At 72.0% G+C, this 57,671-nt stretch carries 45 protein-coding genes (1 of these 45 running past the window's edge); 18 read left to right on the top strand and 27 right to left on the bottom strand.

What is annotated here, in order from left to right; translation table 11 throughout:
* The 4 genes from IF20_RS32175 to IF20_RS32160 all read left to right on the top strand — a co-directional run.
* On the top strand, nt 1-1,269 hold the 3' portion of the coding sequence (locus IF20_RS32175; RefSeq protein ID WP_407702581.1) for an IucA/IucC family protein. Its footprint begins 639 nt before the window's first position; the window shows 1,269 of its 1,908 coding nt (coding positions 640-1,908); the start codon falls outside the window, past its left edge; the stop codon is at nt 1,267-1,269.
* A 269-nt stretch (nt 1,270-1,538) separates the two neighbouring features.
* Nucleotides 1,539-2,318, top strand: a complete 780-nt coding sequence (locus IF20_RS32170) for a GNAT family N-acetyltransferase (RefSeq protein WP_052868967.1) — start codon at nt 1,539-1,541, stop codon at nt 2,316-2,318.
* Nucleotides 2,319-2,406: 88 nt separating this feature from the next.
* A complete protein-coding gene (locus IF20_RS32165; protein WP_199896851.1) occupies nt 2,407-4,308 on the top strand; it encodes an IucA/IucC family protein in 1,902 nt (633 codons plus the stop codon).
* 75 nt (nt 4,309-4,383) lie between these two features.
* On the top strand, nt 4,384-6,405 hold the full coding sequence (locus tag IF20_RS32160; protein ID WP_052868926.1) for an ATP-dependent DNA helicase: 2,022 nt from the start codon (nt 4,384-4,386) through the stop codon (nt 6,403-6,405).
* Nucleotides 6,406-6,569: 164 nt separating this feature from the next.
* Here the strand turns inward: IF20_RS32160 and lexA are convergent, their stop codons facing one another.
* Nucleotides 6,570-7,361 carry a transcriptional repressor LexA gene (lexA, locus tag IF20_RS32155; protein WP_052868925.1) on the bottom strand — a complete coding sequence of 264 codons (792 nt, stop codon included), beginning with the start codon at nt 7,359-7,361 and terminating at the stop codon, nt 6,570-6,572.
* A 539-nt stretch (nt 7,362-7,900) separates the two neighbouring features.
* Here lexA and nrdR point away from each other — a divergent pair.
* Nucleotides 7,901-8,422, top strand: coding sequence for a transcriptional regulator NrdR (gene nrdR, locus IF20_RS32150; protein ID WP_052868924.1), 522 nt, complete (start codon nt 7,901-7,903; stop codon nt 8,420-8,422).
* A 120-nt stretch (nt 8,423-8,542) separates the two neighbouring features.
* Nucleotides 8,543-11,416 (top strand): vitamin B12-dependent ribonucleotide reductase, encoded by a 2,874-nt coding sequence (locus IF20_RS32145; RefSeq protein ID WP_052868923.1) that lies wholly within the window; start codon nt 8,543-8,545, stop codon nt 11,414-11,416.
* Between the two features lie 86 nt (nt 11,417-11,502).
* Here IF20_RS32145 and IF20_RS32140 read toward each other — a convergent pair whose 3' ends face one another.
* Nucleotides 11,503-12,039: a TerD family protein gene (locus IF20_RS32140; RefSeq protein WP_052868922.1), complete on the bottom strand. Its 537-nt coding sequence runs from the start codon at nt 12,037-12,039 to the stop codon at nt 11,503-11,505.
* Nucleotides 12,040-12,393: 354 nt separating this feature from the next.
* Here IF20_RS32140 and IF20_RS32135 point away from each other — a divergent pair, with 354 nt between their 5' ends.
* Nucleotides 12,394-12,999 (top strand): YdbC family protein, encoded by a 606-nt coding sequence (locus IF20_RS32135; protein ID WP_052868921.1) that lies wholly within the window; start codon nt 12,394-12,396, stop codon nt 12,997-12,999.
* A gap of 99 nt (nt 13,000-13,098) precedes the next feature.
* Here IF20_RS32135 and IF20_RS32130 read toward each other — a convergent pair whose 3' ends face one another.
* On the bottom strand, nt 13,099-13,758 hold the full coding sequence (locus IF20_RS32130; RefSeq protein WP_052868920.1) for a TetR/AcrR family transcriptional regulator: 660 nt from the start codon (nt 13,756-13,758) through the stop codon (nt 13,099-13,101).
* Between the two features lie 211 nt (nt 13,759-13,969).
* Between IF20_RS32130 and IF20_RS32125 the strand changes: the two genes are divergently transcribed.
* The 4 genes from IF20_RS32125 to IF20_RS32110 all read left to right on the top strand — a co-directional run bounded on the left by IF20_RS32125 (nt 13,970) and on the right by IF20_RS32110 (nt 17,517).
* Nucleotides 13,970-14,629, top strand: a complete 660-nt coding sequence (locus IF20_RS32125; protein ID WP_052868919.1) for a histidine phosphatase family protein — start codon at nt 13,970-13,972, stop codon at nt 14,627-14,629.
* A 10-nt stretch (nt 14,630-14,639) separates the two neighbouring features.
* A complete protein-coding gene (locus IF20_RS32120; protein WP_052868963.1) occupies nt 14,640-15,548 on the top strand; it encodes an ADP-ribosylglycohydrolase family protein in 909 nt (302 codons plus the stop codon).
* Between the two features lie 562 nt (nt 15,549-16,110).
* On the top strand, nt 16,111-16,812 hold the full coding sequence (locus IF20_RS32115) for a ribonuclease HII (protein WP_052868918.1): 702 nt from the start codon (nt 16,111-16,113) through the stop codon (nt 16,810-16,812).
* A 66-nt stretch (nt 16,813-16,878) separates the two neighbouring features.
* A complete protein-coding gene (locus tag IF20_RS32110) occupies nt 16,879-17,517 on the top strand; it encodes a hypothetical protein (RefSeq protein WP_052868917.1) in 639 nt (212 codons plus the stop codon).
* Between the two features lie 189 nt (nt 17,518-17,706).
* Here the strand turns inward: IF20_RS32110 and IF20_RS32105 are convergent, their stop codons facing one another.
* From IF20_RS32105 to IF20_RS38480, 5 genes are all read right to left on the bottom strand, one after another.
* Nucleotides 17,707-18,360: a hypothetical protein gene (locus IF20_RS32105; RefSeq protein ID WP_052868916.1), complete on the bottom strand. Its 654-nt coding sequence runs from the start codon at nt 18,358-18,360 to the stop codon at nt 17,707-17,709.
* A 392-nt stretch (nt 18,361-18,752) separates the two neighbouring features.
* Nucleotides 18,753-19,076, bottom strand: coding sequence for a branched-chain amino acid transporter permease (locus IF20_RS32100; RefSeq protein ID WP_052868915.1), 324 nt, complete (start codon nt 19,074-19,076; stop codon nt 18,753-18,755).
* Nucleotides 19,069-19,863 (bottom strand): AzlC family ABC transporter permease, encoded by a 795-nt coding sequence (locus IF20_RS32095; protein ID WP_110944739.1) that lies wholly within the window; start codon nt 19,861-19,863, stop codon nt 19,069-19,071. The genes IF20_RS32100 and IF20_RS32095 overlap by 8 nt, the downstream gene beginning before the upstream one ends.
* Nucleotides 19,864-19,974: 111 nt before the next feature.
* Nucleotides 19,975-21,075: a pyridoxal phosphate-dependent aminotransferase gene (locus IF20_RS32090; protein ID WP_052868914.1), complete on the bottom strand. Its 1,101-nt coding sequence runs from the start codon at nt 21,073-21,075 to the stop codon at nt 19,975-19,977.
* Nucleotides 21,072-21,896 carry a 2OG-Fe dioxygenase family protein gene (locus IF20_RS38480; RefSeq protein WP_234426902.1) on the bottom strand — a complete coding sequence of 275 codons (825 nt, stop codon included), beginning with the start codon at nt 21,894-21,896 and terminating at the stop codon, nt 21,072-21,074. Before IF20_RS38480 ends, IF20_RS32090 begins: the two co-directional genes overlap by 4 nt.
* A gap of 318 nt (nt 21,897-22,214) precedes the next feature.
* On the opposite strand from IF20_RS38480, the gene IF20_RS32080 reads away from it, so the two are divergent.
* From IF20_RS32080 to IF20_RS32070, 3 genes are read left to right on the top strand one after another with little or no spacing between them, the layout of a single operon-like run.
* Nucleotides 22,215-23,684 carry an FAD/NAD(P)-binding protein gene (locus tag IF20_RS32080; RefSeq protein WP_199896850.1) on the top strand — a complete coding sequence of 490 codons (1,470 nt, stop codon included), beginning with the start codon at nt 22,215-22,217 and terminating at the stop codon, nt 23,682-23,684.
* The gene (locus IF20_RS32075; protein ID WP_052868911.1) at nt 23,681-24,925 is read left to right on the top strand and encodes an ATP-grasp domain-containing protein; all 1,245 of its coding nucleotides are present in this window, start codon (nt 23,681-23,683) and stop codon (nt 24,923-24,925) included. The genes IF20_RS32080 and IF20_RS32075 overlap by 4 nt, the downstream gene beginning before the upstream one ends.
* A gap of 1 nt (nt 24,926) precedes the next feature.
* A complete protein-coding gene (locus IF20_RS32070; RefSeq protein ID WP_052868910.1) occupies nt 24,927-25,892 on the top strand; it encodes a DMT family transporter in 966 nt (321 codons plus the stop codon).
* A 41-nt stretch (nt 25,893-25,933) separates the two neighbouring features.
* Here IF20_RS32070 and IF20_RS32065 read toward each other — a convergent pair whose 3' ends face one another.
* From IF20_RS32065 to IF20_RS31980, 18 genes are all read right to left on the bottom strand, one after another.
* On the bottom strand, nt 25,934-28,105 hold the full coding sequence (locus IF20_RS32065; protein WP_052868909.1) for a RecQ family ATP-dependent DNA helicase: 2,172 nt from the start codon (nt 28,103-28,105) through the stop codon (nt 25,934-25,936).
* Between the two features lie 185 nt (nt 28,106-28,290).
* Nucleotides 28,291-28,659 (bottom strand): 4'-phosphopantetheinyl transferase family protein, encoded by a 369-nt coding sequence (locus tag IF20_RS32060; protein ID WP_052868908.1) that lies wholly within the window; start codon nt 28,657-28,659, stop codon nt 28,291-28,293.
* A gap of 70 nt (nt 28,660-28,729) precedes the next feature.
* Entirely contained in the window at nt 28,730-29,764 is a 1,035-nt protein-coding gene (locus IF20_RS32055; protein ID WP_324605606.1) for a C45 family peptidase, read from the bottom strand.
* Between the two features lie 8 nt (nt 29,765-29,772).
* Nucleotides 29,773-30,387 (bottom strand): GNAT family N-acetyltransferase, encoded by a 615-nt coding sequence (locus IF20_RS32050; protein ID WP_052868906.1) that lies wholly within the window; start codon nt 30,385-30,387, stop codon nt 29,773-29,775.
* 3 nt (nt 30,388-30,390) lie between these two features.
* Nucleotides 30,391-30,654, bottom strand: coding sequence for a hypothetical protein (locus IF20_RS32045; protein ID WP_052868905.1), 264 nt, complete (start codon nt 30,652-30,654; stop codon nt 30,391-30,393).
* Entirely contained in the window at nt 30,644-32,176 is a 1,533-nt protein-coding gene (locus tag IF20_RS32040; protein ID WP_234426901.1) for an AMP-binding protein, read from the bottom strand. Before IF20_RS32040 ends, IF20_RS32045 begins: the two co-directional genes overlap by 11 nt.
* Nucleotides 32,173-35,511, bottom strand: coding sequence for a non-ribosomal peptide synthetase (locus tag IF20_RS32035; protein WP_052868904.1), 3,339 nt, complete (start codon nt 35,509-35,511; stop codon nt 32,173-32,175). The genes IF20_RS32040 and IF20_RS32035 overlap by 4 nt, the downstream gene beginning before the upstream one ends.
* The gene (locus IF20_RS32030; protein WP_052868903.1) at nt 35,508-37,778 is read right to left on the bottom strand and encodes a class I tRNA ligase family protein; all 2,271 of its coding nucleotides are present in this window, start codon (nt 37,776-37,778) and stop codon (nt 35,508-35,510) included. Before IF20_RS32030 ends, IF20_RS32035 begins: the two co-directional genes overlap by 4 nt.
* Nucleotides 37,775-38,845 carry an NAD(P)/FAD-dependent oxidoreductase gene (locus IF20_RS32025; protein WP_052868957.1) on the bottom strand — a complete coding sequence of 357 codons (1,071 nt, stop codon included), beginning with the start codon at nt 38,843-38,845 and terminating at the stop codon, nt 37,775-37,777. The genes IF20_RS32030 and IF20_RS32025 overlap by 4 nt, the downstream gene beginning before the upstream one ends.
* The gene (locus IF20_RS32020) at nt 38,845-40,164 is read right to left on the bottom strand and encodes a lysine N(6)-hydroxylase/L-ornithine N(5)-oxygenase family protein (RefSeq protein WP_052868902.1); all 1,320 of its coding nucleotides are present in this window, start codon (nt 40,162-40,164) and stop codon (nt 38,845-38,847) included. Before IF20_RS32020 ends, IF20_RS32025 begins: the two co-directional genes overlap by 1 nt.
* A gap of 258 nt (nt 40,165-40,422) precedes the next feature.
* A complete protein-coding gene (locus IF20_RS32015; protein ID WP_052868901.1) occupies nt 40,423-41,595 on the bottom strand; it encodes a saccharopine dehydrogenase C-terminal domain-containing protein in 1,173 nt (390 codons plus the stop codon).
* Nucleotides 41,585-42,640: a saccharopine dehydrogenase gene (locus IF20_RS32010; RefSeq protein WP_110944737.1), complete on the bottom strand. Its 1,056-nt coding sequence runs from the start codon at nt 42,638-42,640 to the stop codon at nt 41,585-41,587. The genes IF20_RS32015 and IF20_RS32010 overlap by 11 nt, the downstream gene beginning before the upstream one ends.
* A gap of 61 nt (nt 42,641-42,701) precedes the next feature.
* Entirely contained in the window at nt 42,702-43,823 is a 1,122-nt protein-coding gene (locus IF20_RS32005) for a cytochrome P450 (protein WP_052868900.1), read from the bottom strand.
* A 161-nt stretch (nt 43,824-43,984) separates the two neighbouring features.
* Nucleotides 43,985-45,193 (bottom strand): acyl-CoA dehydrogenase family protein, encoded by a 1,209-nt coding sequence (locus IF20_RS32000; RefSeq protein ID WP_052868899.1) that lies wholly within the window; start codon nt 45,191-45,193, stop codon nt 43,985-43,987.
* 39 nt (nt 45,194-45,232) lie between these two features.
* Nucleotides 45,233-47,473: an iron-containing redox enzyme family protein gene (locus IF20_RS31995; protein ID WP_052868898.1), complete on the bottom strand. Its 2,241-nt coding sequence runs from the start codon at nt 47,471-47,473 to the stop codon at nt 45,233-45,235.
* Nucleotides 47,473-48,435 (bottom strand): 3-oxoacyl-ACP synthase, encoded by a 963-nt coding sequence (locus IF20_RS31990; protein ID WP_052868897.1) that lies wholly within the window; start codon nt 48,433-48,435, stop codon nt 47,473-47,475. The genes IF20_RS31995 and IF20_RS31990 overlap by 1 nt, the downstream gene beginning before the upstream one ends.
* Nucleotides 48,432-49,307, bottom strand: coding sequence for an isocitrate lyase/PEP mutase family protein (locus IF20_RS31985; RefSeq protein ID WP_052868896.1), 876 nt, complete (start codon nt 49,305-49,307; stop codon nt 48,432-48,434). The genes IF20_RS31990 and IF20_RS31985 overlap by 4 nt, the downstream gene beginning before the upstream one ends.
* A 48-nt stretch (nt 49,308-49,355) precedes the next feature.
* Nucleotides 49,356-50,141, bottom strand: coding sequence for a thioesterase II family protein (locus tag IF20_RS31980; protein WP_052868895.1), 786 nt, complete (start codon nt 50,139-50,141; stop codon nt 49,356-49,358).
* Between the two features lie 459 nt (nt 50,142-50,600).
* On the opposite strand from IF20_RS31980, the gene IF20_RS31975 reads away from it, so the two are divergent.
* The gene (locus tag IF20_RS31975; RefSeq protein ID WP_199896849.1) at nt 50,601-51,452 is read left to right on the top strand and encodes a LuxR C-terminal-related transcriptional regulator; all 852 of its coding nucleotides are present in this window, start codon (nt 50,601-50,603) and stop codon (nt 51,450-51,452) included.
* A 120-nt stretch (nt 51,453-51,572) separates the two neighbouring features.
* Here IF20_RS31975 and IF20_RS31970 read toward each other — a convergent pair whose 3' ends face one another.
* A complete protein-coding gene (locus IF20_RS31970; RefSeq protein WP_199896853.1) occupies nt 51,573-52,535 on the bottom strand; it encodes a DMT family transporter in 963 nt (320 codons plus the stop codon).
* 299 nt (nt 52,536-52,834) lie between these two features.
* Here IF20_RS31970 and IF20_RS31965 point away from each other — a divergent pair, with 299 nt between their 5' ends.
* The 3 genes from IF20_RS31965 (at nt 52,835) to IF20_RS31955 (ending at nt 57,441) form a co-directional block, all read left to right on the top strand.
* The gene (locus tag IF20_RS31965; protein ID WP_110944734.1) at nt 52,835-54,436 is read left to right on the top strand and encodes a DUF4192 domain-containing protein; all 1,602 of its coding nucleotides are present in this window, start codon (nt 52,835-52,837) and stop codon (nt 54,434-54,436) included.
* 113 nt (nt 54,437-54,549) lie between these two features.
* Entirely contained in the window at nt 54,550-56,628 is a 2,079-nt protein-coding gene (locus tag IF20_RS31960; protein WP_110944740.1) for a glycogen debranching N-terminal domain-containing protein, read from the top strand.
* A 48-nt stretch (nt 56,629-56,676) separates the two neighbouring features.
* On the top strand, nt 56,677-57,441 hold the full coding sequence (locus tag IF20_RS31955) for an NUDIX hydrolase (RefSeq protein WP_052868893.1): 765 nt from the start codon (nt 56,677-56,679) through the stop codon (nt 57,439-57,441).
* Nucleotides 57,442-57,671: the final 230 nt, after the last annotated feature.

Genomic DNA, 57,671 nt, shown 5'->3' with positions numbered 1-57,671 from the left:
TCCGAAGGGGAGATCCACGCGTACTCCCCGGAGCTGCGCGGCTCCTTCCCGTTGCACTGGCTGGCCGTGGACCGCTCCGTCCTGGCCACGGACTCCGCCTGGACCGCCCGGGGCCGCACCGTTCCGGCCGACCAGCTCACCGCCGGGCTCGCCGGTGCAGGGCTCGACGTCCCGGCCGGTAGCGCGCTGCTGCCCCTGCACCCCTGGCAGTCCCGCGAAGTACGGCACCGCCCCGAGGTGGCCGCGCTCCTGGACGCCGGCCTGCTGCGTGACCTCGGCGCGCACGGCGCGCACTGGCACCCCACGTCCTCCGTACGCACCGTCCACTGCCCCGGCGCGGACACCATGCTCAAGCTCTCCCTCGGGCTTCGGATCACCAACTCCCGCCGGGAGAACCTCCGCAAGGAACTGCAGCGCGGCGTCGAGGTCCACCGCCTGCTCCGCAGCGGCCTCGCCGAGCAGTGGCGCGCGGCGCATCCGGGCTTCGACATCGTCCGCGACCCGGCCTGGCTCGCCGTCACCGGCACCGACGGCACCCCCGTGCGCGGCCTCGACGTCGTCCTCCGGCACAACCCCTTCGGCCCGGGAGACGACGCCGTGTGCGTCGCGGGGCTCACCTCGCCGCGGCCCCGGCCCGGCCACGACGGCATGCGTTCGCGCCTCGCCGACCTCATCGGCACGCTGACCGCACGCACGGGCCGGCCCACCGGGGCCGTCGCCGCCGAGTGGTTCCTGCGCTATCTCCACGCCGTCGTCCGCCCCGTCCTCTGGCTCGACGGCACCGCGGGCGTCGCCCTGGAGGCGCACCAGCAGAACACCCTCGTCGTGCTGGACGCCGACGGCTGGCCCGTGGGCGGCCGGTACCGCGACAATCAGGGGTACTACTTCCGCGAGTCCCGGCGTGCCGAGCTGGACCGGCGGTTGCCCGGAATCGGCGTCGAAAGCGACACGTTCGTGCCCGACGACGTCACCGACGAACGCTTCGCCTACTACCTCGGCATCAACAACGTCCTGGGGCTGATCGGCGCGTTCGGCGCCCAGCGGCTCGCGGACGAGGACGTGCTCCTCGCGGCGTTCCGGCGGTTCCTGGCCACGGCCGCCACCGCACCGGCGGAGCACCGTTCGCCGCTCGCCGGGCACCTCCTCGGTGCGTCGGCACTGCGGTGCAAGGCGAACCTGCTCACCCGGCTGCACGGACTGGACGAACTCGTCGGCCCGGTCGACACGCAGTCCGTGTACGTGTCCCTCCCCAACCCGCTCGCCACGTGACCACAGCGGTCATCGAAGCCCGCCCCCACGAGGCCACGAGAGGAGCACCCGCCGTGCCCCCTGTCGAACCGCCTTCCCCCGCGGCCGGCCTGTCCGCCGCCGCCACCGCCTCGCACTCCGCGACGGGCGGCACCGCCACCGCCACGGACCTCGCACCCGGCGGGGCTGCTCCCCACGCCGACGCCGCGCGCGAGGCTCCGCCCGGCAGCCGGCCCCCGAGCGCCACCCCCACCGGCGCGCGGCCCGCACCCGCCGGCCCCGCCCCGAACATCGGCGACGCACCCGGTGAGGCCGTTGCCGACGTCGGTCCTGCCCCCGGCGCTACCGCCCCCGCCCCGTGCCCCGCGACGGGCGATACCGCACCCGGCCGGGATGACGGCTCGAGCGACACGCTCGACCTGGAGTTGCCGCCCGAGCCGGCCGTTCTCGGGCCTCAGGACGTCGCGCCCCGGTTGCGGCCCGGTGACCCGGCGTCCGGCCCCCTGTTGGACGCGGTCGCCGGCTGGGGGCCCGTCGAGACCTCGGCCGGGCCCTTCCAGCTCGTACCGGTACGGCTGGAGCGCGACCTCGCGCTGATCTCCGGCTGGATGAACGACCCGGCCGTGGCGGCCTTCTGGGCGCTGGCGGGGCCGCCCCGCACCACCGCCGACCACCTGCGCCCCCAGCTCGACGGCGACGGGCGCAGCGTGCCCTGCCTGGGCGTACTGGCCGGCGTCCCCATGAGCTACTGGGAGATCTACCGGGCCGACCTCGACCCGCTGGCCCGCTACTACCCGGCCCGCCCGCACGACACCGGCATCCACCTCCTCATCGGCGGCGTGGCCGACCGTGGCCGCGGCCTGGGTACGTCCCTGCTGCGCGCCACCGCCGACCTGATCCTGGACCACCGGCCCCGGTGCGGCCAGATCGTGGCCGAACCCGATCTGCGCAACACCCCCTCCGTGGCAGCCTTCCTCAGCGCCGGCTTCCGTTTCGCCGCGGAGACCGACCTGCCCGACAAGCGCGCCGCCCTGATGATCCGCGACCGCGCCCTGCGCACCGTCCTGTGACCCGGCACCGGCCCCGGACCCCGGCCCCGTCCGGTCACGCTCTCCCCGTATCCGCTCCCTCCGACAACGAGCCGCTGCGAATTCCCTTATGCGGCTCACCCCGAGCACCGAGGAGCCAGCCTTGTCACCCTCCGCCCAGCCCGCCCCCCATACCACCGGCCCCATCAACCCCGCCGATCCGCCGGGTGCCACAGACCTGACCGGTGCCGCCGGCCGGCCCGGCCAGGACGCCCCGGCCGGCCCGTCCGAAGCCGCCTGGCAGCACGCCGCCCGCCGCCTCCTCGCCAAGACCCTCGCGGAACTGGCCTACGAAGAGGTCATCGCCCCCGAACCGGACGGCACCGCCCCGGACGGCACCCCGCGCTACCGCCTGCCCCTCACCCCCGACGTCACCTACCGTTTCCACGCCCGGCGCGGCGCGTACGGACACTGGCGCGTCGACCCGGACTCCGTGACGCCCACCGGCGACCCCCTGCATTTCCTCTTCCACGCCCACGACACCGTCCTGGGCCTGAGCGGTGACACCACCGGTCACCTCATCCGTGAACTGACCGCCACCCTTGCCGCCGACATTCGCCTGGACGCCACCGCACTCACCGCCGCCGAGCTGGCCGACCTCGACTACGCGGCGCTTGAGGGCCACCAGACGGGGCACCCCTGGCTGATCGCCAACAAGGGACGGCTCGGCTTCTCCGCCACCGACGCCGGGCGCTGGGCCCCGGAAGCCCGAACCCCCTGCCGGCTGCCGTGGATCGCAGCCCACCGCGACCTCGCCCGCTACCGCGGCACCGGCCCACTGGTCAGCGCCGACCGCCTGTACACCGAAGAACTCACCCCCGAACTCCGCGACGCCTTCGCCCGCACCCTCACCGAGCAGGGCCTCGACCCCGCCGACTACCTCTACCTCCCCGTCCACCCCTGGCAGTGGGACGAGACCGTCGCCCCGCTCTTCGCCCCTCAGATCGCCGGCAAATTCATCGTCCCACTCACCACTGACAACGACCTCCGACTGCCGCAGCAGTCCATCCGCACCTTCCTCAACACCAGCCGCCCGCACGCCCGCACGGTTAAGCTGCCGCTCTCCGTCCTCAACACCCTTGTGTGGCGCGGCCTGCCCACCGAACGCACCCTCGCCGCGCCCGCCGTCACCGCCTGGGTACAGGGCCTGCGCGACGCCGACCCGTACCTCCGCGACGAGACGCGCGTGATCCTCCTCGGCGAGACCGCGTCCGTCACCGTCGAGCACCCTCTGTACGACCGCATCCCCGGCGTCCCGTACCAGTACAAGGAGCTGCTCGGCTGCATCTGGCGCGAGCCGATCAGCCCGCTGCTCGACCCCGGCGAGCGGGCCCGCACCCTCGCCTCGCTGCTGCAGACCGACCCGCACGGCCGTGCCCTCACCGCCGAGCTGGTGCACCGCTCCGGTCTGGAGCCGCGCACCTGGCTGCGCCACCTCTTCGCCGCTCTGCTCCCGCCGCTGCTGCACTTCCTGTACCAGTACGGCACCGTCTTCTCCCCGCACGGCGAGAACGCGATCGTCTGTTTCGACGCGCACGACGTCCCCACCCGCCTCGCCGTCAAGGACTTCGTCGACGACGTCAACACCACCGACGGTCCGCTCCCGGAACTGGCCGCCATGCCCGAGGACGTACGCGAGGTCCTGCTCACGGAGCCGCCCGCCTTCCTCACCCAGTTCATCCATTCCGGGCTGTTCGTCGGCGTGTTCCGCTATCTGGCACCGCTGTGCGAGGAACAACTCGATGTACCCGAGGGCGAGTTCTGGTCACTCGTGCGGGCCGAGATCCTGCGTCACCACGAGCGGTTCCCGCACCTCAAGGAGCGCCACGAGATGTTCGACCTGCTCACTCCGGAGATCGAACGGCTCTGCCTCAACCGCAACCGTCTCCACCTCGACGGCTACCGCGACCGCCCGCACCGCCCGCACGCCGCCGTCCACGGCATGATCCCGAATCCGCTGCACGCCCCCTGACGCGACCGTGCGACCGGCCACGGACCGGCCTGGACCGGGCGGAGTGTCAGTGGGCCCGCGTAGGGTGGCACCGCTATGACGAAGCCCTCCCTCCCCGAACTGCTCCATGCCGCCGTCACCGCCGTCGGCGGCACCGAGCGCCCCGGCCAGGTCGCCATGGCCGAGGCGGTCGGCGAGGCCGTCGACGACGGCACCCACCTGCTCGCCCAGGCCGGCACCGGCACCGGAAAGTCCCTCGGCTATCTGGTGCCGGCGCTGGCGCACGGCGAGCGGGTGGTGATCGCGACCGCCACTTTGGCGCTCCAGCGCCAGCTGGTCGAGCGCGACCTGCCGCGTACGGTCGACGCGCTGCATCCGCTGCTGCGCCGGCGGCCGCAGTTCGCGATGCTCAAGGGCCGGTCGAACTATCTCTGCCTGCACCGCCTGCACGAGGGCGTGCCGCAGGACGAGGAGGAGGGCCTGTTCGACCCCTTCGAGCAGGCCACGGCCACCAGCAAGCTCGGCAAGGATCTGCTGCGGCTGCGGGACTGGGCGGACGAGACCGAGACCGGCGACCGGGACGCGCTCACGCCGGGCGTCTCCGACCGGGCCTGGGGCCAGGTCTCGGTGTCCTCGCGGGAGTGCCTGGGCGCATCGAAGTGCGCGTACGGCGCGGAGTGCTTCGCGGAAGCCGCCCGCGAGCGCGCCAAGCTCGCCGACGTGGTGGTCACCAACCACGCGCTGCTCGCGATCGACGCCATCGAAGGCGCGCCGGTCCTGCCGCAGCACGAGGTGCTGATCATCGACGAGGCGCACGAGCTGGTCTCCCGGGTCACCGGCGTGGCCACGGGTGAGCTCACGCCGGGCCAGGTCAACCGCGCGGTGCGGCGGGCCGCCAAGCTCGTCAACGAGAAGGCGGCCGACCAGCTGCAGACCGCCTCCGAGACGTTCGAGCGGCTGATGGAGCTGGCGCTGCCCGGCCGCCTGGAGGAGATCCCGGAGGACCTGGGGTACTGCCTGATGGCGCTGCGGGACGCCGCCCGTACGGTGATCTCCGCGCTCGGCTCCACCCGTGACAAGTCCGTCCAGGACGAGGACGCGGTACGCAAGCAGGCGCTGGCCTCCGTGGAGAACGTGCACGCGGTCGCCGAGCGGATCGCGAACGGCTCCGAGTACGACGTGGTCTGGTACGAGCGGCACGACCGCTTCGGTGCCTCGCTCCGCGTCGCCCCGCTGTCGGTGTCCGGGCTGCTGCGCGAGAAGCTCTTCGAGGACCGCTCGGTCGTGCTGACCTCGGCCACGTTGAAGCTCGGCGGTGACTTCAACGGCGTCGCGGCCTCGCTGGGCCTGGCCCCCGAAGGCACCCAGGGGGAGGACGTGCCGCCCTGGAAGGGCCTGGACGTCGGCTCCCCGTTCGACTACGCGAAGCAGGGCATCCTGTACGTCGCGAAGCATCTGAACCAGCCGGGGCGCGAGGGCACCCGTACGGACATGATGGACGAGCTCGCCGAGCTGGTGGAGGCGGCCGGCGGGCGGACGCTCGGGCTGTTCTCCTCGATGCGGGCCGCGCAGGCCGCCGCCGAGGAGCTGCGCGGCCGCCTGGACGTGCCGATCCTGCTGCAGGGCGAGGAGACGCTCGGCGAGCTGATCCGTACGTTCGCGGCCGATCCCCGTACGTGCCTGTTCGGGACCCTGTCGCTCTGGCAGGGCGTGGACGTGCCCGGGGCGAGCTGCCAGCTGGTGGTCATGGACCGGGTGCCGTTCCCGCGCCCCGACGACCCGCTGATGAGTGCCCGGCAGAAGGCCGTGGAGGAGGGCGGCGGCAATGGCTTCATGGCGGTCGCGGCGACGCACGCGGCGTTGCTGATGGCGCAGGGCGCGGGCCGCCTGATCCGCGCTTCCGGGGACCGCGGCGTGGTCGCCTGCCTCGACCCGCGGGTAGAGCGGGCGCGGTACGGCTCGTTCCTGCGCGCCTCCATGCCCGGCTTCTGGTACACCACCGACCGCAACCAGGTCCGCCGCTCCCTGGCCGCGATCGACGCGGCGGCCAAGGAGGCGGAGAAGACCGAGAAGGCCGCTGAGGCCGCTGCTGAGGAACCGGAGACGGCTGACGCGTAGGCGGAGGGGCGGCGGGGCGCCGGAAGCCGTTCAGCGCCGCATGGAGCCCCACACGTACGCGGGCCCCGCATACCGATCGGTATACGGGGCCCGTTGCGTTCTCCGCCGCCGGGTCCGGGGAGCGGTCGGCTCCGGGAAGACGCGTCGCGCGGCGGGCGTGGTGCTCAGACGCGGCGGAGGACCGCCACCACCTTGCCGAGGATGGTCGCCTCGTCGCCGGGGATGGGCTGGTACGCGGCGTTGTGCGGGAGCAGCCACACGTGGCCGTCCTCGCGCTTGAAGCGCTTGACCGTCGCCTCGCCGTCCAGCATCGCGGCGACGATGTCGCCGTTCTCCGCGACCGGCTGGCGGCGGACCGTGACCCAGTCGCCGTCGCAGATCGCGGCCTCGATCATGGAGTCGCCGACGACCTTCAGCACGAAGAGCTCGCCGTCGCCCACCAGCTGCCGGGGGAGGGGGAAGACGTCCTCGACGGACTCCTCGGCGAGGATGGGGCCACCGGCGGCGATCCGGCCCACCAGCGGGACGTACGACGCCGCGGGCTTGCCGGTGGTGTCGGCGGGGGCCGCGGCGGGCTGATCGGAGCCGCGGACCTCGTAGGCGCGCGGTCGGTGCGGGTCGCGGCGGAGGAAGCCCTTGCGCTCCAGGGCCATCAGCTGGTGCGCCACCGACGACGTGCTCGACAGGCCCACCGCCTGGCCGATCTCGCGCATGGACGGCGGGTACCCGCGGCGCTGGACGGAGTCCCGGATGACCTCGATCACCCTTCGCTGCCGGTCGGTGAGGCCGGAGCTGTCCGCGCGGATTCCTGGAGGGCGACCGGGCAGCGAGCGCGCCGGCTTCTGGCCCTCCGGGTTCATCGTGGCCTCTTCCATCGGTGCTTTCTGTGTCGGCTCGAATCGGCCCTGGGAGTGGCTCTGTGCGGCGATGATGGCGCTGTCTGCGGTGGTGGTCACGTCGGCCCCTCTCGGAATGTGCTCCCTAGTTAGCCAACGGTAGTTGCTTTCGAAAGGTTGCGCCAAACACACGTTCGAGTGAAAATTCGCGGATTAGCTGACCTGATCAGGGGATCGGGTGTATTGCCGACAGGCCACCGAAAGGCGATAACGGGCATTACGGTACCGTTCCGGCCGGGAATTCCCCGCGGCGGGCCCTCGTTCCGTCAGTGGTTCGGCGACGATCACGGCGCACCGCCGTGACCTGCCCAAGTCTGTCATTGCCGCCCCTCCGGAGCGGCCACCGGGGGGTCTCACGTACGCTCGTGGCTGCTGCGTCACCGCGACACGCGGTACGCGCATTTTCTCGCCCGGCACCACATGTAGTGCTTGGATGGGCGACAGCCACCAGACGTTGTGGTCCATGGTCTTCTTCGGCCTGCGGATCGCCTATGCTTGTGGTCGCTCCGGAGGCCCCCGTTCGGGCCCTGTCCGGGCTATCAGTCGTACGTCGGATTCAGTGGCGTACGTCCGTTTTCGAGGGTGAGGAGGGTGAAGCCATGCACTGCCCCTTCTGTAGGCACCCCGACAGCCGGGTCGTGGACAGCCGCACCACCGACGACGGCACCTCGATCCGCCGCCGCCGGCAGTGCCCCGACTGCTCCCGGCGGTTCACGACGATCGAGACGGCGTCACTCACGGTGATCAAGCGGAGCGGGGTCACCGAGCCCTTCAGTCGCGACAAGGTGATCGCCGGCGTGCGCAAGGCCTGCCAGGGCCGGCCGGTCACCGAGGACGCGCTCGCCAAGCTCGGCCAGCGGGTCGAGGAGGCGGTCCGCGCGACCGGCAGCGCAGAGCTGTCCACCCATGACGTCGGGCTCGCCATACTGGGCCCGCTCCAGGAGCTGGATCTCGTGGCGTATCTGCGCTTCGCGAGCGTGTACCGGGCGTTCGATTCGCTCGACGATTTCGAGGCGGCCATCGCGGAGCTGCGTGAGCAGCGGCCGCCCTCGCAGCACTGCGGGAATTGCGGGGAGGCCGAGAATTCGGCGGTCCCCGCGCCCGCTCCCGCCGCCGACTGAGCTCGGCGCGCATCCGGACCTCGCCGGGGTTGAGCAGGAGCCCCGGCGCAGCAAGACATACACCGTGCCACGGGAAGAAGTGTGCACATCAGGGCGTTTACGCCCGTACAGGGAGGCGGCATGACAGAGACGACGAGCGGCCCGGCGCGAGGCTCCCGCAAGGGCAGCAAGGCGAGCAAGGGTCTGCGTATCGAGCGCATCCACACCACCCCGGGCGTGCATCCGTACGACGAGGTGGCGTGGGAGAGCCGTGACGTCGTCATGACCAATTGGCGCGACGGCTCGGTCAATTTCGAGCAGCGTGGCGTCGAGTTCCCCGACTTCTGGTCGGTGAACGCGGTCAACATCGTCACAAGCAAGTACTTCCGTGGCGCGGTCGGCTCCCCGGACCGGGAGAAGAGCCTCAAGCAGCTCATCGACCGTGTGGTGAAGACCTACCGGAAGTCCGGCGAGGAGAACGGTTACTTCGCCTCTCCGGCCGACGCCGAGATCTTCGAGCACGAGCTGGCTTACGCCCTCCTGCACCAGGTCTTCAGCTTCAACTCGCCGGTCTGGTTCAACGTCGGCACGAAGCAGCCGCAGCAGGTCAGCGCCTGCTTCATCCTCTCCGTCGACGACTCCATGGAGTCGATCCTCGACTGGTACAAGGAAGAGGGGATGATCTTCAAGGGCGGCTCCGGCGCCGGCCTGAACCTCTCCCGCATCCGCTCCTCCAAGGAGCTCCTCTCCTCCGGCGGCAACGCCTCCGGCCCGGTCTCCTTCATGCGCGGCGCCGACGCGTCCGCCGGAACGATCAAGTCGGGCGGTGCCACCCGCCGGGCCGCCAAGATGGTCGTCCTGGACGTGGACCACCCGGACGTCGAGGCCTTCATCGAGACCAAGGTGAAGGAGGAGGAGAAGGTCCGCGCGCTGCGTGACGCGGGCTTCGACATGGACCTGGGCGGTGACGACATCACGTCCGTCCAGTACCAGAACGCCAACAACTCCGTCCGCGTGAACGACGAGTTCATGAAGGCCGTCGAGACCGGCTCGAAGTTCGGCCTGCGCGGCCGCATGGACAACGAGGTCATCGAGGAGGTCGACGCCAAGGGCCTGTTCCGCAAGATGGCCGAGGCCGCCTGGGCCTGCGCCGACCCCGGCATCCAGTACGACGACACCATCAACCACTGGCACACCTCGCCGGAGTCGGGCCGGATCACCGCCTCGAACCCGTGCAGCGAGTACATGCACCTGGACAACTCCTCGTGCAACCTCGCCTCGCTCAACCTCATGAAGTTCCTGCGCGACGACGACAAGGGCAACCAGTCGTTCGATGCGGAGCGCTTCGCCAAGGTCGTCGAGCTGGTCATCACCGCGATGGACATCTCCATCTGCTTCGCGGACTTCCCGACCGAGAAGATCGGTGAGACCACCCGCGCCTTCCGCCAGCTGGGCATCGGCTACGCCAACCTCGGCGCCCTGCTCATGGCCACCGGCCACGCGTACGACTCCGACGGCGGCCGCGCCCTCGCCGGTGCCATCACCTCCCTGATGACCGGCACCTCGTACAAGCGCTCCGCCGAGCTGGCCGCCGTCGTCGGCCCGTACGACGGTTACGCCCGCAACGCCGACGCCCACAAGCGCGTCATGAAGCAGCACGCGGACGCCAACGGTGCCGCCACGCGCATGGACGACCTGGACACCCCGGTGTGGGCCGCCGCCACCGAGGCCTGGCAGGACGTCATCCGCCTCGGCGACAAGAACGGCTTCCGCAACGCGCAGGCCTCCGTGCTGGCCCCCACCGGCACCATCGGCCTGATGATGGACTGCGACACCACGGGCGTCGAGCCGGACCTGGCCCTGGTCAAGTTCAAGAAGCTCGTCGGCGGCGGCTCGATGCAGATCGTGAACAACACGGTCCCGAAGGCCCTCAAGCGCCTGGGCTACCAGCCCGAGCAGGTCGAGGCGATCGTCGCCCACATCGCCGAGCACGGCAACGTGATCGACGCGCCGGCCCTCAAGCCGGAGCACTACGAGGTCTTCGACTGCGCCATGGGCGAGCGCTCCATCTCCGCGATGGGCCACGTCCGCATGATGGCCGCCGCGCAGCCGTTCCTCTCCGGCGCGATCTCCAAGACGGTCAACGTCCCGGAGTCGGCCACCGTCGAGGAGATCGAGGACGTCTACTTCCAGGGCTGGAAGCTCGGCCTGAAGGCGCTCGCGATCTACCGCGACAACTGCAAGGTCGGCCAGCCCCTCTCCGCCAAGAAGAAGGAGGAGGAGAAGAAGGCCGAGCCGGCCGCCGAGAAGAAGGTCGTCGAGTACCGCCCGGTCCGCAAGCGCCTCCCGAAGGGCCGTCCCGGCATCACCACCTCCTTCACCGTCGGCGGCGCCGAGGGTTACATGACCGCGAACTCCTACCCGGACGACGGTCTGGGCGAGGTCTTCCTGAAGATGTCCAAGCAGGGCTCGACCCTCGCGGGCATGATGGACGCCTTCTCCATCGCGGTCTCGGTCGGCCTCCAGTACGGCGTGCCGCTGGAGACCTACGTCTCGAAGTTCACCAACATGCGCTTCGAGCCGGCCGGCATGACGGACGACCCGGACGTGCGGATGGCGCAGTCGATCGTCGACTACATCTTCCGCCGCCTGGCGCTGGACTTCCTGCCCTTCGAGACCCGCTCGGCGCTCGGCATCCACTCCGTCGAGGAGCGCCAGCGTCACCTGGAGACCGGTTCGTACGAGCCGGCCGAGGACGAGCTGGACATCCAGGGTCTGGCCCAGTCGGCGCCGCTGACCCCGGCGTCCTCGTCCGCGCCGACCTCCACCGAGGAGGTCGTCGAGGAGACCGCAGCGCCGGCCCCGAAGCAGGCGCACACCAACGCGGAGCTGGTCGAGATGCAGCTCGGCATCAACGCCGACGCCCCGCTGTGCTTCTCCTGCGGCACGAAGATGCAGCGTGCCGGCAGCTGCTACCTCTGCGAGGGCTGCGGCTCCACCAGCGGCTGCAGCTGATGACGCGCCCCTCCGGGGCATGAAGTAGCCGCCCGGGGCGGTGGTGGTGCACATGCGCCACCACCGCCCCGGCGTCTCTTACGGCGTCAGCCTGCGGCGGGCCTGCGCCCCATCCACGAGGCGAATTCGTCGGGGTTGCCGCCGAACCCGCGGACCCCGCTCACGAACCGCCACTCGCCGTCCTCGTCCCGCACGAATTCCGCGACCACCGCGGCGGTGGAGCCGGCGACCGTGGAGAAGTCGTCCTCCGCCAGTACGTCATACCCTTCGAGGACACGGACCAGCGTGTTCGGTATGGCGCCGAAGGTCCGCTCGCCGTCCCGCTGCTGGATGGCGACGCCCACCACCACTCGGCCGTACCGCTCGGCCAGCCGCGAGAACTCCAGCGTCATGGCCTCGTCCACGCCGAAGCCCTGGCCGGTCCTGCTGTCCCGGTTCAGGGTGATGGTCCCGTCGGGGGAGCGCTGGTCGAAGTGCACGAGGTAGTCGGGCTCGCCGCACACGGAGTCCTTGAGGTAGGTCGCGGCGATGATGTCGAGGTCGTTGGCGGGCTCGCCCTGGGGGCTGGGGTCCCATTTCAGCGTGACCTCGGCCTTGTCGATCCCCTTGTTGAGACTGCTCACCGAACTTCCCTTCCTCGGACCTGGGCACCGGCTCCGGAGCCGGCCGCCTGCCGCCGGTGTTCCGGTGGGGGCCGCTTCGGCGGCCAACCACCGGCTGCTTCCCCAGACTTACCCAACCTGCTGCTTCACATGAGTCACCCATGCTGCCACGGCGGTACGACACGCAGTGCGTTCATTTGCCCGGAGCGTAACGGCCGCCACTGACAACTCCCGGGGCGTGCGGTGCGATCGGTCCGTGCGCCGGAGCCCGAACCGGAACGTGCGCCGGAACTCCGGTCGCAGCACACGGGAGTTGAGGTGTGCGTTCTGTGACGCGCAGTAACGCGAGGGACACAAGGGCCGTACGATGGCGCGGTGCTGGTCAAGTGGATTCGCTGCACCGTGGTGGACCGTCGGGGGTTCGAGCGGGGGCAGCGCAAGTGGGCGGGGTTGCTCGGAGAGCCGGGCTTCCGGGGGCAGGGTGGCGGCTGGAGCCGTACCCGGCCCGGTGTCGCGCATCTGGTGGCGTTCTGGGAGAGCCGGGCGTTTTATGACTCGTTCATGGCCAGATCCCACGACCGTCTGGCCGCCGCCCAGGTCGGCACGTTCAAGAACGGCCAGACCCGGCTCTTCGAGCACGAGCTGGACGTGAAGGTCGGCTTCCGCCCCGTCTTCGCGGACGCCGACGTACTGCGGCTCGCGTACTGCCAGGTCAGGGCGGACCGCGTCGACCACTACAAGCTGATGCAGGAGAAGGTCTGGAACCCCGCGATGGCGGGCTCCCCCGGAATGCTGCGCGGCCTGCTGGGGCGCGCTCCGGGGGAGGAGTTCCTGGTCCTCTCCCTGTGGCAGTCCGCGGCCGAGCGCGGCAAGTACCGCCCCGAACGCCTCGAACGCCTGGCCCTCAGGGCCCAGCTCGCCGCCGACGTCGCGGGCGTCACGGGCGACGTGGTGGATCTGGAGCCGTCCTGGACGGTTTGAGGCGCGCCCTGGAGCCCTGGAGCCCTGTGGAGGATCTCAGGGCAGGACCCTGCACACGGCGCGATCCCTTCACCCGCCCTTCCTGAACGCCCCGCCCGTTCACCCGCGCTTCCTGAATGCCCCCGCCCGTGCCGCTGCCAGGGTCACCGTCACGGCCTGTTCGGTGTCGTGCTCGGTCAGGCCTTCGCGGGTGATGAAGAGGCGGAAGAAGAGAGGGGCCGCGAGGGCGCGGACGAGGGCGCCGGCGTCGAGGGTCGTACGGGGGCCGGGGAGGTCGCCGCGGTCGACGGCGCGGTCGATGATCGCCTCGCAGCGGGCGAAGCGTTCGGCGTAGTACGCGCGCAGGGCCTCCGCGGCCCGTTCGGAGGGGAAGGCGGCGGCGATGACGGCGGAGCTGGGCGAGGCGGTCGCGGGGTCGGTGAACGACTGCAGCACCTCTGTCGCGAGGGCGCGCAGGTCGCCTTCGAGCGAGCCGGTGTCGGGCGGCGTCCAGCGGTCCTCGCCGGCCAGGTCGAGGGTGTCGGCGATCAGTTCCTCGACCCCGCCCCAGCGGCGGTACAGCGTCGTCTTGTGCACGCCGGAGTGCTCGGCGACGTACTCGACGGTCAGGCCGGAGTAGCCGTGTTCGGCGAGGCCGGTCAGTACGGCGTCGCGGACGGCCGCGCGCGTGCGGGCGGTGCGGCCGCCGGGGCGCCGGGTGCCCGGTCGGGCGGTGTCCGCGCCCTGCCCGGCTGTCGCGTTCTTGTCTTCCGCGGGCAAACACAACTCCAGTTGCGTTAGTCGTTACGGTGTGTCATCATGGACATCGTAACGCGACGAAGGTTGCATTACAGATGACTATTGGTCGCCTCGTGCGGCCTCGGGGGGGGGCGATGATGACCGTTCAGGTCGCGCGAGGGGCCGGATCCCGCCTGCGGGGGCAGGGGTGGCGCCCCGGGCGTGCGGAGGCGCCGCGTTTTAGGCTGGCGGCATGGCACGCCCCCGACGCATCGTCCTCATCAGACACGGAGAGTCCGACGGAAATATCGACGACACGGTGTACGAGCGGGAGCCGGATCATGCCCTGAGCCTGACGGAGCGCGGCATCAAGCAGGCCGAGGAGGCCGGCGCGCGACTGCGGGCCCTGTTCGGGAGCGAGCGTATATCCGCGTACGTCTCTCCTTATCGCCGTACGCACCAGACGTTCCAGGCGCTGGGTCTGGACTCCGACCTGGTCCGGGTGCGCGAGGAGCCGCGGCTGCGCGAGCAGGACTGGGGGAACTGGCAGGACCGGGACGACGTGCGGCTCCAGAAGGCCTACCGCGACGCCTACGGCCACTTCTTCTACCGCTTCGCCCAGGGGGAGTCGGGCGCCGACGTCTACGACCGTGTCGGAGCGTTCCTGGAGAGCCTGTGGCGCAGCTTCGAGGCGCCGGACCATCCGCCGAACGTCCTGATCGTCACGCACGGCCTGACCATGCGGCTGTTCTGCATGAGGTGGTTCCACTGGACCGTCGCGGAGTTCGAATCGCTGTCCAACCCGCACAACGCCGATCACCGCACCCTGCTGTTGGGGCCGGACGGGCGGTACCGCCTTGACCGGCCGTTCGAGCACTGGTGTACGCCGCAGTCCTACGGCGTCACCGGTTAGAGTGCACCCGATGACCGCCGATCACCGTGACGCACAGCGCTTCGCGCGGGCCCTGAAGAGCCTGCGGGGCCTCGCCGTGGGCGACGCCCTGGGATCCCAGTTCTTCGTGCCCGCCCATTACCCCTCGCTCATGCGCCGCACCCTGCCGCCGGCCCCCTGGGGGTGGACCGACGACACCGAGATGGCGGCCTCCGTGCTGGCCGTGCTGGCCGAGCACGGCCGTATCGACCAGGACGCGCTCGCCCGCTCCTTCGCCGAGCACCACGACGAGGGCCGGGCGTACGGCCCCGCCGTGGACCGCCTGCTCCGGGAGGTGCGAGAAGGCAGGGACTGGCGTGAGCTGGCCTCCGCGCTCTTCAACGGCCAGGGCTCCTGGGGCAACGGCGCCGCCATGCGCATCGCCCCGCTGGGCGCCTGGTACGCCGACGACCCCGAGCAGGCGACGCACCAGGCGGAGATCTCCGCGTACGTCACCCATCAGCACCGCGAGGCGGTCGTCGGGACGATGGCGGTCGCGGCCGCCGCCGCGATCGTCGCCGACCCCGAGCGCACCACCGGTCCTCAGGCGCTGCTGGACGCCGTCGTGGAGCTCATCCCGCGCAGCGCCGTCCAGGCGGGGCTGCGGCGCGCCCGCGACATGCTCGACTACGGCGACGCGAGCACCGTCGCCGCGGTGCTCGGCTGCGGCCGGCGGACCACGGCCCACGACACGGTGCCGTTCACCCTGTGGGCCGCGGCGCGGAATCTCGGCGACTACGAGCAGGCGCTCTGGACCACGGCCCGCGCGGGCGGCGACGTGGACACCACCTGCGCGATCGTCGGCGCCATCGTGGGGGCCGGGCCGGGAGGCGCGCCGCCGCAGGAGTGGCTGGAGCGGACCGAGGACCTGCCGGCCTGGCTGCCGGACAGTCCCGCCTGACCCTTCATGCGGCGTACCCTTGACACCTCCGGCACAACCGGGCCGTCACCCCGGCGCCACCGACACCACCGGACACCACCGGACACCACCGGACGCCACCGGACGCCACCGGACCGGCAGGCGCGCCGCCCGCAGGACCGGTGCTCGGTCGACGGATCGGTGCTCGGTCGACCGGGTCCGCACGGCCGCCGGCCGCAGCGTTTCCGTGGTCCGCCGGCCACGCCGATGGCGCCGAGCCGGGCCACCGGACCGGACACCGTCGAAGTCGGCGATCACACCGACTCGGCGGTCGCACCGAGCCGGCGGACACATCGAGCCGGCGGACACATCGAGCCGGCGGACACATCGAGAAGAACCGGTGGCAGCAGGCCCGTGGTGCCACGGGCCGGCAGCCGCTCTCCGAAGGCCGAAGGGCATGCGTACGAAGTCCCAGGGGTCGCCGCACGACGGCCCTCAGCACCCCGTTCCGGACGGCGCGGACACCGCCCGTGCGGGACGAATCGCACGAGAAGCACCCGCGGTGCGAACCGCCGGCGGGCGGGGGCGTACTCTGTCTGGCGCCATGCCCTACGAGCCCCCTACGCACACCGTCGAGCGATCACTGCGCGCCACGACCGGCGCCAAGATCATCGCAGGAGTGGACGAGGTCGGGCGCGGAGCCTGGGCCGGCCCGGTGAGCGTCTGCGCCGCCGTGACCGGACTGCGCCGCCCGCCCGCCGGACTCACCGACTCCAAGCTGCTGACCCCCAAGCGCCGTGACGAACTCGCCGCCGTGCTCAGCGACTGGGTCACCTGCCACGCCCTCGGTCACGCCACTCCCGAGGAGATCGACGACCTGGGCATGACCGCCGCGCTGCGGCTGGCCGCCGTCCGCGCGCTGGAGGCTCTCCCCGTACGGCCTGACGCGATCATCCTCGACGGCAAGCACGACTACCTCGGCGCCCCGTGGAAGGTCCGCACGGTCATCAAGGGCGACCAGTCCTGCATCGCCGTCTCCGCCGCCTCCGTGATCGCGAAGGTGAAGCGCGACGCGATGATGGCGGAACTGGGCCTGGCGCACGAACACTTCGGCTTCGCGGACAACGCCGGTTACCCGTCACCGGTGCACCGCGCCGCGCTGGAGGAGTGGGGTCCGACCCCGCACCACCGGGTGTCGTGGTCCTACATGGACGCGCTGCCCCGCTGGCAGCACCTGAAGAAGGTGCGGGTCAGCCCCGAAGCATCCGCTCTGGAGGCCGGTGGCCAACTCGGCTTCGACTTCTGAGCGGTACGGATGTGAATCCGGTACCCCCTGACATGTCCCGTACCTACGTTTGATAGACATCACTTCATGCCTCTCATCCCCGAGGAGCCTCAGATTCACGAGAGTGTCCCGGGTCCCCGCGCAACTCCGGCCGCCGGCCGCACCGCGCCGACCCCCCGTCCCGTACCTGGTCCCGGCCCCCGCCCCGCGCCTCCGCGCGGCGCCCCCGCGGCCAGCGCCCGCCCCGGTAAGCCCGGCCCGTCCCGCGGACCGGCCGCCGCCCCGCCGCCGCAGCGCACGGCTCCCAAGTCGTCCGCGCCGGGTGCCGCCGCCGCTGCCGAAGCGCAGTTGCAGCTGATCCCCGCGCCGGCCGACGGTGCCGTCGACGCCGCCGACGAGGCGGTCGACCTGCTGCTGGACTCCGGCCGCGCGCCGCACGAGGTGCTCGTCCTGACCACCGGCGACCGGCACCCCTGGGCCGCGCACGAACTGTCCTTCGGTGAGGCGTCCTACTGGGCGCAGCACGACGCCGCGGACGACGTCTTCTACGCCGATGCCGACGCCGAGCGCGCCAAGGGCCGCCCCGTGGTCGTCGTCGCGGTCAACGGCGGCTCCGACGAGACGGTCGCCAAGGCCCTGCCCGCCGCCATGGCCCGGGCCGGCGCCCTGCTGATCGTCTGCGGCGACCCGCAGCGCATCAACGCCCTCATCGGGGCGGCGGCGTAAGCGAGCCGGCTCGGAGCGACCCGGTCCGGTCACCACGGCCGCCGGGCTCGCTCCGTACCGCCCGCTGCCCCACGGCTACACCGCCACGCGGCAACACCGCCACGCGGCAACGCCGCGCCCCGACGTCGCCGACGTCCGGGCCCGCCGACGTCCGGGCCCGCTCTCAGGGACGGCCCGGCGGCCGTACGGTCAGCGGGCCGCGGTGCGCCGTCGGGCTGCCACCGAGCCGCCGCCCGAACGCCGCGGCGCCCCGGTGGTGACACCGCCGTCGTGCCGCCCGTGGGCCGGCCCCGACAGCGGCGGCAGCTCCGGTCGCGCACCGGCGTGCGGCCGTCGCCCGCCGCGGCCCTCGCCGAGCACCTGCCAGCCCGCACGGGTCAGCGTGATGTACGGGCCGCAGCGCAGCCCGTGGAGCGTGCACGCGTCGCGCAGCCCCCACATCCAGGCGCCGTCCGCCTCCGTCCACACGGGCTCGCCGTCACGGCAGTAGAGCAGCACCGCCGTCCGTACCGGTGTGCGCAACCGCAGATCGTGCGGGATCACCCGGCGCAGCTGCGCCAGCAGTGCGTTGCGGAACTCCCAGCCGTCGGGGGCGTCGGTACGCAGGACGAAGGACGCGCTGGCCGTCACCCGTTCCGCCGGATCCAGCACCGCGACCACGGCGGTGGACGGTCCGGGCAGATGCCGGTCGTGCAGGTCGGTGACGACCTCACGAGCGTTGCTGAGCACGGGAATTCCCGCCGCGGCCCACTCGGAGGGCTCCAGCATCCTGCCCAGCCTGGCGGCCGTCGTGGCGGTGGAAGACCGGGACGCGGTCAGGGGCGGAATGATGCCGAAGGTCACGGTCCTCCCTTCGTCGACGCGGCGGAGCGGAGGCGGCCGGGCGCACCGTCGCACCACGACACACCCCTGTTGAGCCGCGGACGGCCTGAATGGGGAAGCACCACGATTCTCGCGGTCGCACACGCATGCGGCAATGCAGAATGCGCCGCGGGGTTCCGGGAATCGTCGGGTGCTCTCCTTCATCCTTCCCGCTCAGCCGCCCGACGAAGCGCACACCGACGCACAGGCTCCTCGCGCACAACGGGAACCGACGGAAACACCGCCCCCGCCGGTCGCCGGTCGGCCCCGCGCGGCGAGCACCGGCGACGGCGCGACTTCCGGCCCTGCTCGGCGCAGGGCGCCAGAGGCCCCGCCCGGCGCAGGGCGCCGGAGGACCTGCCTGGCGCAGGGTGTCAGAGGAGATGGGTGAGTGTCATGTTCACTGCCACTCCGGCGATGATCGCGGCGAGTGGGCTCTTCGACCAGTGGTAGGTCCCGGCGCAGGCGCCGATGCCGGCCAGGGCGGGGGCGCCGTAGGGGGCTCGGGTGAAGTCGACGGTGTGGATGCTGTAGGCGACGAGGATCACCATGATTCCTGGCGGCAGTGAGGTGCGCAGGTACTGCAGCAGCGGTGACTGTCCGCTGTTGCGCAGGAGGACGAACGGGGCTGCGCGCAGGGCGAAGGTGACGCCCGCCATGACCAGGACGGCGGCGATGAGGTAGGTGGTCTCAGGCACGCTTGGTCCTTGTCTTCAGGTAGTCGCCGATGAGGAGCAGGAGGTACGTGATGACTGCGACGGTCAGGAACTGGTCGGTGCCGGCCACGGCTGCCACGGCGCTCGCGGTCAGGCCGTAGAGGACCGGGCGCAGGTTGGTGCGCTTGGTCGCGTGATCCCAGGAGAGGACGACGAAGAGGGCGGTGAGTGCGAACTCGATGCCGTGGATGTCGTCGGGCAGTGCGGTGGAGACGAGCGCGCCGGTGAGGCTGCCCAGTACCCAGTAGGCGTGGCTGAACAGCTGGATGAGGGTGATGCGGCGGCCGTTGAGCTGCTGGCCAGGGTTGGCCGCGAGCAGGGAGTAGGTCTCGTCCGTGAGGGCGAAGATCCCGTAGCTGCGTTGGGCCTTTCCCTGCAGCAGGTGCAGGGGGAAGGACAGCCCGTAGAAGATGTGCCGGAAGTTGACCAGGAATGTGGTCATCGCGATGGCGGGGAGCCCGAGCGGGGCGGTGAGCATCGACACGGCGAGGAATTCCAGTGAGCCGGCGAACACGACCAGCGCCGTTGTCGGGGCCCAGTACCAGGGCAGTCCCTGGCTGACCAGCAGGATGCCGAAGGCCGCTCCCAGGGGCAGGTAGCCCATGGCCACCGGGACGGTCAGGCGCGCGGCGACCGCTGCGTCCGCACGAAGGCCGCTGCGAGGGGGGCGGTGCGGCGAGGGTTGGGCACCGGTGGAGGGTACGGCGGGCCCGATGGCGTCGGCCGCGCCGGGATCCGGCCCCGGCCCGGTCGTGGCGTTCGGCGTCATGTCTGCTCCTGGGGGCGGCAGTGGGGGTTGGCTGGCGGCTTCGGCGGTGCGCAGGAGTGGGGCGGGCGGGGCCGCGTCGACGGCGCCCCCGCCCGCATCACTTCGAGGGCGCTATACGGACGCGGCGAGTTGCTCCGCGATGCGCCGCAGTCCTTCGGCGAGCACATCGGCGGGGCGGGCGTAGCTGATCCGGATCCCGTGTTCGGCGCCGAAGACCTCGGCGGGCATGACGAGGGTGCGGTGCCGGTCCAGGAGCTGTTCGGCGAAGTCCTGGGAGGAGACCGGCACGGAGGTGAAGCGCAGCCAGGCGAAGGGGGTCCCGTGCGGGGGGACGAGTTCGACGTGTGCGTCGTGCGCCTTCGCGAAGGCCGTCAGTTGCTCGAGCCCGGGGGAGACCAGGGAACGGTAGCGGTCGACATGTCGCTGCCGGTCGGCGAGAACCCTGGTGGCCACTCGTTCCCACACCACGGAGTTGGAGACGGTGGTGTAACGCTTGTAGTTCACCATGCGCTCGATGACGTCCTGCGGGCCACGGGCCCAGCCCACGCGCAGGGCGGGCATGCCGTAGACCTTCGAGAGGCCGGAGACGGAGACCGAGCGGGGGTGGCGGCGTACGACGGATGCGCCGAAGTCCAGCAGGTACTCCTCGTCGTTCACGACCAGCAGGTCGTGGGCCTCGGCCACCCGCAGGATGCCGTCCCATTCGGTGTCGCTCAGGGCCCGGCCGGAGGGGTTGCAGGGGCTGTTGAGGATCAGCATCCGGGTCTGCGGGCGCACGGCGGCCGCCAGCGCTTCGGCGTCGAAGGGCGTCCCGGGCTGCCAGTCGAGGACGCTCACCTCGCAGCCGATATGTGCCGGGACCTCCCATGCCTGCTGCCAGCCCGGGGCGGTGGTGATCACGTGGTCGCCCGCGGCGAGCGCGGAGCGGTAGAGCAGGTAGAGGGCCTCCTGGGCGCCGTGGGTGACGACCACGTCGCGGCGGTCCGGTGGTGATGCGGCGTTGCTCTCGCCGGGGTCCTCGTACAGGGCGGCGATGCGCTCACGCAGCTCGCGCGTACCGCGGTCCAGGCTGTAGTCGAGGTCCCAGTCGGGATCGAGGGGCAGGTCGCGCAGGAGCTGGAACTGGACGCCGCTCTCGGCCAGATCGAGGTCGAAACGGCCCTGCGCCCGGTCGAAGAGCCAGTCCTGGATGGTGTAGGGAGCGATGCTCATCGTGCGGCGCCTTCCAGCGTGAAAGTGATGACGGCGACGTCCCTGTAGGTGGGCCTGCCGGGTACCTTCGGCGTGATGGGACTGACGTAGTGCAGTACTTCACGGTCGGCGAGGAACAGCGCTTCCCCCGGAGGCATGACGCGCTCGACGAGGTCGTCCCCGTCCGGTTCGGCCGCACGGACCAGGGAGATGCCGCCGCTGACGTTCTCGGTGGCGACGCACGTGACGGCGACGTAGTCGAAGCCGTCCTGGTGGAACCCTTCCGGGGCAGGCAGCCCGGGGTGCTCGTCGTCGGCGGTGATGCGGATCTGGTGACAGCCGATGTGGAACTCCTCGGCCGTCACGATGCCGCGCGTGCGGCGCGAGTTGACGAAGCTCTCGGCGAACTCACGGGCCGCGTCACCGAGCGGCGCGAACTTGCGTTCACGGCCGCCGGCGTAGGCGTTGATGTCGCCTTCCTGGAAGAACGACACCTCGTCCTCCCACAGAAATCGCTCCCCCTTTACCTGGGCTTTCCCGAATGCGCGATAGCGGAAGCGGTGTCCGTCCCGGAGGTGCTCATCGGCCGGCAGGTCGGCGTAGCTTTCGAGGAATTCCTCGGACAGGTGGACGGCGGCAGATAAAGTAAAGCAGCGCACAGTTATCCCTTTCGGTTCTTCCGGCAGGACGACCGTAGTGAGCGGAACTCGCCGAGCGGTCGCCTGACGCTGGAAGGGGTGCGTTCCCTCCCGGCCCGGCCATCGCGGGTGACGCGTCCCGTGGGGGACGGCAGGCATGCGATGGTCGAGGGATGGCTGGGAGCCCCCCACTCCGAGCTGCACGTTAGCAAGATCAATCCTGTGATTGGACAGTCTGTTCCACATTCTGGACAGGGGAGGAGGTGACTGTCCGTCGTTGAAAGGTCACAGGAAGGGCGATATGTTCGCATAAATCCAGCACCCTGTGCGTCTTTACGCCCACGGTCGTGTGAGCTCCTTCACGGTGCAGGGTTCCCGTTAATCGCCGTGCGTCGCGCTCTTTCCAGGAAGTGCTTGACGGCACCTCAGAAACGCTGTTTACGTACTCACTCACAGCGCTTTGCCTCAGCGCTTCAACTGATTCGAAAAGTGCCCAAGCGGCCACACTCGGAAAGAAGTCCCGTGCGCAGAAGAATCGTTGTCGTGGGCGCAGGCGCCACCGCCGCAAGCCTCCTCATGCAGTTATCCGGCGTGCCCGGCATCGACAGCATCGATCTCATCGCGCCGGGGACCGCGGGACTGGGCACGGCGTTCGGCGCCACGGATCCCTCCGTGCTGTGCAACACCTCCGTGGACGTCACCTCCCTCACCGCACACGGCACCTCCGATCTCCTGCGGTACCTGGCGGCGCGCGGCCACCCGGTCGGCAGGGACGACTTCGTACCCCGCTACCTGGTCGGCCAGTACGCGCGCGAGCGCCTGACCCGCGCCCTCCAGCAGCTGCGCAGCCGCGGTGTTCGTACCCGGCACGTGCGCTCCCGGGTCACCGGGGTCGCCCCCGGTAACGACGGCCGCTCCTACGACGTTTCACTGGCCGGCGGGCACGTCCTGAACGGCACGGACATCGCGCTGTGCCTGGGCGCCGACGCCCCCGCGCTGCCGCCGGCCCTGCAACCGCATACCGGCAGCCCGCAGCTCCTCGACTCGCCCTACCCCACGAACCGGCTGACCCGCCTGCCCGACGACGCCCGCGTACTGGTCCTGGGGAGCAAGCTCTCCGCCATCGACGCCGGCCTCGTGCTGTGCCGGTCCCCCCGACGACGGGTCACCCTCACCTCGCCCTCCGCGGTGCTCCCCGCCGTGCGGACCCGCCTGCGCCGCATGCCCACCATGCACATCAGCAGCGACGACTGGCGCTCTCTGCACCCGGACGACCCCGAGTTCGACGGCAAACTCGCCCGCCGGCTCGTCCGGGCCGTCCGCAGGGCGAGCGCCGGCGGCACGGTCCCACGGCCCCGCACAGCGGGTACGGCCGAAGAACTCCTGCGCCGGGAAACCCAGCAGGCCCGCACCGGAGCCGTCGCCTGGCAGGACGTCATGGCGGAACTCATCGACGCGCTCAACGCCCACACGTGCGACTGGACACAGCGGCAACGCGACGCCTTCTTCACCCGCCACCGCCCGCTCATCGCCCGCTACATCTCCGCCATCCCGCTTCCCAACGCGGAACTTCTGCTGTCCGCCATGGAACGCCGGCAGCTGACCGTGGCTCCCGCACAACCCCGGACCCTGACGCCCGGCCCACAGGGACAGGGGTGGCACGCGCACTGGCCCGACGGCCGTGACGAACACTTCGACCATCTCGTCTGCGCCACCGGCTACCGCGCTCCCCGGCTGGCCGTCGCCGACGGCACGCTCCTCCTCGACGCCCCGGGCGGCACACCCCCGGCCATCGGCACCGACCTACGGATCCGGCTCCGCTCCGACGGTCACGCCGAACGGATCTGGGCCCTCGGCGCATGCGCCGGCAGCCGCTACCCCATCGTCAACTACCTGCGCGCCTCGGCCCAGCACGCCGAGAACGTCGCCGCCCAGATCCGTGACACCCCTCAGCAGCTCCCCCTCGCTCTCGACGGAAGGACCTCCCCGTGATCGCCCTCATCAACCCCGTGTCCAGCGGAGCGGCCCTGGCCGACGCCTTCTGGGAAGAAGGCGCCGACTGCCTGCACATCTACTCCGCCGGACTGGAACCCTCCGCACAGAGCCCCGCCGCCCAGCACACCAAGCCCTACCGCCACACCGACCTGCAGGACACCGCCGCCCACCTCGCCGCCCACGGCGTGCACACCGTCATCGCGGCCAGCGAATACGGCGTCACCCTGGCCGACGAACTCTCCCAGGAACTCGGCCTGCCCCACCACGACCACCGGCTGCGCGGCGCCCGCCGGGACAAGCACCTCATGGCACAGGCACTCGCGGCGGCATCCCTTCCGCACGCCCGCACCACCCTGGTGCACACCGAGGACGAGCTGCGCGCGGCCCTCGACGACGAGCCGGCGTTTCCCGTGGTCGTCAAGCCCGTCAACAGTGCCGGCAGCGAGGGATGCCTCATCGTCGACAGCCCCGAAGAGGCACTCGACGTCTTCCGTGCCTCCACCGGCCGCGTCAACCTCATGGGCGAGGTCAACGACGGCTACCTCGTCCAGGAATTCCTGCGCGGGACGCAGTACATCGTGAACACGGTGAGCCACGACGGCAAGCACCTGCTGGCCGAGGTGTACGCCGAGCGCATCGACTACGTCGACGGCGCACCCATGCTGCGTCACATCATTTCCCGCAGCGCCTTCACCGACGCCGAACAGCATCTCGTCGACTACGTACTGCGCTGCCTCGACGCCCTGGGCATACGCGACGGCGCCGCCCACACCGAAGTCATGCTCACCGCGCACGGCCCCCGCCTCGTCGAAGTCAACTCCCGGGTCATGGGGCCGTGCCTGGCCCCCGACCCCTACCAGGCCGCCTACGGCTACAGCCACCAGCACCTGACCGTGGAACGCTTTCTGCGGCCCGAGGAATTCGACAAGCGGTTCCCGCTGCCCCACGGCCCGGCCCGCACGGTCGCCAAGGTGTTCCTGCGCCCGCACCGCGAAGGCGTTCTGACCGCCATGGACGGCCTGCGCACGATGCGGCGCCTGCCCGGCTTCCACAGCATCGCCCGCCTCCCCGTCATCGGTGAGCCCATGCAGGACCGCTACCTGACCACCGGAGCCTGCGGCATCGCCTTCTTCGTGCACGAAGACACCGAACTGCTTCAGCACAGCCTCGCCACCCTGCACGACATCGAGGACGCGGGCGGCATGTTCCGCCTGGAAGACCTCACGAACGGCGGCTGACATGCCCATCGTGTGCATCATCGGCGCGGTCGTCCTCCAGGCGGCAAGCTACGGCTACATCTCCGGCCGCTTCGACTCGTCAGGCAGCCTCTACCTGGCCTGTGTCGGATTCGCCTCAGCAGCGGTGATCTTCAACCTCGTGCACGCCGTGCGGCGCCGCACCGCTTCCGCCGCCGACGCCGCCCCGCCCCGGCCGGCGGGCCGCCTGCTGCTGCTGATGAACATCGTCACGGCGGTCACCTTCCTCGGCTTCTACGCCTCGCTGGCATGGATCCCCTCCGCGCTGGCCAGCGGAGTGGAAGCGGCGGTCGGCCCCCTGGCCGTCGCTCTGCTCGCGCTGACCGGCCACGGCCGGCGGGCCTCACCGAGAGGATGGCTGGCAGCGGTCCTCCTGATCGCGCTGGGCGCAGCCGTGGCCGTGTCGCTCTCCGGCGGCGCCTCCTCCGGACAGGGCATGCTCCTGGGCCTGGCTCTCGTCGTCGTGGCGGGCTTCGGCGCCTCCGCGCTGGCCGTCATCTCCGGCGAGCTCGGCCGCCGGGGCGTCGACCCGGTACGCACGACGGCCCATCGCTTCCACCTCACCTACCTGGCGGGCGCCGCACTCCTGATGGTTCAGGGGGGCCCGGGAGAACAGTGGGCGCAGCAGCTTCCGGCCATGCTCCTGACCGGTCTGGCAGCCGTCACCGCACCGCTGTTCCTGCTGCAGGTCGGCATCCAGCGGGCGGACTCCATGATCGCCATGGTGCTGCTCACCACGGTCCCCGGCCTCACCTACCTGGCGGAGACCGTCTTCCACGGCGGCTTCGACGAGCTGACCTTCGCACTCATCGTCGGCCTGATCGCAGTTGCCGTGTGGGCGGCGCTCCCCGGCCGCGAGCGAAGCAGAAGGCTGCCGCACAGCTCCGGCAACCGGACGCCCTCGGCGCGCACGACCGTGGAGTCCACCGAGGCCGCTCGGTTCAGATGACGGCCCGCAGGGGGAGCCGGCTGCAGGGGATCGACACGCGGTCACGCCTGTACGGCGAGGACCAGCGGCAGCACCGGTCCCGAGCCCGCCCGACGCAGCAGTCGTGCGGCCACCGCCAGCGTCCAGCCGGTCTCGGTCGCGTCGTCCACGAGCAGCACCGGGCCGCCCGCGGCGGCCAGCGCCTCGGCGAGCGGCGGCGGTACGGTCAGCGCGCCGTTCAGCGCACGCAGCCGCTGTGCGCTGTTCGACCGCGGCAGATGCGTCTCGTCCGCCCCGGCCGCGTACGCGAGCGAGCCGAGCAGCGGCATGCGGCCGATCTCCGCGACCCGGGCACCGAGGGACGCGATCAGCTGCGGCCTGGTGCGCGACGCCATCGTGACGACCCCGACCGGCCGCGCGAGGGCCTCCGGACCGCCGCTCGCCCAGCCGCCCGGCCCCTTCGCCCAGTCGGCCAGCACGCCGACCACCGCGTCAAGCACATCGGCGGGCACCGGGCCGTCCGGAGCCTGCGCCGCCAGCAGCGGACGCAGCCGATTGCCCCACCCGATGTCCGAGAGCCGGCCCAGCGCCCGCCCCGCGGCCGCCTGCTCACCCGCCGGGATACGCCCCTTGAGGTCGACGCCGATCGCCGGCAGCCCCGTCGGCCACATGCGGCGCGGCTCCACGACGACCCCCGCCCGGCCCAGCTCGCCGCGCGCCCCGTCCAGCGCGGCGGGGGAGACCTCCGCGGTGAACCGCGGCCCGGCGCAGTTGTCGCAGCGCCCGCACGGCGCCGCGCCCTCGTCGTCCAGTTGCCGCTGCAGGAACTCCATCCGGCAGCCGGACGTCGCGGCGTACTCGCGCATCGCCTGCTGTTCCGCCTCCCGCTGCCGCGCCACCCACGCGTACCGCTCGGCGTCGTACGTCCACGGCTGCCCGGTCGCCGTCCAGCCGCCCTTCACCCGCCGGACCGCGCCGTCCACGTCGAGGACCTTCAGCATCGTCTCCAGCCGGGAGCGCCGCAGCTCCACCAGCGGCTCCAGCGCGGGCAGTGACAACGGCTTCTCGGCCCGGGCCAGCACATCGATCGTCCGCCTGACCAGCTCCTCCGGGGGGAAGGCGATGGACGCGAAGTACTCCCAGATCGCCTGGTCCTCGCGGCCGGGCAGCAGCAGCACCTCGGCGTGCTCCACGCCGCGGCCGGCGCGGCCCACCTGCTGGTAGTACGCGATGGGGGAGGACGGGGAGCCGAGGTGGACGACGAAGCCCAGGTCGGGCTTGTCGAAGCCCATGCCCAGCGCGGACGTGGCGACGAGCGCCTTGACGCGGTTGGCGAGCAGGTCCTCCTCGGCCTGCTGCCGGTCGGCGTTCTCGGTCTTGCCGGTGTACGAGGCGACCGGGTGCCCGCACTGGCGCAGGAAGGCCGTCACCTCCTCGGCGGCGGCCACCGTGAGCGTGTAGATGATTCCGGAGCCCGGGAGGTCGTTCAGATGCTCGGCCAGCCAGGCCATGCGATGCGCGGCGTCCGGCAGGTGCAGCACGCCCAGGCTCAGGCTCTCCCGGTCGAGCGGGCCGCGCAGGACCAGGGCGTCCGAGCTGCCGCCGGTGCCGAGCTGCTCCGCCACGTCGGCCGTCACCCGGGCGTTGGCCGTCGCCGTCGTGGCCAGGACGGGGACGCCGGGCGGCAGGTCGGCGAGCATCGTACGCAGCCGGCGGTAGTCGGGGCGGAAGTCGTGGCCCCAGTCGGAGATGCAGTGCGCCTCGTCGACCACCAGCAGGCCGGTCGCCGCGGCGAGCTTGGGCAGCACCTGGTCGCGGAAGTCCGGGTTGTTCAGCCGCTCCGGGCTGACCAGCAGCACGTCCACCTCGCCCGCCGCCACCTCGGCCTGGACGGTGTCCCACTCCTCGGTGTTGGAGGAGTTGATCGTCCGCGCGCTGATGCCCGCCCGCGCGGCCGCCTCGACCTGGTTGCGCATCAGCGCCAGCAGCGGGGAGACGATCACCGTCGGGCCGCTGCCGCGCTGCCGCAGCAGCGCGGTCGCCACGAAGTACACCGCCGACTTGCCCCAGCCCGTGCGCTGCACGACCAGGGCACGGCGGTGGTGGGCGACCAGCGCCTCGATCGCTCGCCACTGGTCCTCGCGCAGCCGCGCCGCGCCGGTGTCGTCCCCGACGAGGCGAGCGAGAACGGCGTCGGCCGCTGTGCGCAGAGTGGTGTCGTTCGTGTCGTCCATGCCTCCATGCAAGCGCATGACACTGACAACGGGCGAACCGTCACCGGTCTCACCCGCCGGCGGGTGGTCCCGGCCCGTCAGTGCCCGGGAGACACCGACGGGCAGGTCGGGTGCGCCGGTGTGCGGCGATGACGTGCAGCCGGAGCCGGCCGTTGATGACGACGCTTCGGGGCTCCGTTCACCGGTCATGCCCGCGCCGCCCCTCCGTTTCCGCAGGGGCGGCGCGGGGCGGGGTGGTGTCGCGCCGGGGGGCTCGACGGGCCCGCGCCGACCAGTAGCAGGGGGCCGGAGCGGGACCAGCTGACGTGCAGTCCGGGGTGGTCCGGCAGGTACGGCTTGCCCAGCGGCGTGTACGCCAGGCGCAGCTCGGCCGCTGGCACCCCCAGCCACCGGCCGAGCAGGTCGCGCACCGCCGGCCGGGAGCGGAGGAACCGGCGGGTGGCGGCCGCGGCCGTGAAGGCGTTGCCGCGCTGCCGCTCGGCTTCCGTGGGCCGGGCCCGCCCGGCCGGCGCAGGCCCGCCGGAGGTGGGGGCGTTCCCGGCCGCCCCCACCACCCCCGCGGCCCCAAGGCCCCCGCCGACCCTGCCGGTCCTTCCGGCCCTCCCTCGCGCGGACCCGTCGTCGCTACAAGGTGAAGACCTGGGTGGCGGAGAGTGACGGGTCGCCGGGGCGTACGTGCAGCTCGCCGCGGTCGGGGAACATCACCACGGCGGCGACGGTGCGTTCGGCGCGGATGTCGCCCCGGTCCGGTACGCAGATCGGCGGGGTGGACAGCAGCGCGAAGTGTTCCTCGGCCCCGCACTCCGGCGCGAGCTCGTCGAGCCCCGCGGTGGCCGCCTTGAGCCTGCGTACCGAGGAATTGCGGGCGAACACGTTGATCTCGTCGGACGGGACGAAGTCCGGGTGCAGGAAGTGGTTGGTGTGTGCCGTCTCCGCCCCCTCGGTGATCCGGAGATCGTCGCCGAGGATCTCCACCACGACGACCCGCTCCCGGTCGCACAGGACCAGGGTGCGGGAGCTCGCCAGGGGGAGGCCGCGCAGGATCTCCAGGGCCTCGGGTACGTCCCGCGCCGTGTCCAGCAGGTGCCGGATGGCGAGGTAGGGCGGCACACCCGGGTGCCAGTCGCCGCCCAGGACCAGGTTGAGGCCGACCGCGAGGCCGTCGCTGTTCAGGCCCAGGTAGCCCAGCAGGCCGCCGAAGCTGAGGACGAGCGAGCGGCGTGCCGTCCCGGTGCGGGCGACCTCCAGCACGCTGAGCTGGTCGTCGAGGTCGCCGTTGAGGTCGACGGTCTGCGCGAGGACCGGGCCGGCCGCGCCGGTACGGGCGTAGGTGGTGCAATCGCCCGCCGTGGGTATCTTGCGGTAGCCCATGATCTCCCGGCGCAACTGCAACAGCCACGCCTCCTCCGGCCTGATCCCGGCGCCCTTCGCGAGGCCCGCGACCTCCTCCGCGAGGTCCGGCGCTGCCGCCGCGACCGCCGCCCGGTAGGCGGCGATCGACGGCAGCAGTCCGTCCAGCGAGACCGGCTCCGGCATGACCTTGTTCAGCCGGCAGAGCGAGTCGTCGAGGAAGGCGCGCAACGGACCGGCGAGGGCGGCACCATGGGCCCGCCCGGCGGCGAACGGGTCGCCCGACGCGCGGACGAGAGGTATGCCCACGCCCTCGCTCATCCGACGGCGTCCAGCTGGGCGACCTTCGGCTTCGTGGCGAGCTCGTCCTTCACCCGCGGCCACTCGGCGCGCAGGACGCTGTAGAAGATCGCGTCGCGGCGGCGCCCGCCGGGCATGAAGTTGTAGCTGCGCAGGGTGCCTTCCTCCACCGCGCCGATGTTGCGCAGCCCGCGGCGGGCCTGGGTGTTGAGGATGTCGGTCTTGAACTCCACGCGCTCGGCGCCCAGCTGCTCGAAGGCGTGCTCCAGGAGCAGGTACTTCGCCCAGCGGTTGATGCCCTGGCCCCGGAAGTCGCGGCCCAGCCAGGACCAGCCGATCTCCAGCCGCCGGTCGGCCTCGGCCAGGTTGCCGTAGCTCATGCTGCCGGCGACCCGGCCGGTGGCCTTGTCGGTGATGATGTGGACGACGCGGCGGCCGGCGCTCTGGTCGGCGAGGCAGGTGTCGAAGAACGCCTCGAAGTCGGCGTCGGTCTCGACGGCGGAGACGAAGTACTTCCAGATGTCGGGGTCCATCGCGACGGCCCGTACGGGCTCGCGGTCGGCTTCGGTGACCGGCCGCAGCCGGACGTACTCGTTCTCCAGTACCACCGCGGCGTTCTGTGCCCAGGCCATGGTTCAGGCCACCTTCTTCGTGTGTCGGGACAGGGACTCGGCGACGCTGCGCAGGGTGCGCATCTCGGCGAGGTCGTGCTCGGTGAAGTGCGCGAGGTCGACGTCGGTCGCCTCGCACACCTCGGTGAGGAACAGCACCTTGTTGAGCGAGGTCAGACCATAGGTGCCGGTCATGTCCGCGTCCAGGTCGAGGTCTTCGGGCTCGACGGCGGGGTCGAGGACGGCGGAGAGCGACTCCCTGGCCGCGTTCTCGATGTCAGGCAGCATGGATGCCTTCCTTACTGTCGTGGATCCGGGCGTGGTGAGCGGCGAGGATCTGCTGCCGCTTGGGCTTGTACTGGGACGTGAGCAGGCCGTTGTCGATGCTGAAGGGGGCATCGGCCACCACGACCCGGCTGATCTTCTCGTCCGCTTCGGAGGTGGCGTTGGTGCGGGCGAGCTGGGCGGCGATGGCGTCCAGGTCGGCGGGTACGGACGCCGGGGAGACGACGGCGACCAGGTCGGTCTGGGAGGGGCAGAACAGGACGCACTCGGCGATGGCCGGGCTGGTCCGCATGGACTCCTCGATCGGCCGGACGACGATCTTCTTGCCGTTGTCCAGGACGATGACGTCGTCGGCGCGGCCCCGGATGAAGAGGAACCCGTCCTCGTCGAGGTAGCCGAGGTCGCCCGTCCGTACGGTGCCGTCCGGCGCGAACATCCGCTCGGAGGCGCCGGGTTCGGCGTACGCGTAGTGGTAGTTGACCGGGTGGTCGCTGCGGACGCTCACCACCCCGTCCTCGTCCACCAGGACCTCCTTGCCGCTGAGGACCTTTCCGACGCTGCCCACCTTGTGGGCGCCGGGGTGGTTCTTGGTGACGATGCAGGTCTCGTTGAGCCCGTAGCCCTCGAAGATCGGCAGGCCGGCGTCGGTGAAGAAGCGCAGCATGGCCGCGTCGGCGGGCGCCGAACCGGTCCACAGGTAGCGGATGCGGTCCCCGAACAGCTGGCGGGCCGCCTCGCCCGCCGTCGCCGGGCCGCCGGAGCGGCGCACCCGTGCCTCGATCTGCCGTCGGGCCGTCTCGTAGAAGGCGGGCACGCCCATCACGACGGTGGGCTTCGCGCGGCGCAGTGCCGCGAAGGCCGCCTCGTAACTGCTGACGGTGACGTCGTGGCCGTGCACCAGCGCCGAGTAGATCCAGTACCGCTGCTGGAGCAGCGACAGCGGCAGGAAGACGAACAGGTCGTCCCCCGGCTTGTGTTCGAAGATCTCCTGCACCGCGGCGAGTGAGCTGTCGATGCTGCCGACGGTCGCGCCGAGCCCCTTGGGGGTGCCGGTGCTGCCGGACGTGAACTTGATCGTCGTGACGTCCCGCGGCGCCCACTCGACCGGGGGGAGCGGGGTGGTCTCCGCCGGGTCCTCCGGCTCCGCCGCGAGCGTGCGGACCTCACCGATCGGTACGGTCCCGGGGGCGTCCGTGGGGCGGTCGGTGAAGAGCAGTTTGATGTCGTAGCGCGCCATGAGCTCGGCCGAGGGCGCGAACTTGCCGGGTTCCAGGCCCGCGGTCTCCGCTTTCAGGCGGAGCGCCGCGAGGTCCAGCAGCACCCACTCCGGGCCGTTGGCCGCGAGGATGCCGATCCGGTCGCCCGGACCGACGCCCCGCGCCCGCAGTCGGCGCGCCAGCCGCCCGGCCTGCTCGTACAGCTCCGGCAGTGCCATGGTCTCCGTGCCGTCCAGGCGGGAGAAGGAGATCCGGCCGCCGAGGGGTGGTGTGGAGACGATCTGATTGATGACCGAGTGGTAGTTCACCGGGCCGCCCCCTCTTCCCGCTCTTCCCGCGCCAGCGCCGTGGCCATCGCGGACACGGTGTCCAGCTCCGCCATCACATCCAGCGGGATGGTGACCCCGAACCGCTTGCGGACCGCGGTGAGGATGCGGGCCGCGGCGATGGAGTCGCCGCCGAGGGCGCGCAGGCTGTCGTGCACGCCCACCCGGGCCCCGCGCAGCACCGTGGTCCAGATCTCAACCAGGGCCTTCTCGGTGTCCGTCGTGGGCTCACCGCCGCCCTGCGGCGCGTCGGCGGCGGGCGCCGCCTCCTCGACGTCGGTCGCGGCGAGCTTCGAGCGGTCCACCTTGCCGTTCTTGGTGAGCGGCAGGTCCTCGTGCCAGATGACGGCGGTGGGGATCATGTAGTCGGGCAGGTCGCGGCGGAGCGCGTCCCGCAGCTCGGCCTCGGTGGGCCGCACGTCGCCGCTCGGCACGAGGTGGGCCACCAGCCGGTCGCCCCGTGCGCCGGGCCGGCTCGCGACCACCGCCTTGGCGACGGCGTCCACGGCGACCAGGCGGGTCTCGACCTCGCCGGCCTCGATGCGGTAGCCGTTGACCTTGATCTGGAAGTCGCTCCGCCCGAGGATCGCGATGGACCCGTCGGGCAGATAACGGCCCAGGTCACCGGTGCGGTAGAGGCGTTCGTCGCGCCGCGCGTCGTACTGGAACCGCTGCGCGGTGCGCTCCTCGTCGCCCCAGTAGCCGCGCGCCAGGCCGGTGCCCGCCGCACAGATCTCGCCGGTCACCCAGTCCGGGGCGTCCAGCCCGTCCCGGTCCAGGATGTACGCGCGGTTGTTCGCGTTCGGCCGGCCGTAGGGGATGGACCGGCTGCCGTCCTCCTCCGGGGCCACGGGGTGCAGGATGTTCCAGATCGTGGTCTCGGTCGGGCCGCCGAGCGAGATGACGTCCAGGTCCGGCTTGAGGCGGCGCAGGGCGGCCGGCAGCGCCGGCGGGATGCGGTCGCCGCTCATCATCACCAGGCGCAGCGCGGGCGGCACCACCTCGTCGGCGACCGCCTGTTCGTGCAGCATGGACACGATGGCGGGTACGGAGTTCCACACCGTCACGCCGGCGCTGCGGCACAGGTCCAGCCAGTGCGCCGGGTCCACCGCCCGGTCGCGGTCGGGCATCACCAGCGCGGCCCCGGCGGACAGCGCGCCGAAGACGTCCCACACCGACAGGTCGAAGTTGAACGCGCTGATGGCGAAGAACCGGTCGTCGGGGGTGATGCCGAACCGCTTGTGGCAGTCGGCGACGACGTTCGCCACGTTGCGGTGGCTGACCATGACGCCCTTGGGCGCGCCGGTGGTGCCGGAGGTGTACAGCACGTACGCCAGGTCGTCGGGGCCGGCGCCGGGCAGCGGGGCGGGGAGCTCGGCCGACGCCTCGGTCCCCAGCGGTTCGGTGACGTCCAGGCGCAGCACCTCCCGTTCGCCGGCCGGATCCTGCCAGTCGAGGTTGGTGAGCACCTGGCGCACCCGGCCGTCGCGCAGCATGTAGCTCTGCCGCTCGGTGGGCAGCGCCCCGTCGACGGGCAGATACGCGGCGCCCGCGAGGACCGTGGCGAGGATGCCGACGATCTGCTCGGGGCCGCGCGCCATCACCAGGCCGACCAGCTCGTCCCGGCCGACGCCCCGCTCCCGCAGCCACCGGGCCGCGGCGGCGGCGCGGCGCAGCACCTCGCCGTAGCTCAGGACGGCGTCCGAGGTGAGGATCGCGGGCGCGTCCGGGGTGCGCTCGGCCTGCGCCACGAAGGCGTCGCCGAGCATCGTCTCCGGCAGCGGTACGGCCGTGTCGTTGGCCGCGTCGCGCCGCGCGCGCTGGGCCGCCGGCAGCAGGTCGAAGGTGTGCCGCTGCCAGGCGGCCTCGTCGGCCAGCGTGCCGAGCAGGGTGCCGTACCCCTGGGCGAGGTCGTCCAGCAGCCCTTCGGGGAACAGCTCGTCGATCCCGTCGAGCTGGACGACCAGCCCGCCGTGCTGCTCCATGGCGAAGGCGTTCAGCCACACCTGCGGGGTCTGGCTGACGCTGAAGACCTCCGGCCCGAACAGCTCCAGCGCGGAGCCGTCGACCTCGCCGTTGACGTGGCCGATGGCGCTGTTGAACGTGAACGGCATGCGGGCGCCCGCCACGCCGCCGCGGCGGCGCGCCAGCTCCTGCATGACGTCGCTGCCGGAGAAGTGCCGGTGGTCCAGGTCGCTGCGGAGCCGCGCCTGCAGGGCACGGGCCCGCTCCTCGAACGTGCGGGACCGGTCGACGTCGGCCTCGACCAGGAGGGTGTCGGAGAAGTTGCCGATGGCGTCGAAGACGCGCGGGTGGATCGGCGGGCGGTTGGCCACCGTGGTGGTCAGGGTGAACCGCCGGCCGGCGCCCCAGGTGGCGAGCGTCTCGGCGTACGCGGCGAACAGCACCGCCGACGGCGTCAGCCCGGCGAAGGCGGCCCGCTCCTTCAGGGCCGTCCAGGTCTGCTCGTCCAGCCGGACCAGGCGCTGGGTGAAGCGGCTGGCGGTCAGCGCCGCGGGGCTGGTCCGCAGCGGCAGGTCCGGGTGGGGCGCGAGGTCCTCGACGCGGTCGAGCCAGTACTCGCGGGAGCGGCGGGCCGGCGCCTTGCCGCGCGCGGCTTCGAGGGCCGCGACGTACTCCTCGTAGGGCAGCTCGGGCGGCGCGTCGGCCGAGCCGTCGCGGTACTGCCGCCACCAGGCGCGGAAGAACAGGAACATGCTGATCCCGTCCATCACCAGCCCGTCGTGGCTGACGTGCAGCACCATGCGGTCGTCGGCGAGGATCGTCACCTCGGCGGCGATCAGCGGCACCTGGTCGGCGTCGAGCACGCGGTGGGAGCGTTCCTCGCGCAGCTCGTGGCGGATCCGCTCCTGCTCCTCGGGGCTCTCCCCGCGCAGGTCCAGGCGGCTGATCCGCGGCCGGTGCTGGCGGAACTCGGTGACCTGCCGCTCGTCCGAGACGAAGCGGGAGCGCAGCGCACTGTGCGCGTCCACCACCGCTTCCAGGGCGCTCTCCAGCCGGTCCAGGTCCCACACGCCTTCGAACTCGTGGTAGACGTGGCTGGAGATGTCGCCGATCTCGAAGATGCCGCTGCGGCCGAGCAGGTAGGCCCGCTGCAGGGGGGTGAGCGGGAAGCCGGGGCCGTGCCGCTCCTCCTCGGCCAGGTGGGCGACCAGCTCTTCCTTCATGCTCTTGACGAGGGCGATGAATTCGGGGTCCATGCGCTCGCGGCCGCCCTGGAGCCGCAGGTCGTTGCCGGACAGGGAGACGGACAGGCCCCGGCTGTCGATCTCGCGCAGCACTTCTCGGTAGTTCATCGGGCCGCCTCGCAGAATGCGGTCAGGGCGTCCTCGTCGGCACGCTCCTCGATCAGTACGGCCAGCGCGTTGACGTCCTGGCTGCCGAGCAGTTCGTCGACGCTGACGTCCACGTCGAGGGCGTCCAGGATCTGGTACTGCAACGTCACGGCCTGTAGCGAACTGGTCCCCAGCTGGCTGAGGTTGCTGTGGTCGACCGCGGTGTCGGCGGGCAGCTGGAGCACGGTGCGGACCTGTTCGCTCAGCCACGGCACCAGCTGCGGGCCGGCGTGCGCGGGCCGCGGTGCGGGGGCCGTGGGGCGGAAGAAGACGGCGTCCGCGAGGCGGATCTCGCTCTCCGCGGGGACCAGCTCCACGGTGCGCGGCCACTCGGCCGGCTCGGGCAGGCCGAGCGCCGCGGCGAGCCGCCCGGCGAAGCGGGGCATGACGGGCGCCGCGGCGTGCGCGAGGAGGCGCGCCGCGGCCAGTTCGAGGGCGATGGCGGTACGCGCTTCGCTCTCCCAGCCCGCGGTCTCCGCGAGGACCGCCTCCTGGCGGGAGAAGCGCAGGGTGTCCCGGACGATGCCGTCCAGTTCGGCGGCCGCCTGGTTGAGCGAGAAGCCCTCGGAGCCGAGGCTGCCGGTGACCGCGGCGAGGCGGGCGCCGAGCCGGCCGAGGAAGGCGGAGTGCTCCGGCGTCCAGGTGCCCGCGTCCGGCGCGCTGCCGCCGTACCGCTTGACGATCCGCTCGCCGAGGTCGTTCAGCCAGCTCTGCCAGGTGCCGATCAGCGTCTCGTCGAGGGTCGTCTCGTACGCGGCGCGCTGGAAGTTGGTGCGCCGGCCCTCGGGGCGGGTGGCCGCGAGGAAATAGCGGACCGCGTCGACGGAGTCCGGGCCGAGGATCTCCTTGCCCCAGATCGCGTGGCGCCGGCTGGTGGAGAACTTGCTGCCCTCCAGCAGGTAGAACTCGTTGACGTGGTAGTCGATGTCCGGGTTCCAGCCGGGGTGGGCCAGCCGGTAGAGGGCCGGGTAGAGCACGGAGTGGTAGAAGCTGTTGTCGTACCCGAAGAAGTGGACGACCTTCCAGTCCTGCTGCGGCGCGGCGGCCCGCCACTCCTCGCCCAGGCGGGCGCCGAGCGACTGGATGCCGTGCAGGAAGCCGTAGGACATCTCCGGCCACACCCAGATGACCTGCCCGGTCACGTCCTGCTCGGCGGGCGGCACGCCCCAGTCCGAGGGGTGGCTGATCGGGATGTCCAGGCTCGGGCGGCGGAAGAGCCGGTCGCTCAGCTCCCGCAGCCGGGCGGGGACCCGGCCGAGGCGGTGGTGCTCGGCGATCTGCTCGCGGAAGGTGTGCAGCGGCAGCGTCCAGCGGGCGACCGGGGCGCTGCGCGGGGTCGCGGCAGAGCGTGCGGAGGCCGGGTCGACCAGGTCGGTGACGGTGTTGGGCTCGCCGCACTCCTCGCAGATGTTGCCGCTGGTGCCCGAACCGCACGCCGGGCAGCCGCCCTTGACGTCCACCTCGTAGAGGTACTGCCCGCTCTCCGCGTCGAAGAGCGCGTCGCCCTCGGTGGGCCGCACCGTGCCCGAGGAGACCACCCGGGAGAAGAAGTCCTGCAGCCCGGGCCGGTAGGACGGGTCGTCGTCGGTGACGGTGTACTGGTCGGGCACGATGTCCATCAGCGCCAGCGTCCGGGCGATCTCGGCGCTGTAGTGCGCCGCGGTCTCGGCCGGCTCGCGGCCCTCGGCGCGCGCCGCGCCGACCACGTAGCTCTGGTAGTCGTCGCTGCCGGTCAGGTGCCAGGCCTTGGTGCCGTTCATCCGCTGGTGGCGGACGTAGGCGTCGGCGCCGAGATACGGGCCCGACAGGTGACCCAGGTGCAGGTCCCCGTTGGGTGTGGGCGGGGTGGAGAAGACGAAGACCGGCCGGTCGCCGAAGTTCGTGCGCTGCGGGTTGCGGGCCGAGGCCAGCGCGCGGTCCGCGTCGCGCCAGTACTGCGTCAGGAAGACCACGTCGGTGTCGCCGGTGTTCTCCAGGACGTGGGACTCGAAGGGCTCGAAGAGCGCCACCGTGCCGGGGGCCGCCGGGTGCCGGCGGCCGTCGACGATGAACTCGCCGCGGCCGGCGACGATTACGAAGAACTCGGTCTCGTCGTGCTGGTGGCTGTCCGAGCTGTGGCCGGGGGCGACCCGTCCCCAGCCCGCGCCCACGCCGAGGCCCTCGATGTCGCTCATGTCGATGCCGAACGCCTTGTGCAGGGCGGTGTCGTCATAGGTGTTGATGATCACGCCGGGTCCTTACGCTGGGAGGGAAGGGGGAGCAGGTCGGCGGTCTCCGCCGCGACGGCGGGCGCGAGCCGGTATCCGGAGCCGTTGGCGGCCCCTGCGAAGACCACCCGCGCGTCGTCGGTGACCGCACGGACCACGGGCTCCATGGCGGGGCCGTAGGCGTCGCAGAAGACGCGGCCCGACACGCAGCGGTCGGCCAGCTGGGGCGCGTAGCGGGTCAGGGTCGCCCGCGCCTCGCGCAGATCGGCGGCCGACACGCTCGTGGGGAGGGTGTCGGGGTCCACGTCCCAGTCCTGGCAGGTGTAGCTGAACAGCCAGTGCCCGCGCTCGTGGTACGGCAGCAGGAAGGCGTCCTCGTCCTGGAAGACGACCGCCCGGTCGCCGGGGGCCGGCGCCATCTCGATGTGCAGGGCCACGATCTTCTTCACCCGGGCGCCCAGCGGCGCGACGAGGTCCTGCCAGGCGGGAGCCGCGAGCCAGGGCCCGGGGGCCAGCACGACGTGGCCGGCGGTCAGGCCGCCGCCGGTGCCCAGGGTCAGCTCGACCGCGTCCGCGCCGGGCGTCACGCCGGTGACCCGGACGCCCTCCCGGAACTCCGCGGTACGCCGCAGGTCGCGCGCCAGGTACTGGGTGAGCGCGTGGACGTCCGCGTACTGGCAGCCGTCCCCCTCCCACGCGGCCTTGCCGTCCGGCACCACGGCGATGCCTCCGGCCACCTCGGTGACCGGCCGCAGCTTCGCCTCGGGCAGGTAGATCTCGTGCAGCCGCGCCTCGTGCGCCGCGTCGGCGACCACGGTCATGGCCAGCGGGTGGATCGGCAGGTCCGGGCGGGCGGCCTTGAGCGCTGCGTAGTGGTCCTGGCTGTACGCCGCCATCCCGCGCACCCGCTCGGTGGCGCCGCGGGGGAAGTGCAGGCCGGCCGAGCGGCGGGTGGCGCCGCTGCCGACCGCGTCCTGGTCCAGCACGGTCACGGAGGCGTCCGGGGCGCGGGAGAGGATCTCCCGGGTGATCATGCAGCCGAGCACGCCGCCGCCGACCACCGCGAAGTCGGTGTGGGTCCCCGTCATCACGCGCCCCACAGCACCTTGGTGCCGGCCTTGGACGACCACTCGATGAACGACGCCAGCTGCTCGTCGCTGCGCACCCCGCTCAGCCGGTCGGCGATGCGCTGGCTGCGCCAGGCGTTCAGGCTGAGGTTGGGGTCGGCGAGGCCGCGCTGCCCGCGGGCAGCGTTCTGCACGAAGATCCGGCGGTCGGCCGGGCCGTCCCAGCGCACCGCGAAGTGCTCGTCGATGCTCAGCTCCTCGCCGTGGCGCTCCAGGCGGTCGGCGATCGGGGCGAGGAAGTCCATCCGGGCGGGGCGGAAGCCGGTGGCCCAGATGATGACGTCCGCCTCGAAGTGCTCGACGCCGTCGGGCTCGTCGTTGTGCCGGACGCTCAGGTCCCAGCCGCCCGCGGCGCCGGACCGGACGCCGGTGACCTCGCGGTTGGGGTGCAGCCCGACGAGGTCGGGGTTGCCCTGCACGAAGCGGTGCACGTAGATGCGCTGGTAGAGGTCGCGCAGCGTCGACTCCGAGATGCCGTCGCTGCTGAGGATGTGCTGCGCGTTGAACGCCTGCCGGATCTCCGGCCGCAGGCCGTAGAAGTAGTCCGAGTGGGACGGCATGTAGTAGTCGTTGGTGAACGGCGAGTCGTCGATGGGGAAGTAGTTGCGGCGCCGGGAGATCCACGAGATGCGGCGCGGCAGTTCGCTGTCGGGGCGCGACATCAGGTCCAGGCACGCCTCGGCGCCGGACTGCCCGCCGCCGACCACCACGACGCGCTTCCCGGCCATGCTCCGGGCGCCGCGCAGGTAGTCGTTGACGTGGAACTGGCTCTCGCCCTGGAGGTCTTGGGCGATCGGCGGGACCCACGGCCGGCTGCCGACGCCGACGACGATGTTCTCGGCGGTCACGGTGCGGCGGTCGGTGCGGACGGTGAAGACGCCGTCGAAGTCGACCTCCTCCACGTTCTCCCCGAAGACGACGTTCTCGTTGCGCCGGCTCGCCCAGGCCAGGTAGTTGCGGAACTCCAGGCGCGGCACGTCGTCGAACTGGGCGTTGAGGAAGTGGTACACCCGGCCCTGGTCGTGCAGGTAGGACAGGAAGGAGAACGGGCTCTTCGGGTCGGAGAGACTGACCAGGTCCTTGAACATCGACACCTGCAGGGTGGCGCCGGGTATCTGTTGGTCGTCGTGCCACCCGAAGGCGGCTTTGCGGTCGAGGAAGAGGTTGCGCACCTCCGGGCGGCCGTGCAGCAGGGACGCCAGGCTCAGGTTGGCGGGTCCCACGCCCACTCCTACGCAGTGGTACTGCGCGGAATCGGCCCGGGTGTTCGCGTTCCCCATGGAGATCTCTCTTTCAGGCGGGATGTCGGCGGTGACCGACTCAGTGGTGCCGGATATGAGATGTGATATGGCGTGTTGTCGGGCAGGGGTGAGGTCGTGCGGGACCGACCGGACGAGCGGTCACTCGTCCGGGTCGGCAAGACCATTCAGAACCAGCCGGAACCAGTCAGAACCGGCCGGAATCGGCAAGGATCGGCAGGAAGGCACGTGCTCCCCGCGGTGTCGGAACGGTCTGTACGGCGGTGGCGCGGGGGCCGGTCACTCGAAGGTGATGCGCAGGCCGTACCCGGCCAGGAAGTCCATCCAGCGGCCGGCCTCCTCGGCGGACTCGGCCGCCCGGTTCAGGCCCGCGGGCAGCGCCCCGGCCAGCAGCCGGGTGAGGCCGAAGGCGAGCGGCAGGGACACACAGCGGGCCATGGCGCTCTCGGTCTCGTCGCCGGTCAGGTCCATCAGGTAGGCGCCCTGCCAGCCCTCGCCGCCCGCGGTCCGGACGTCGAGCGCGACCGAGAGCACGACCCGGTCGCGGTCCGCCTCCGTGGTGGGGTAGCGGTCGGCCAACTCCTTGGCCAGCGCCCTGGTCCGCGCCTCGTCCCCGGCGCGCACGGTACGGAAGACCTCCGCCCACGCCTCGCGCCAGCCGGCGTTGCGCAGCGTCCCGCGCACGAACGTCCGCAGCTGCCAGCCGTCCGGGATGCCGTACTGCGCCACGAAGGGCAGGCTGTCCCGGTTGGGGTAGACCTCGAAGTCCTCGCCGGCCAGGCGGTGGACGCGGGTGGCCTCCCACGGGTGCGCCGCGATGCGCTCCGCGCCCTCGCCGACGTACCGGGCGGGGGAGCCGAGCGCGGCCAGCACGCCGTAGGGCGCCCAGCTGAACCGGTAACGGAAGTCGTTGGGCACGGCGGGTATGCCGCCGCAGTAGGAGGTGAACTCCACCGACTCGGCCGTGTCGCCGACCGCCTCCCGGGCGTGCCCGACCAGCCGGTGGGCCATCAGGTGGTCGATGCCCGGGTCGAGGCCCGCCTCGGTCAGCACGACGAGGCCCGCCTGCGCCGCGACCGCGGCCTGCTCGGCCACGGCGTCGGACACGTAGCTGGTGCACGCGAAGTGCGCCCGGCGGTCGACGGCCAGCCGCAGCAGCCGCGGGTGCTCGGTCGCGGGCAGCATGGAGACGAGCACGTCCCCCGCGCCCACGGCGGCCTCCAGCGCCCCGTCGTCCAGGGCCCGCACCTCGGCCCGGCCGGTCAGCCCCAGGGCTGCCAGCCGCTCGGCCGCGCGGTCGGCGGTACGGTCCCACAGCACCACCCGCGCGGCCTGCTCGCAGAGCACGCCGAGACCGGTGCGGCCGGTGGACAGGCCCGTGCCGATCCAGTGGACGGTGCCGCTCGCGGGGGCGGCCTCGGTGGGGCCGGTGGTCGGCCGGTCAGCGGACATGGGTGCTCCCAGTGTGGTCGGGACGGGCGGCGGCCTCGAAGGTGCGCAGGCAGCGCGCCCAGGCCGGGTCGGAGTCGGTCAGCCGCGCCAGCTGCGGCGCCAGTTCGGCGGAGAACGCCCGGCTGGACTCGGCGGGCAGCAGCGACGGCAGGTTGTCGATGGCGATCAGGTCGGCGGGCCGGTCCCCGTCCCGCAGCCGCAGGACGGGCCGCTCCCACGTGGTGACCTCGTCGTACACCGGCAGGACGTTGCAGTCCGAGGTCACATCGCAGGTGACGTCCGAGAGCACGGCGGTGCGGCGATCCGGCGCGTCGAGGTCCGCGTGGGTCACGAACGGCGGCACGGGGCACGTGGTCAGCACCGTGTTGACCACGATGTCGTGGCCGAGCAGGGCCGCCCGGTCCAGCGTCCGGGTCTCCGCCACGTCCCACCGGGTCGGGGCGATCCCGGCGGTTTCCAGGGCGTCGCAGGCGCCCCGGCCGCTGCGGCCCAGCGCGCCGATCACCAGCGCGGTCCCGCCCTCGCCGGACGCCAGCAGGGCGTCCAGTCCGGGCCGGTCGGTGGGGCGCAGCGGCGTCTCCAGCCGGCCCCTGTGGTGCAGGACGGCCAGCGCGGCACCGACGTAACCGGCCCAGTAGCCGAACGCCGCGAGCCGCCGGCCGTCGTCGTCCGTCAGGTACTCCAGGTCCAGCAGCGCGCCGCCACCGGACGTGAACCGGCCGAGCAGCTCCGCCGCGCCCACCTGCCCCTTGTAGGCGTGGCCGAAGAAGATGTGCCGGTGGCGCAGCCGGTCCGGCCGGCCGGGCAGCTCCTTCAGGCCCAGCACGTACTGGTCGTCCGGCGCCTCCTGCCAGCTGCCCGCCGGCGCGGTCCGGCAGCCGGCGGCGACGTAGTCCGCGAGCGGGAAGGCGCGCTGCGCCGACTCCTCGACGGTGATCTCGACGCCCTGCTCGACCAGTTTCGCGGCGTCCTCGGGTACGAGCGGCGCCCGCCGCTCACTGGCACGGGTCTCGTGGCGCATCCACAGGCGTGGCATCTCCGGCATCAGACGGGTACTTCCTCTTCAGTGGTCGGCTGTCAGGAGGAAACGGTGGTGCGGGCCGCGCTCACAGCACCGGGATACGGGCGTTGGCCACCGGCCGGTACGTCACCTCGGCCGGCAGCTCCGCCGGGTCGAAGCCGGCGGCGAGCAGCCCACCGACGACTCCGCAGGCCACGGCGGTGGCCAGCGCCTCTCCCGGGCAGCGGTGCGCGGCCGTGCTGAACGTGAACACCGCGGGGTCCGGGCGGCCGGGCCGGAAGGCGTGCGGGTCGGGGTTGGCCGCCGGGTCGCGGTTGGCGGCGGCCAGCAGCACCAGCACCTGCGCGCCCGGCTGGAGTTCGGCGTCGCCGTACCGGAACGCCTCGGCGGCGAACCGGCGGGTGTTCTGGATGGGCGCGTCGTGCCGCACGACCTCCCGGACGAAGGCGTCCAACGAAGCCGGCGGCCGCCCCTCCCGGGCCAGCGCGACCAGCGTGTTGCCGATCAGCCCCGCGGTGGCGTCGTACGTCTGGGAAAGGAAGCCCACCGCGTTGGCCAGCAGCGGCGCCGTACGGGACCAGGAGGCGCGCCGCGCCGCCCGCACCAGCTCGGCGAGGAGCCCCGGGCCGTCCCCGCCCCGCTCGATGCCCGGTCCCAGCAGCTCCTGGAGCCGCCCGGCCGCCAGCGCCGCCGCCTTCTGCTGCTCCGGCGTGGCCGATGCGGGGATGCACTGGACGAAGTCGCCGATGAGCCGGGCCGCTTCGGCGTCCGCGCCGTCGTCCAGCCCGCACAGCGCCGCCACCACCCGTGCGGGCACCCCGAACATCAGCTCCTCGAAGGGCGGCCGGGGACCGTCCAGGCACGCCCGGGTGCGCTCCGCGGCCAGCCGGGCGGCGTACGCGGTGTCCACCCGGCCCAGCGCGTCGACGACCACTGCCTTCAGGCGCTGCTGGAGGGCGCCGTCGGTCATCCGTACCAGGGACCCGAAGACGTCACCGGCGGGGGTGCCCTCGATGCCGGCCGGCACCGGCTCGGCGGCGGGCCGCACCCGCAGCGCGTCGTCGGTCAGCACGGCCCGTACGGCCGCGGCGTCGCTCGCCACCCAGGCGCCCACCGCCGGGTCGAAGGCGAAGGGCCGCTCGGCCACCAGCGTCGCGTAGTAGGCGTAAGGGTCCGGCAGCCGGACCGCTTCGATGGGGGTGGTCACCCGGGGAACTCCTTGCTCGGTGGAACGGTTGACATCGGTGGGGGGTAAAGCAGGGCGGTCTGGGTGGGGGAAAAGCAGCGCGGTCTGGGTGGGGGAAAAGCAGCGCGGTCTGGGTGGGGGAAAACGGGGCGGCTTGGGTGGGGAAGCAGGACGGCAGTCGGTCAGACGTCGCCGGCGGCCCGGGCGGCACGCCGGGTGTCGAGGGACCCGGCGATGGTCAGCCGCATGACCTCCGAGGTGCCCTCGTAGATCCGCAGGGAGCGGATCTGCCGGTAGAGGCGCTCGGTGACGCCGTCCTTGACCACCCCCGACGCGCCGAGCAGCTGCACCGCGGAGTCGACGATGCGCTGCGCCTCCTCGGTGGCGTACAGCTTGGCGATGCTGGAGTGCCGGGCGAAGCGCCGGCTGCCGCGGTCGGCCTCCCAGGCGGCCCGCGCCACCAGCAGCGCCGCCGCGTTGAGCTGCACGTCCATGTCCGCCAGCGTCGCCTGCGTCAGCTGCAGGTCGATCAGTTTGCCGGTGCCGATCCGCCGCGTACGGGCCCGGGCCAGGGCCGTGTCGGCGGCCCGGCGGGCGAAGCCGAGCGCCGCCGCGCCCACGGTCATCCGGAAGCGTTCCAGGAGGTCCATGGCGATGACGAAGCCCTTGCCCGGCCTGCCCAGTACGGCGTCGGCCGGGACCCGGCAGTCCTCGAACACCAGGTGCGCGAAGGAGCGCGGCGCGAGCGCGTCCAGCCGCTTCCCGACCCGTACGCCGGGGGTGTCGGCGGGCACCAGGAACGCCGTCAGGCCGAGGGGCCCCGGGCCCTCGCCGGTGCGGGCGATGACGAGGTACACGTCGGCGATGCTGCCGTTGGCGATCCAGGCCTTCTGCCCGTTGAGCACGTAGCCGCCGTCCGCGTCCCGCTCCGCCCGCAGGGCGACCGCGGCGACGTCGGAGCCCGCCTCCTCCTCGGAGACGGCGAAGGCGCCGATCAGCGAGCCGGTGGCCATCCGCGGCAGGTAGTGCCGCTGCTGCGCTTCGCTGCCGTACCGGAGCAGGGGAGTGGCGGCCAGGGTCTGGATGGAGAACGCGAAGTCGGCCAGGTCCTCGGCGTACGCGAGCGCCTCGCGCAGCAGGCAGATCGCCCGGAGGTCGCCGGGCAGCCCCTCCTCCCCGGCGTCGGGGTCCAGGAAGGCGAGCCAGCCGTCCTCGCCGAGCCGGCGCACCAGGCGCAGCCCGGCCTTCTCCGGGGACTCCGTACGGATCTCCTCCCAGAGGTCCGCACGGTCGTCGCACCAGGTGCCGACGGCGTCCGCGAGCCGGCGGTGCCGCTCGTCGTAGAAGGGCAGTTGGAGGATCTCCGGATCAAAACTCGTGAGCTGTGACAAGGCAGGTCTCCGTGCGGGGGATGGGCGCGGGGCGCGGGGTCAGATGACCAGGTCGGCGTCGTCGGTCCGGGCGTCGTGCGCCGGCGGGACCGCGGCGACCTGCTGGTCGCGGACCTGCTTCACCAGCTGGTGCTCGACGAAGTACGCGAAGGAGGCGTAGCCGCGCCAGATGCGGCGCCACTCCCGCTGGACGGCTTCCTCGCCGGAGGCCCGCCGCACGTCGTCGAGGTAGGAGACGATGATGTCGGCCGACTGCCGGGCGTGCCCTGCGGAGAAGTTGTCGATCGACAGGTGCGCCTCTTCGTAGGCCACGTCGAAGTTGTGGCGGCGCAGCTTCTGGATCTCGTGCAGCCGCATCTCGCCGAGGCCGAACATCTCGATGCCCAGGTTGTAGCCGAGGATCTCGTTGTAGAGCGTGTCGGGGAACAGCGACAGGCACACCTGGTGGATCGAGAACCCGTAGAGCCCGTCCGGCAGGTCGCCCTGGTCCAGGAACTCCTCCTGCCGGATGTGCGGCAGGTGGATGTCCATGCTGGCCAGCACCTGGTGGATGAGGGTGATGTGGTTCTTGGCGAGGTCTCCGCGGCCCATCTCGTCCGCGTAGATGGCGAACAGCATGTGGTCGCTCTGCCGGTGGTCGCGGCCGAGGTTGCCGATGCGGTGCGCCCAGCTGCCGTCGATCAGGCTGCCCAGCGCATATGTCGACTGCCCGAAGATCACTTCGTCGCGGTCGGGTATCTCCGTCAGCGGCCGGTAGGGGTTCACCAGCTTGTCCCAGTAGATCCGCTCGACGCGCGCCATGAGCGCCTCGGGGGTGTAGTCGAAGTACTCGGCGTTGGTGAGCCTGCCGCCGGCTCCGTGGGTGAAGAGCAGCTCCGCGTCGGCGAGTCCGGCCTCGGCCCGGTCCCGGGCCACCGGCAGGATGTGCGGGAACTGCTCGACGTTGACGATGCGGTGGAACAGCTCCCGGTCGTTCAGGCCCGTCGGGGTGTCGGCGGGGACGGCGTCGGCGGGCTCGGCGCGGCGCAGCGCCCCGGCCCACTCCGCAGCCGGCTCGTCACCGGCGGTGTTCGGCCGGAAATCGAGGTCGGCGGGCTCGCCGGCGGCGATGGAGTCCGCCCACGCCGCGAAGGTGGCGGCCTCCCGCTCGTCGAAGATCCCGAACATCGGCCCGCCGAACTTGATCGACTGCAGGAACCGGCACGTCCCCGACCGGTTGGGCTGCATCTGCCGGGCCTGCCGGAACGCCTCGACGAACGCGGCGAGGTCGAGCTGGTCGTCGTCGAGCCACTCCGAGAGCCGCCGGCCGCCCATGCGGACGCTGCGGTGCTGCTTCCCCGCGAACGGTGCGTGCCGGGCCACGATCTGGGCGACCCTGGCGTCCAGGGACAGGCTGTCGTGCCACGCGGCCAGCTCGGTGAGCATGTCCGTGTGTTCCCGCTCCAGCCGCAGCACCAGCCCGACGGCGGTGAGCATCCGCCGCCGGTCCGCCGCGCCGGTCGCGGACTGCTCGGTCAGCGCGAGGTATTCGGCCAGGACCGCGCGGACCGCGTCCTCCGGCAGGCACGCCTCGGTGCCCAGCAGCAGGTCGTCGACGCCGAGCGCGGTCATCGCGTAGTGCACGCCCACCACTTCCGGCAGGAACGAGGCGGGGAGCCGGGACAGCGCAAGGGGGAACGATGCGAGCAGCGCGGTCAGCGGGCGGGCGCCGGCCCGGTGCAGGAAGTCGACGGTCTCGATGCGGGGCAGGTGGACGCCCAGCTCGTCCAGGGTCCGCCGGCGCCGGGCGAGCAGGCCGCGCTGCGGGGTGCCTTCGCCCCGCAGCCGGAAGTACTGGCCGTGCAGCCGGTTGACGATGACGGAGGGCTGGGTGGCGGCCTGGGACACGGTGTCCAGCCAGCACCCGGCGAGCAGGCTCAACGGAGCACGCTGCCGCAGGACCAGGTCGCGGGTCTCCTCCCCGGTCTCGCGCAGCGCGGTGAGGGACGGCAGCAGTGCGGCACGTGCCTGCAGGACGTACCCGGCGACCGCCTCGGCATCGGTGCACGCCAGCAGGGCGGGGTCGGCGTCGTCGCGGCCGAGGAACGCCTCCAGGACCCGCCGGGCGACGAGGAGGGTGGTCTCGCTCTCCTGGTCGCCGAGCAGCTGCTGGAAGAGGCCGGTCGGCTCGCCGTCGAGGACCGCGGCGGCCTCCTCGAACGCCTTGGGGCTGAAGCGGAAGGGGGCGCGGGGCAGGGACGTGGTCAGGTCCGGAAGCGGGAATCCGGTGTGCGCGTTCATCAGTGCTCCTGGGAAGTGGGGGCTGCCGGGGCGGGGACGGCGGGCAGCTTGTGCAGCAGGACGCTCACCCGGACACCGGGCACGCTCGCGGCCAGCAGGTAGTGGCCGTGGTCCCGCAACTGCCCGGCCGTGCCCCGGTCCACCAGGTTGATCAGCGGGTCGGCGGCGAAGCAGTGGCCGACCCGGGAGATGTTGTCGAGGAACAACTGGTCGGCGGAGAAACCGGCCTGCCGCTCCTTCATCACCACCAGTGGTTTGAAGAGATTGAGGTGCAGCACGCCGTCGAGGTCGCCCGGCTTCATGTCGGCCGCGGTGAGCACCCGCTCGTTGACCAGGCGGGCGAGGTCGGAGCTGATCTCGTTCGACCAGTCCAGCGAGGTCGGGTCCTGCGCGGAGGCCCCGCCGACCATCTCGTAGGCGTCGACGCCGTGCGGCTCGGCCCCCACCACACAGGCCGCCGCGCCGTCGCTGAACAGGGCGAAGTTCTCCATGCGCACGGACTCGTCGGTGATCCGGTCGCTGGAGAGGACCAGCATCCTGCGGTGCTGCCCGGCGGCCACCAGCGCATGGGCCGTGCGCAGGCCCACCAGGAGGTTGGTGCAGCGGTTGAGGGTGATGCCGGTGAAGGCCGCGTCACCGAGGCCGATACCGGTCATCACCGCCTCCACGAACCTGCCGTGGGTCCGGGGACCGCCGGGGAACTTGGTCGAGCACACGATGAGGCCGTCGACGGTGCCCGGATCGACCCCGGCGGCGCGCAGCGCCGCCGTGCCGCTCTCCACGGCGAGGGTCTCCAGGCTCTTGGCCGTACGGCGGACGGTGCCCCACCCCCACAGCGCGGCCTTCGGCGGCATGCCGAACTCTCGGGCGCGCGCGTGGAGGTTGGCGATGGTGGTGTGGTCGGCCTCGTGCTCACCGAGTACGTAGGAGGGAGCGGACAGGTACGCCGGTGCTGGGTTCACGGTGTGCGGTCACTTTCCGGGCCGGCCGGCTGCTCCGGCGCCATCATCGTGTTGGCCTCGGCATACGGGACGGCGTCCGCCCCGAAGCCGAAGGTGCCGTGGTCGCGGATCTCCTGGGCCGCGCGGACGACGGCGCCGAGCGAGGCGCGGGACAGCGCCGAGCCGACGCTGATCCGCCGGACTCCCAGGTCGCCGAGTTCGGTGACGGACAGCCGCAGCGCGGGCGAGCCCATCAGGACGTTCACGGGCGCCGAGACCGAGGAACACACCGCGCGGATGGCGTCGGCGTCGGGCAGGGCCGGCGCGTAGAGGACGTCGGCGCCCGCTGCCTCGTAGGCCTGGAGACGGCGGATGGTGTCGTCGAGGTCGGGGATGCCCTGGAAGAAGTTCTCCGCGCGGGCCGTCACCAGGAAGGGGAAGTCGAGCTCCTTGGCCGCGGCGACGGCCGCGGACACGCGCTCCACGGCCTCCTCCAGAGGACGCACCGGGTCCGCGGCGCGGCCGGTGGAGTCCTCGATCGACCCGCCGACCAGGCCCACGGCGGCGGCCTGCCGGATGGTCTCGGCGACTTCTTCCGGGGTGTCGCCGAAACCGCTCTCCAGGTCGGCGGAGACCGGCAGCGTGGTCGCGGCGACGATCACCGCGGCGTTGTCCAGGACCTCCTTGCGGCCGAGCCGGTTGGCGCCGTCGGGCAGCCCCAGCCCGTGTGCCAGGCCCGCGCCGGTGGTGGCGAGCGCGGGGAAGCCCATCCCGGTCAGGATGTGTGCGGTGCCCGCGTCCCACGGGTTGGGGACGACGAAGGGCTGCGGACCCTCGTGCAGCTTCCGGAACGTTTCGGCACGGCGCTGCTGGTCTGCGGTGGAGCGGTTCATGGTGCGGGTCCCCTCTGCGGTACTGGTGTCATAGGTGTCAGGCACTGCTCAGATAAGCTCAACGTGCTCATCGGCAGACGCGTTCGCGCCAGGTGCCCCACTCATGAGCGACCGTAGAAGGCCGGTGACGGCACCGGGACTGCCGTCGAAGTAGAAGTGGCCGCCGTCGGCCCAGTGCCGGGTGATCCCGGCGGCGCATTCGCGCTCCCAGGGGTCGAGGCCGGCCTCGGTGACATGCGGGTCGTCGTAGCCGTTGATCAGGGTGACGGGGACGTCCAGCGGGGGCGCGGGCCGGTAGGCGTACTCCGCGACCATGCGGAAGTCCGACCGCAGGTTCGGGAGCAGCAGCTCCTGCAGCGCCTCGTCGGCCACGACCTCCGGTGGCAGTCCGCCGAAGAAGCCCACGGCTTCGGTGAATGCGCGCCCCTCCAGCCGTGCGGTCTCCACGACGCGGCGGGTGGGCAGCAGGGCGGGGGCTGAGCAGCCGGAGGCCACCAGGTGCCGGAAGTCCGGCAGGGTTCCGAGGCGCCGCGCGACCTCGAAGGCCAGCACTGCGCCGAAGCTGTGCCCGAAGAGGAGGAAGGGGCGGTCGGCGGCCGCGGCGATCGCCGCGGCGGCTCCGTCGGCGAGGTCCGACACGGTGGTGAGAGCGCTCTCCCGATACCGGGGACCTCGTCCGGGCGGACAGACCGCGACCACTTCCGCGTCCTCTCCCAGGTCCTTCTGCCAGCCGAGGAAGGAGCGTGGATTGCCGCCGGCGTGGGGGAAGCAGTAGACGCGGGCGGCACGCCGGGGGCCGGCTTCGTCGTACAGAAACCAGGGGGAAGAAGACACTGTGGGGAACCGATCTCTCGTACCTGACGGGGACTCAGGAAGTCGCCCTGGAGCCGGCCGCATTCCAGCCGACATCGTCCAGTCGGGTGTCGCCCGTAGGGGCCGCGGATAGCGAGGTGTCCGCCGGGCCGGCCCCAGGCATGACCATCAGGAAACTCGCTACCGCGACGAACCCGATACGAAGAGTGAAGTGCGACCGACGGGGCATCCGGCTGGACGAGGAAAAGCTTTCCCGCATGTTTGCTGAGCCTCTCTTGCGGAGTGGGTGGGGAGTTCGATCGGCAAAGAAGGTGCGTCGCCCGGCCGAAGCGAACGCATTCCGTTTGATCGCCTGCAATCAATGTCCCTTGCCGGAAGCCTGAGTTGAAGATCTAAGATGGTTCGGGTTTCCGTACTACGGGAAACTGAGGGGACTTACACGCACTAAAGGAACATGCAGACAGCATGGGGGTTAGAGGCGTGAATAACGCAAATGGCGTTAATAAAGGGCAAAACGGACAGGAATCTGCGCGATTAGAGCCCACGCCGGAAGGGGCTGAGGGCACTCTGCGGCGTCTGGCCGAGCAGTTGGACGAACTGTCACGGCTCACCGTGGGCCGGCCGATCGACGGCATCGGTGGCGTTCCGGAGGCACCGGCGACTCCGGTCGAACCACTCATTTGTCATCTGCACGGCCTGGACGACATAGAGAAGGCCATCAACAAGGCGCTCTCCGGGGCGCGAAGAGAAATCCTGACCGCACAGCCGGACGGCCCCCGGCCGGGGCCGGTTCTGGAAAAGGCTCTGGATTCCGTCCGGCGGCACATCGAGGCGGGCGTCGCAATGCGTACGCTCTACCAACACACCACGCGCTTCGACGAGGCGACGAAGAAGTACGTCCGAGCGGTTTCCGACTACGGTGTGCGGGTTCGGACACTGGCCGAATTCTTCGACCGATTGATCGTCATCGACGACGCCGTCGCATTCATCTCGGCCAATGAGAGTCGTACGCACGCCATAGCCATCCGCGAACCGGCGGTGGTGCGTTTCCTCAAGGACGCTTTCGAGCGCTCCTGGGACCGGGCAAAAGCGTTTCCCTTCGTCCCGCTGCATGCGGCGAAAGCGGCCGGCGAGGTCATTCCGTCACTACGGGAATCCATCAGCAGTCTGCTGATCGGGGGCTACTCGGACAAGCGGATCGCGCGCCGCCTGGGGATCAGTGAAAGGTCGCTGCAAGGGCACATCGCGGCCATGAAACAGGAGCTCGGGGCGCATACTCGGGTACAGCTCGGCTACCTGCTGGCGCGGAACGAGACGACGATCGTCCTGTGACGCGCCCGCCCCTTCGAAGAGCGGCGCCACCCGCCCCCACCGAGGGGCGGCACACATGACGGAGGGGCCGGACGGAGAGCGCTCCCCGTCCGGCCCCTCCGAGCCGCTGTTCCGTGCGCGTCAGCGCGTGGTCTCCGTCGCCGGCGCCTCGGACCCGGCCGGTTCCGGGCCGGGCGCGGCCGGCGGCTCCTGCGGTGCGCGGACGCCGCGCCTGCGGGAGACCGCGACACCGCCGAGGCAGATGACACCGCCGAGGAGGGTCACCCAGCCGGGCACCTCACGGAGCGCGAGCCAGGAGATGAGGACCACCACGGCGGGCACCGCGTAGGTGGTCGCGCCCATCTTGCCCGCGGTCGTCCGGGACAGCGCGTACGCCCAGGTGCTGAACGCCAGCGCCGTCGGGAAGAGCCCGAGGTAGACGACGTTGAGGGTCGCCGAGAGCGGCGCCTCGGACACCTGTGACACCAGCTGCCCGCTGAAGGGCAGGCAGCAGACCGTGCCGATGAGGCAGCCGAACGTCGTGGCCTGCATCGCGGTCGCGTGCCGCAGGGCGGGTTTCTGCGAGACCACCCCGCCGCCGTACGCCACCGCCGCCAGCAGGCAGAGCAGGACGCCCAGCACGGAGGACGAGCCTTCGCCGGACGTGGAGAAGCCGACCACGACCGCGCCCACGAACGACACACCCATGCCGAGCAGCAGCAGGGGCGGGAACCCCTCCTTGAGCAGCCAGCCCCCCAGCAGGGCGATCACCATCGGGCCGACATTGACGACCATGGAAGCGGTGCCGGCGTCGACTTTCTGTTCGCCCCAGTTCAGGACCACCATGTAGACCCCGAACCAGAGCACTCCGGATCCCACAATGCCCGGCCATGCCTTACGGGGCGGTAAACCACCCCTTTTGACCAGCAAAACACACACCAAAGCGACAGAACCGGTCACCAACCGGCCCAGTGCCAGGGCCCCAGGACTGAAGAAGTCGGCCGAGGCGCGAATGGAGACGAAGGCGGAAGCCCAAAGAACGACGGTGACCGAAGCCGCGATCAGCGCACGACGATCGGTTCCGGAAACGTTTGTTGATCGCATCACGCGCACAATCTAATCACCTGTAAACAGCATGAACAGATCGCCCGGAAGACCGGATCCCTCCAATACCCGCTAGACGTGCGTTATTTGACGAGGCCCGCCGAAGCCGCGCCCCGGCGCGTTCGCAACCGCCAAGGCTTCCAATACCGCCACGACCTGCACGGTCGGACGCACTCCCGTCGAACACGCAGCCCGTTCGCCCGGCACCGCCCACCGCGACGGTTTGTGGAAAACTTTAATCACCCGGGAGTTATCCACAGGGGTCGCCGAGCCCCGGCAACCCGCGGGATCTTCGACCCATGAACCCGCACATCGAGCCGGCCGACCCGGCAGACCCCCGCCCCACCGTCCCCTCGACCGCCCCGGAAACCCGGGTCACCCTCCGCGGCCCCGCCGAACTCGCCGACGCCCTCCCGTACTTGCTCGGTTTCTACCCCGACGACAGCATCGTCCTCGTCGCCCTCCACGGCGCACGCGGACGCTTCGGCGGCCGCGTCCGACTCGGCATCCCCACCGACACCACCCAGTGGCCCTACATCGCCGACCAGCTCGCCGACAGCCTCATCACCGCAGCCCGCGAGCGCGGCACACCCCCCGGCGGCATCCTCGTCTTCCTCTGCCAGGACCCCACGGCCACCGAGACCGGCCGCGACGTACGCGACCGCCTCCAACCCCTCGCCCAGCGCCTGCGCACCGCCTGCGGCAGCCGCGACGTCCCCGTCCTCGAAGCCCTCTGCCTCTCCCACGGACGCTTCTGGTCCTACGTCTGCCCCGACGAACGCTGCTGCCCCGCCACCGGCACCCCACTCGCCCTGCCCGGCACCTCCGTCATGGCAGCGGCCGCCGCCTACTCCGGCGTCCAGGTCCGCGGCTCACTCAAAGACATGGAAGCCCGACTCGCCCCGCACACCGGCCCCCGCGCCGACGGCCAGCTCAAAGCCCTCGACGCGGCCGCCGCCGCCCTCATCCCGCGCATGCTCTCCGGCCAGGACACCCAGGCCGTACGCGAAGAGACCCTCGCCCTCCTCGCCCGCGCCCTCCACACCTTCCGCGGCGACCCGCCCACCGGCAGCCACCGCGCCAAGGACGCCTGCGACGACGCCCTCCTCAGCAACGGCGAAGCCGCCGAAATGATCCTCGGCCTCCAGGACCGCCTCACCCGCGACCACGCCGCCGCATGGATGGAAGGCCCCGACGCCGCCCCCGCCCTGCGCCTCTGGCGCGCACTGGCCCGCCGCTGTCCCGGCGCCTACGAAACCCACGCGGCGCCCCCGCTCACCCTGGCCGGCTGGGTCTCCTGGGCAACCGGCGACACCGCCTCCGCCCGCGTCGCGCTCTGCCGCGCCCTCACCCTCGACCCCGACTACCTCTTCGCCCAACTCCTCCACCGCGGCCTCAACGAAGGACTCGACCCGGAAAAACTCCGCCGCTGCCTGCGCGCCACACGACGCCCCACCACGAAGCCGGTCGGCCCCCTCCCGAGCGATCTCCTGACCGGCCTCCCGAGCGACACCGCACCGGACGAGGACCGGGTAATGCCCCTCACTCCGGACCGCATGACCGATGTCCTCACCCCGGCCACCGATACGCAGACCGACGCCGACGTGGACGCCGATACCGACATCGACCCGGACACCGACACCGAGGTCGACACCGACACCGAGGTCGACACCGACACCGAGGTCGACACCGGCGTCGACGCCCACGCCGATGCCGAGCCCCCCAGCGATGCGGTCACCCTCCGAACCGACGGTGGACGCGCGCCGGCCCGTCGCCCGCGCGCCGACCGTCCCGCAGGGCCCCGCGCACGCACCCGCCCCGCGGCACGCCCCCGTACGGGACGCCCCCACCCGCGCACCGGCCCCGCAGGAGGCCGCCGGGGCGACCGGAGCCCCCGATGACCGCACCCGAGCTGACGTTCCGGCGTGACCTGCGCCTCGGCCGCGGCGTTCCCCTATGTGGCGCAACCCGTACGGAACCCCCACCACAACAGGGAGCACCCCCCATGGCAGGCATGTTCCCCACCCCGCCGCAGACCCACCCGGCGCCCGCACGGCAACGCGCCGCGCCCCCGCCCCGACCGCCCGAACCGCAACCCGTCCACACCGCCCTCATCTGCGTGGCCCTGCCCGCACTCGCCATCTCCTCCGCCACCCACAGTCAGCTCACCGGCAGCGGCACGGAAGGGTTCTACCGCTTCGGCAGACGCACCCTCGCCCGCTGCGTCCTCCGTGTCGCCGGGGCCCAGCCGCTCACCGTGCAGGCCAGGATGCTCGGCGCCGACCGCGCCCGCTTCACGGGCACCCTCCGCACACCCCACGACCCCGGCCCCGACCCCGGCCTCGTCGTCGAACGCCTGCGGAGCGCCGACGGCACCGAACGCATCACCCTGCACAACAACACCCCACGGGCCCTGCGCCTCCCGGTGGAGATCACCTTCGCCACCGACCTCGCCGAACTGAGCGCCGTCGCCCTCGGCCTCCCCGGCCCCGACCTGCCCGCCTCCGTCCACGACGCCGGACTCCGCTGGACCACCGACACGACGCACGCCACCGTCACGGCCACCCCTTCACCGGACGACGCCCTCGCCGCCGCCGGGCTGCTCCGCTGGGGCCTGGACCTGCCACCCGGCACCCCCCGCACCATCGAGCTCCGCATCCGCAGCGGCCCCACCGGTCCGACGCCCCCACCCGGCCGCCGAGCCCTCGGCCCCACCACCACGGGCACGCACGCCACCCGGCCACCCCGCCCCTGGTCCACCGCCCGCCTCCACTGCGACGACCCTCGTGCCAACACCCTGCTCGCCACCGCACTCGACGACCTCAACAGTCTCCTGACCCGCGACCCAGCCGTCCCCGCCGACGCCGGGCTGGCGGCCGGCATTCCCTGGCGGTGCACCCCGGCCCCGGCCGAGGCCCTCGCCGCGGCCCGCATGCTCCTCCCGCTCGGCACCCGACTCGCCGCCAGCACCCTCCGCACCCTCGCCCGCAGCCAACATGCGGACCCGGGAACCGATTTCGGCCGAATTCCCGGTCCCCTGCGCGACGCGGGCCCGCACTCGCCACCGAGCTGCACCGGCATCGAGGCAACCCTGCTGTTCCCCGCCGTACTCGCCGAGGCCCGCCGCTGGGGCCTGCCCGCCCCCGAGGTCGAACGCCTGCTGCCCGCCGCCGAACGCTGCCTCGCCTGGCTGCTCGCCACCTCGGCCCGGGCAGCCGACCGTTCGGCAGGCGCCGGCTGCGTACCCGACCCGGCTCCCACCGGCCCCTACCGCTGCGAGACACAAGCACACGCCCACCGCGCGGCGCTGCTCGGTGCCGACCTCCTGGACGCGTGCAACCGCCCCGGCGCCGACGAGCTCCGCAAATGGGCCGCCGACCTGCGCCGCCGCTTCCGCGACCACTTCTGGATCGCCGACCCCGGCGGTGGCCGCCCCGCGGCCCTGCGCACCCCCGACGGCCGGGTGTTCACCCGCCTCGTCTCCGGTGTCGCCCACCTGCTGGACACCGGCCTGCTCGGCAACGGCACCTTCGCTCCCGGCCTGCTCGACGGCGTCCGCACGGAACAGGTCGCGAAGCTGCTGAACAGCCCGGCCCTCGACACCGGCTGGGGCCTGCGGGGCCTCGGCAGCAAGGAGGACGGCTACAACCCGTTCGGCCACCGCGGCGGAGCGGTACGTGTCCACGAGACCGCCGTCGCCGCCCATGCCCTGGCCGCCGCGGGCCGCGAAGCGGAAGCGACCTCCTTGATCAGAGGCCTGTTGGACGCCTCGGAGAGCTTCGGGTACCGCCTCCCGGAGATGTACGGGGGGCACCAGCGCACCGGCGACGGCGCCCCCGTACCGCATCCCACGGCCTGCCGACCGGCCGCGGTGGCCGCGGCCGGCGCGGTGCACGCCCTGCTCACCCTGGTGGGCATCCGTCCGGACGTTCCCGGCGGCACGCTTTCCGTACGGCCGCTCTCCGGAACGCCGCTCGGTGCCCTGCACGTCACCGGTCTGACCGTCGCGGAGCAGCCGTTCTCCGTCCATGTCAGCGGCCGTGGCCTGGGAATGGTGGAGGAGGCGGCAGATGGCCTGCAACTGGGGGCGTGAAGAAGTGGACCGCCTGTTTATCGTCAGGCGGACGACTATGATCGCGACATGCCTCCCTACGACCCGTCGGCCTTCCCTCCGTTCGCCGTCACCGTCGACCTGGTCGTGCTCACCGTGCGCAAACACGCGTTGTGCGCGTTGGCCGTCCGTCGCGGTGAACCACCGTTCCAGGGACGCTGGGCCCTGCCTGGGGGATTCGTACGGGCCGACGAGGACCTGGAGACCGCGGCGGCGAGGGAGCTGGCCGAGGAGACCGGCCTGCACGCGCACGGCCCGGCGGGCCCCCAGCTGGCCCCCGGCGCCCACCTCGAACAGCTCGCCACGTACGGCGACCCCAAGCGCGACCCGCGTATGCGCGTCGTCAGCGTCGCCCACCTGGTCCTCGCCCCCGACCTGCCCGCACCGCGCGCCGGCGGCGACGCCCACGGCGCCCGTTGGGCCCCCGTCGAGACGCTCCTGGAGCAGGAGAACGGCCTCGCCCGGGACGGCGAACAGGCCGCACCCCTGGCCTTCGACCATGCGCGCATCCTCGGGGACGGCGTCGAACGGGCCCGCTCCAAGATCGAGTACTCCTCGCTCGCCACCGCCTTCTGCCCGCAGGAGTTCACGGTCGGAGAGCTGCGCCGGGTGTACGAGGCGGTCTGGGGCGTGGCTCTGGACCCCCGCAACTTCCACCGCAAGGTGACCGGCACCCCGGGCTTCCTCGTCCCGACCGGGGGGACGACGACCCGTCAGGGCGGCCGGCCGGCCCAGCTGTTCAGCGCCGGCGGTGCCACGTTGCTGAACCCGCCGATGCTCCGACCGGAGGTGTGAGGGGGCCGGGGGCGAGCGTGGGATGAGATTTGGGGGAGGGGTGGGAGGGGGCGGGGGGGGGAGGCCCCCCGAGGGCCCCGGGACACGAGCCCGTCGCCTCGATCGGCAATGCGGGCAAATAGGACATTAAGGGTTACCGTGGCGGGGTGAGTCCTCCAGTCCCCGCAGCACTCGCAACACCCGCCCTCGTTCCCCTGTCTCTTATACACATCTGACGCTGCCGACGAAGG

Origin of the sequence: Streptomyces niger, from assembly GCF_000718305.1 — a bacterium.
GTDB classification, from domain to species: Bacteria; Actinomycetota; Actinomycetes; order Streptomycetales; family Streptomycetaceae; genus Streptomyces; species Streptomyces niger.
Note: the sequence above shows the minus strand (reverse complement) of the source record. Positions and strands in the feature narration are given on the sequence as shown.

Excerpts from the sequence above, each read along its gene's own strand:
- IF20_RS32165 (WP_199896851.1), top strand. The coding sequence starts at position 2,407 with ATGCGGCTCACCCCGAGCACCGAGGAGCCAGCCTTGTCACCCTCCGCC.
- IF20_RS32160 (WP_052868926.1), top strand. The coding sequence starts at position 4,384 with ATGACGAAGCCCTCCCTCCCCGAACTGCTCCATGCCGCCGTCACCGCC.
- nrdR (WP_052868924.1), top strand. The coding sequence starts at position 7,901 with ATGCACTGCCCCTTCTGTAGGCACCCCGACAGCCGGGTCGTGGACAGC.
- IF20_RS32145 (WP_052868923.1), top strand. The coding sequence starts at position 8,543 with ATGACAGAGACGACGAGCGGCCCGGCGCGAGGCTCCCGCAAGGGCAGC.
- IF20_RS32125 (WP_052868919.1), top strand. The coding sequence starts at position 13,970 with ATGGCACGCCCCCGACGCATCGTCCTCATCAGACACGGAGAGTCCGAC.
- IF20_RS32120 (WP_052868963.1), top strand. The coding sequence starts at position 14,640 with ATGACCGCCGATCACCGTGACGCACAGCGCTTCGCGCGGGCCCTGAAG.
- IF20_RS32115 (WP_052868918.1), top strand. The coding sequence starts at position 16,111 with ATGCCCTACGAGCCCCCTACGCACACCGTCGAGCGATCACTGCGCGCC.
- IF20_RS32110 (WP_052868917.1), top strand. The coding sequence starts at position 16,879 with ATGCCTCTCATCCCCGAGGAGCCTCAGATTCACGAGAGTGTCCCGGGT.
- IF20_RS32095 (WP_110944739.1), bottom strand. The coding sequence starts at position 19,863 with ATGACGCCGAACGCCACGACCGGGCCGGGGCCGGATCCCGGCGCGGCC.
- IF20_RS32090 (WP_052868914.1), bottom strand. The coding sequence starts at position 21,075 with ATGAGCATCGCTCCCTACACCATCCAGGACTGGCTCTTCGACCGGGCG.
- IF20_RS32070 (WP_052868910.1), top strand. The coding sequence starts at position 24,927 with ATGCCCATCGTGTGCATCATCGGCGCGGTCGTCCTCCAGGCGGCAAGC.
- IF20_RS32065 (WP_052868909.1), bottom strand. The coding sequence starts at position 28,105 with ATGGACGACACGAACGACACCACTCTGCGCACAGCGGCCGACGCCGTT.
- IF20_RS32050 (WP_052868906.1), bottom strand. The coding sequence starts at position 30,387 with ATGGCCTGGGCACAGAACGCCGCGGTGGTACTGGAGAACGAGTACGTC.
- IF20_RS32045 (WP_052868905.1), bottom strand. The coding sequence starts at position 30,654 with ATGCTGCCTGACATCGAGAACGCGGCCAGGGAGTCGCTCTCCGCCGTC.
- IF20_RS32035 (WP_052868904.1), bottom strand. The coding sequence starts at position 35,511 with ATGAACTACCGAGAAGTGCTGCGCGAGATCGACAGCCGGGGCCTGTCC.
- IF20_RS32025 (WP_052868957.1), bottom strand. The coding sequence starts at position 38,845 with ATGACGGGGACCCACACCGACTTCGCGGTGGTCGGCGGCGGCGTGCTC.
- IF20_RS32020 (WP_052868902.1), bottom strand. The coding sequence starts at position 40,164 with ATGGGGAACGCGAACACCCGGGCCGATTCCGCGCAGTACCACTGCGTA.
- IF20_RS32015 (WP_052868901.1), bottom strand. The coding sequence starts at position 41,595 with ATGTCCGCTGACCGGCCGACCACCGGCCCCACCGAGGCCGCCCCCGCG.
- IF20_RS32010 (WP_110944737.1), bottom strand. The coding sequence starts at position 42,640 with ATGCCGGAGATGCCACGCCTGTGGATGCGCCACGAGACCCGTGCCAGT.
- IF20_RS31995 (WP_052868898.1), bottom strand. The coding sequence starts at position 47,473 with ATGAACGCGCACACCGGATTCCCGCTTCCGGACCTGACCACGTCCCTG.
- IF20_RS31985 (WP_052868896.1), bottom strand. The coding sequence starts at position 49,307 with ATGAACCGCTCCACCGCAGACCAGCAGCGCCGTGCCGAAACGTTCCGG.
- IF20_RS31970 (WP_199896853.1), bottom strand. The coding sequence starts at position 52,535 with ATGCGATCAACAAACGTTTCCGGAACCGATCGTCGTGCGCTGATCGCG.
- IF20_RS31965 (WP_110944734.1), top strand. The coding sequence starts at position 52,835 with ATGAACCCGCACATCGAGCCGGCCGACCCGGCAGACCCCCGCCCCACC.
- IF20_RS31960 (WP_110944740.1), top strand. The coding sequence starts at position 54,550 with ATGTTCCCCACCCCGCCGCAGACCCACCCGGCGCCCGCACGGCAACGC.
- IF20_RS31955 (WP_052868893.1), top strand. The coding sequence starts at position 56,677 with ATGCCTCCCTACGACCCGTCGGCCTTCCCTCCGTTCGCCGTCACCGTC.